Origin of the sequence: Streptomyces sp. NPDC007991 (genome assembly GCF_042958445.1) — a bacterium.
Classification (GTDB): Bacteria; Actinomycetota; Actinomycetes; order Streptomycetales; family Streptomycetaceae; genus Streptomyces.
Genome location: NZ_JBIBJD010000025.1, coordinates 1 through 57671, shown reverse-complemented (window position 1 = coordinate 57671; position 57671 = coordinate 1). Strand labels below are relative to the sequence as shown.

Here is a 57671-nt window from a genome sequence, read left to right as displayed (position 1 = left end):
CCGAGAACGCCGTGTTTCGCCGGAGGGTGGTGTCTCTGAGTTCTGACAACGCTTGAGGGGTTGTGGTGGGAGCATGGATGTGCTCTGCGGGATGAGGCTGCGATGGCGCCACCGAAGTCCAAGGTCGACTTGTACGCGGCGATCCGCCGTGACGCTCGGGCAGTTATGTCATACCGGGCCTTGATACGTGAGTACGGGGTCGGATTTCGCACGGTGAAGGCCGCGTTGGAGTCGGTCTGGCCGGAGCCCCGGAAGAAGCCGCGGCCGCGCGGGACCCGCCTGGATGCATACAAGCCGTTGATCGACGAGATGCTCCGAGCGGATCTGGATGCTCCGCGCAAGCAGCGTCACACGGTCAAGCGGATCTTCGACCGGCTCCTGGACGAGCACGGGGCGGAGGCGGTGACCTATCCGATGGTGCGGGCCCATGTCGCCGACCGGCGGCCCCAGATCGCTGTTGAGGCCAGCCACGGGGTGCTACACGCGTTCATTCCGCAGTCCCACCGGCCAGGGGCCGAGGCAAAGGTGGACTTCGGCGACGTGAAGGTACGCCTGGCCGGTGAGCAGGTCACCTGCTTCGTGTTCGCGATGCGCCTGTCGTATTCGGGCACGGCCGTCCACCGCGTCTTCGCCTCCTGCGGCCAGGAGGCGTTCCTCGAGCCACATCCACGCTCTCAGCGTGCTGGGCGGCGCCCCGACCGGCAAGGTCCGCTACGACAACCTCCGCTCCGCCGTCTCCCGAGTGCTCAGCTCGCGATCCCGCGCGGAGAACGAAAGGTGGCCTGCGTTCCGGTCGCGCTACGGCATCGATGCCGCGTATTGCCTGCCCGGCATCGAGGGTGCCCACGAGAAGGGTGAGGTCGAGGGACAGATCGGCTGGTTCCGCCGCAATCACATGGTCCCCGTTCCGGACGTCGCCTCTCTCGCCGAGCTGAACGCGTTGATCGAGCAGTGGGACGAGGACGACGAACGGCGCCGGATCGGCTCCCGGCCACGGCCGGTGGGAGAGTACTTCGCTGTCGAACGGCCGCTGCTGCAGTCGTTACCGGACGAGCCCTTTGAGACGGGACGGCTGTTCAGCCTGCGGGTGGACCGCTCCAGCCAGGTCAGTGTCCGTACCAACCGCTACTCGGTACCGGTACGGCTGATCGGCCGAATGGTCAGAGCGATGCTGCACGCGTCCGAGCTGGTGGTCTACGACGGCCAGCAGGAAGTCGCCCGTCATGAACGGCTGATCGCCAAGGGGAAGGCTCGGCTGGATCTGGACCACTACCTGGAAGCGCTGGTCCGCAAGCCCGGCGCGTTTCCCGGGGCCACCGCCCTCGAACAGGCGTGTTCTGCAGGGAAGTTCATGCCGGTCCATGACGCCTGGTGGGAGGCGGCGAAGGCTTCCCACGGCGAGCGGGACGGCACCCGGGCCCTGATCGAGGTTCTGCTGATGGGTCGCCACGTCCCCCACGAGCATCTGGTCGCTGGGCTTGCCTCCGCGCTCAGGGCCGGCGCCCTGACCGCGGACGCCGTCGCGCTGGAGGCCCGGAAGGCCGCCGAAGCCGACGAGGTCGCGGCTCCGGTTGTCCCTGCGGAGCCGGAACGGACGAACGTGACTTCGCTGACCGAGCGGCGGCTTGCCCAGCTGCCGCCCGACACCCGGCCGCTGCCCTCGGTCGCGGCCTACGACCAGCTGCTGCGAGCCCGGCAGCCGGCCGACCGCCCCGCCATCCAGGGAGAGATGCCGTGACACTCAAACGCCACCGCGGGCTGACCGAACAGGCCGCGACCGCCGCCGTCGACCAGGCATGCCGCATGCTCCGGCTGCCCACTATCCGGGCTCAGTTCCCCGACCTGGCCGAAGCCGCCGCCGGCGACCAGATGTCTTATCGCGGCTTCCTCGCCGAACTGCTGATGGCCGAGTGCGACGACCGGGCCCGCCGACGCTCCGAACGGCGCATCAAGGCGGCGCAGTTCCCGCGGGAGAAGTCGCTGAGGGCCTTCGACTTCGAGGCCAACGGGAACGTCGACGCAGCCGTCATTCACACTCTGGCGACCTGCGAGTGGGTCAAGAAGGGGCCTGGCCGGCTTCCGGGTCCGCTACGCACTTGCCACCAAGCTGGTCAACGAGTTGGTCGAGGCGGCGGACGAGAAGGTCCTGACCAAGACCATCGCCCGCTACGGACGCGTCGATCTCCTTTGCCTAGACGAACTCGGCTCCATGGAGCTGGACCGCAGGGGCGCTGAGCTCCTGTTCCAGGTGCTCACCGAACGCGAGGAGAAGAACAGCGTCGCCATCGCATCCAACGAGTCATTCGGCGGCTGGACCAGGACGTTCACGGATCCGCGGCTCTGCGCGGCCATTGTCGACCGTTACACCTTCGGCGGGAACATCATCGAGACCGGCACCGAATCCCACCGGCTCGCCAGCACCAGGGCGGCCCGAACACAGGACGTCGCCGCGAACTGATCACTTCTGGCGCACCGCCGTGACCGGCCCTTTCTCGCAGGTCTGAGTGTGCAGTCAGACAGCTCGCCTGGTTCTACAGGTCGGCCACGAGAAGCCGGTAGCCGGCATCGAGGGCTTCGCGATCGAGCAGGTCGGCATGGCGTTCGTGCCACCGGCCGGAGGACAGGTCGTCTGACAGCCGGGCCAAGCCCGGCTGGAGAACTTCGTCGCTGGTCTGAGCTAACAGCGAGATACCGGCCCGCACTTCCGGGTCGAGGTATGCCTCGGGTCGGCGCCAGAAGGCGGCGAGGAATCCGTCGGTGCAATCGTGCGGGACGGGGACGGTTTCGATGCGCGCGCCTCCCAGCAACCTGGACAAACGATCGACCGCGACGGCTCGTGTGTCGTCGAACGCGGCTGCTTCGGGCAAGTACTCCTCCAGCAGCCAGAACCTGTGGTTGATGTCGGGGTCGAAGGTGAGGACGACGATCCGCCGCCGGGCGATGCGGAGGAGTTCACCGATGCCGGCTTCCAGGTCGCTCCAGTGGTGCACGGTCAGGAGGGCCATCGCCGCATCGGCCGAGTCGTCGGCGAGAGGGACCGACTCCGCGGATGCTTCCAGGACCGGTGCCGATCCGGCTGGACGCTGGGCGATCATCACCGAGCTGGGTTCAACAGCCAGCACCGTGTATGACGGTTCATAGGAGCCGGTGCCGGCTCCTACGTTGATCACAGTGGTGGCACCATCGAGGGCTTGATGGATCCTGGCGGCGATTCGGGGGTCCGGTCGCCGGGTGTCAGCGTAGGTCGCACCGATACGGTTGTAAGTCGCCACACCGCACAGTACGCGCTTCCCGCTGACACCCGGAAGAGCTCGCAGCATCGTCAGCTCTCATCGACATTTCCGAGCCGTCCGATCGCCAACTGCTACCCAAAACCGTCAACCGTCGACAAACGTTGCCCGCTCTCGCTTACGAAGCCAACCGCTCCGCCAACAGGAGACCTTCGTGTCTCACGCTAACGCTGCTCTGACACCCCGTGCCCGTCTTCGCCTGGCGCGTCTGATTGTGGATGAGGGATGGCCGGTCGCCCGTGCGGCTGAGCGCTACGACGTGTCCTGGGCCACTGCCAAGCGATGGGCCGACCGTTACGCCGAATCCGGGCCGGCCGCGATGGCCGACCGGTCCTCGCGGCCTCACCGCAGCCCGGCCCGAACCACTCAGCTGCAGGTCCGCAAGATCGTGGACCTGCGCTGGAAGCCTGCCACCAGGCCGCGCAACATCCACCGCAACCTCTACCGCACCCCCTTGGCTCAACGTCTACCGCAACGCCCGGCGCAACAGCGCCAGTCGGCACCGCCCCGCTGTTCCCCTGTTCCACCGCCCGGACGCTTCAGCGGCCGGGCAGCGCGGAAGCGCCGCCGACGCGCAACGCAGCCTCCAGGGGTGCCCGATCTCCCCCCGGCGCGCCGACCTCTGCCCCGCCCCGCCCCACTCCCCTTCCTTCTTGATCGTGGGCGGCTGACGGAGGCTCCAGGGGGATGTCAGACCCCCGACCACGCTCAAAAGGGTGTAGGGACCAGCGGCAACGCGCAGCGTCCCGGAAGGCTCGCGCAAGAGATGCCGCAAGAGATGTTGCCGCCGGGTGTGAGCAGCCCCCCTACGACAATCGCTCTGCACCTGATTCATCGTCAACCAGCAGCAGCCTGGTCACTCCATGACAGCGGGACCGTCAGCATCCGAACCGCCTGAACAAGCGGTCTTTCCTTCCGAGGCGCTGACGCCCATCCAATGTCACCAGCGCACCCACTCACAGGGTGCGGGCGGCAGGTCTGCATAACGTGAATGCGCGCGAACGGACCCACCGCCGACGCCGCCAACGGAGCGAGCGATGTGGGGGCACGGTGCTCGAGATCGACCGGGCGGCCGTCTTCCTCGGCCTGATCGTGGGGCGGCAACGACGGCGCCCGGTCGGCGTGCCCGTATGAAATCGACTCGCCGGCCCACGCTCGCTCTTGCCACCGTGTCCACGCCAGCCTTGACGTCCTGCCGGCCGCGAGCGCGGCGGGGCCGCGAACCGACGCCCCGCAGCGGGCTCAGGCTGGGAGAATCCCTACGTCAGCATGCCGTGGTGTGGTGCAGCCAGCGCTGGAGGGTGGCGTTGATGCTGCCTGACAGGGCGCTGAGCTGGTCGATGGCGTCGCGGTCTTCCGGAAGGGGCGGGATGCCTGCTGCGGTCAGGGCCGCGTGCAGTTCCAGACGTCGCCGGTCGCGAGGCTCGAGGGTGTAGCTCCGGCGTTGCGCAGGTCTGGGCGGCGGCAGCAGGTAGTCCGTGTCCTGCTGCTCCCCCGCCGCGGCCGGCCAGAGGGGCTCGGTGCCGTCGACGGCGTAAGGGTCGGCAAAGGCCTGAGGCGAGTGGCACTCGAAGGCGGTAGAGGTCACGTCGGTCTCCTTACCGGCAGCTTGCACATCTGTAGCATCAGAGCCGCGTAAGGCCCGGACCGGTTGCAGCGGAGGCCGGATGTCACGCCGACGGCGCCATCGGCAGCTCATCACCTGATTCGACCAGCCCACCAAGCACAGAACCACGCCCGTACTGACCACAGATGATGCGGTCGGCGACACGTTCCCGGCGCCATGCCGATGCCGACAGCGGCGACTTGGGCCATGATCGCTCGGGCTGCGGCGCAGGATGTCCTCTCCTTCAGGCGTCGGGGCCGGGCAGCAGGCCTCCCAGGTCGAGTCGGCGGCGGGTGCGAGTGACCGCTACGTAGGCAAGGCGTGCTTCATGGTCGTCGACCGGGCGAGGCGCCGTGTGCTTTTGGTCTGGTGACGTACTTGCGTCTCGGGGCGGCGTGAAATCGTCGGCGATCTTGACGCGGGCCCATTCGCGGCCTTTGGCTTTGCGGGCGGTGGAGACGGTGATCTGTGCGTGCGGTTCGGGGATGAGCCGGGTTACGGCTGTGAGAATGGCGTCGGGGCCGTGGGTATCGACCAGGTCGACGAAGGGGTGAGCGGATGACTGTCCCCAGAGGGATTCTCCGAGTCAACGCGCTGCAGAACCTCTTGACCGACTTCTACGCCTCGCCGGTCGCTGTCGACCATTGGGAGCAAATTGAGCCGTGGGCCGTAGCCCGGGTCTGGCTTCGAAGGGATACTGCCGCGCTGCCGAACTCCGTTGTTGTCAAGTGGATACCCGACGGGCAACGCGAGGCACTTACTGCCTCATGGCGGCTATGTACCGAGCTGGCGGCGCTCCAGTTCCTCGAAGATGATCTCGGGATCGCCCTCGCTCCCCGTGTCATTGCCGCCGACACGGCTCTCCGATTCCTCGTGCTGGAAGACCTCGCCCCCCGCGTGCCTTTGGACCAGCTGCTCCGACGGGACGGAGCAGCAGCGCACGGCGGCCGACTGGCTGCGTTCGCCCGCGCTCGCGGTGCGCTCAGCGTGGCCACGGTAGGGCGGGCCGAGACCTACTATGCCCGCCGGGCCGCGCTGGGACCGGTTGACACTGCGGCAGACCGGACAGGACGACTCGCCCTTCTTTGGGAGGGCGCCATCGAGCAGGCATCGGTACTCGGGGTACCCCTCGACGGTCGCGCTGCCCATGAACTCTCCGCAGTCATGGGAGAACTGGCTTCCCCAGGCCCTTTCCTGGCCTTGAGTAACGGTGACGCGGAAGCCAACAACCTCCTTCTCCACACCACCGGCCCGGCCGATGCCCGACTCATTGATTTCGAGTTCGCCGGCTACGCCCACGCGCTGACCGATGCCGTGTGCCTGTATGTGCCGGGCCCGGCGTGGCTGACAGTGGGCGATCCGACCACCACGGGCTTGGCCGAGGAGTACCGCCGCACCCTGGCCCTCGGCATCCCAGAAGCCCAGGACGACCGACGGTACGGATACGGCCTCGCTGCGGCCTGCGTGTCCTGGGCACTGGTACGGCTGCACCGATTCGTCCTCCTCGACACCCGCGCACCAGGTGACCACAGCCGGCTCCAGCTCATCGCCACACTGGAAGCCACCGCCCACACCGCCGAGAACTACCAGAGCCTGCCCCGCCTGACCACCTGGATCCGCCGCCTCGCTCTCGTGCTACGCCGCCGCTGGCCCGACGTGGACCAGGACCTCACCGACTCGGCGAGGTTCCCGCCCTACCAGGCCCGGCACTGATCCCGAACGCCTCTTTGCGGCTCGACCTCGCGACTGAATGGTCGTCACGGGTTTCCCAGCGGGTCCGTAAGCGACGCGGTCCGTGGAGCCAGGCGATGGCGGACTCGGCGACCCACCGCACCCGCCCCAGGCCCGAGCCCTGCGGATGCCCCCGCCGGGCGATCTTCGGGACGATGCCACGCTCACGCAGCCGCCGGCGGTAGCTGTCGTGGTCGTAGGCGCGATCGGCGTACGGCGTCCAGGGCAAGCGGGGCCGGCCCCGCTTGCCCCGCACCGGCGGCAGCCCGTCGACCAGCGGCAGGAGTGACGTCGTTGCGGTGTCCGCCGGTGTGTGACACCCGCAGCGGAGTGCCGTGCGCGTCGGTCAGCACGTGATGCTTCGAGCCCGGCCGCGCACGGTCAACCGGACTCGGACCGACTTTTGGGCTGTTTCGCCCCCGCTTGGCCGGCGCATGCGAAGCATCGACGGTGACGCGGGAGAAGTCCAGGCGGTCCGCCGCCCGCAACCGGTCCAGCAGCACCCGCTGGAGCTCCTCCCACACCCCGGCCTTCTGCCATTCGGCCAACCGCCGCCAGCAGGTGGGACCAGAACCGAATCCCAACTCCTGCGGCAGGTACTCCCATTGGATGCCGGTGTTGAGGACGAACAGCACACCCTGCAGCGTCTTGCGGTCATCGATCCGCTTGCGCCCCGGATGCCGGAACCGCCGTTCACGCTTCGGCAGCAGCGGCTCGATCACCGACCACAACTCGTCGCTGACCTCCCACGGCTTCCGCCGTGCCATGGTCACCCCCACGCAATACGGGATCACGTACACCTCCACCGTGCCACAGGAAGATCATTCTGAAAGGACCCCTTAGAGGCCACAACGTCCATACCGCCGATACCGGAGATCTTCGACGAACTTCAGGCGGCCCAGCCCGGTCTGACGATCGAGGTGCAGCGCATGGGGTTCGCCGACTGGGCCGAGGCCCTCCTCGCCGGCGACCTGGACGTGGCGTTTGTCTTCCCGCCCGTTCCGCCGGGAGTGCAGACCCACCGCCTGACCACCATGCCCCGCGTCGCATGCCTGCACGACCGCGACCCCCTCGCCGGCCAGGGACCACTGCCCCTCCAGCAACTCGCCGACCGGCCCGTCGTCGGCTGGTCCCCCACAATCCCCAAGGCCTGGCGCGACTTCTGGTCCGTCGACCCCCGCCCCGACGGTACCCCCGTCCGCTACACCCACCACCAGACCACCGAATGGGAACCCGCCCTGACCGCCATCGGCCTCGGCGAGGGCGTCCAGTTCCCCCCGGAGCCCTCCCGCTGGCTCTACCAACGCCACGGCGTCGCCTACGCCGACGTCACCGACCTCACCCCCTGCTGGACCGCCCTCCCCTGGCACACCCAAGACCGCGACAAACCCACCGTCACCGCCCTGTGCACCGCAGCCCGAACCGTCACCAGCCGCCACAGCACGGCCCGCAACGGCTGAAGCAAGACGGCCCACCTCGCCCGGCCCCGACAGGCTCACCGGCTCAGTAGATGGCAGGGCAGTTCCTGGGGGTCGTCCGCAGGCGGAGGCGGCGCGCGGATCGCAGTCGGGCAGGCAGACTGGCCAGCCTGCGGCCGCGTGGCGCAGGGCGTCCGATGGCTGAGGCGAGCTTCGGGCTGCCTTTGACTTGTGCCCCTCACCGAACCGAGGCGGACTCCTTGGCCGAGATCACCGCTCTGGCCTGAGCTGTGGAAACCGCTCGACGCACACCTTGGGCGACCTGCTCCCACCGCCGCCAGAACATGAAACCGGGGTACATGAGGAACATGAGGGCCACCGCAGCGAAGATGTACAGGATCTTGTAGGTGGCGATTTGTTCCGGGACCATGGTGTTCGGGTTTGTCGGGTCTACCAGGACAGTCGTGTGCTTCCCCTCCAGCTCCAGTCGGCCACTGGCGCGCTGGGTGTACGCCCGGTGGTTGATCGTCCACTCATATGTGCACTCATACGTAGGAACTTTCGTGCTGGGGTCGTTCTCCCTGTCGTTGTCGATCGCTACCGACCCGCTTTCGGTGCAGTCGCTGACGGCCGCAGACAGCCGTGCCTGATGCGCCAGGGAGTCCTGCTGGCTGCGGATCCCAGCGGCAAGAACCAAGAGAGAGACCGTCGCGATCGCCACCGTGAAGGCCGTGGCCAGCAGATGAGCTGACCAATCCCAGTGCACTCCTAACCGTCCCAGCTGGCGTTGCCGCCACAACCCCGCCCCGGTACCGGCCAGCACTGCCCCGCCCGCCGTGGCCCATCCCCGTACCTGCCAGGGCGCGCCGCTGGCCGTCAGGGGAGGCGCTACCACCGCCATCGCGATGCCCGCCACGCAGAGCGCAACGCACGCCGCAAGAACGACCTTGCTGGCTTTCAGCGCAGCCAGGCGACGGGCGGACAGCGCCAGGGCCGCCCGCTCGGCGATTCCGATCGCCTCGGCAACGACGGCTTCTGCAGCTGCCTCTTGTGCCTGGCGCAGTCGCTCCAGGAGGTCTTCGATCTGTGAAGCAAGAGCTTCCTTTCCCTGCTTCGCCCGCCGCAGATCCTGGCGCAGCGCTGTGACATCACCTTGCGCCGTGTCCAGCGAGAGGCGCATTCGGCGCAACTGGGCCCTTACCATCTGTTCGCGACGCAGCGCGGCGTCTCGCTGGTCGGTAAGGGTGTGCACCTTCCACACCAGAGGCTGACGTACCGCGAGAGCGGCCATGTACAGCTCATCCGTATGCTGCAGCAGCCGGGGATCCACCGGCCTGTCCCCGTGCTGGGCCAAGGCGTCGTGCAGCCGACGCACGAACGCACGCTCGGGCACTTCCTTCCTGCCCGAGAGATAGCACGACAGCGTTACCGGCGTGATCTTAAGTGCCCGGGCCGCGTCTGCGTCTTGGGCGAAGCAGCCGTCGATCAGCTGCCGCACATGCTCCGCCCAGCGCGTCACTTCGGGCGCCAACTGGGGATCAAGTGCCTTACGAGGCCGGGCACGTCCACGGTCCGCTCCACCGCCCTGCCCTTCAAGGCCGCCGCTCGCCATGACGTACATCACTCCAAAAGAACTGCTCACAGCATTTGTTGCGGCTCGGACAACAAATCGAGCTCCGGCATCGTCTCAGGTGTTCACGCCCAACGCGGCCGAATCGGCAACACCGGTGCCGACCGCGTGCGCGCCCACCGGTCTCCATGAGCAGGAGCACGATCATGAGCAGCATGCCCAGCCCCAAACCCGGCCGTCCCTGCCGGCCTGCGCCACGGCGACGGCGCCTGCCGCGGCATCTGTCTCGCGCGGCACTGACCGGTCTTGTCCGCGGAGCAGCCACCGCGGTCGGCACCCTGGCCGCCGGATCACTCCTCGCCTGGCTCCGAGAACACCTCTGACCCAGCTCGCTGATGGTTTCCAGTGCCAACGTTGGAGCAGTTGGAGAACGGCACGGAGGTAAAGCTCAACGTGTTCCTGTCGAAATCAAGACCAGGCGCGCGAAGCTCACCGCCGACCAACTCCCAGCAGCCGGCCGCCCTCGGGCTCAACGGGGCGCACTGATGCTGTTGGGCGGGCCCAGGGCGCTGTGTGCGGCCCGGGTCCTTCGCTGTCCCAGGCCACCAGCGGCAGCACACTGGAGTGCGCGTAGGCGCTGGGATCATGGGCTGCTCCCCTCGGGCTATGGGGCGGCCGGAAGAGGTTCTGTGAGGCGGTCCAGCCGTTCGTAAGAGGGTCCATACGAGGCGGGCGCGGTTCTGGGCGCAGCGAGCGGTGCCCCGGATCGGTACGGAGAGGCAACCTGCGATCCGCTAGCCGACGTGCCCCAGACCCACGCCCGCCGACTGCCCCGGCCCCCAGCGCGCGGCTCGACCAAGCACGACCGCATACCAACGATCACTGAGCAGTGTGCATCGTGCAGTTGCTGGTCACGGGTCTGGTGCGCGCGGGGTTCGGGTGCTCGTGCTGGTCGTGGGTTGATGACTTCGGTGAAGATCGTCGGTCATCGGGCTACTTCGTGGTTGGTGAGGACCAGCATGGCCCTGACCAGGGCGGTCGCCCATTTCGGGTCGGTGCGGGCCTTGCCGAGCACGCGCCAGTTCTTCAGGTGTGCGAAGCCGTGCTCGACCGGCGCCCGGACGGCGGCCAGCGCCTTGTTGGACAATTCTCTGGCTGCGGGTCAGCGGCCGGTTGCGGGCCGCCTTGTAACCGCCAACTGCGTGGGGAGTCGGGAACGTTGGACACGCGAGTCGGTCGCGGCGGGTCGACTTGCGACCGGTAGGGCTGGCCCCGCCCCGACCGGTGGGGCTGGCCCCACCGCGGATTCTCGGGCGCACCGGCTCGTGCCACGCCCCCACCGTTCCTAGCGTTCTTGCATGACGGAAACGCTGCGACCGCGCACCCCAACCCGGTTACTTGATGTCGACGCGCTGCGCGGGTTCGCGCTGTTCGGCATCCTTGTCGTGAACCTTGCGTACTTCGCCTCTGGCTACCCGTTCCACCTCGTCGCCGATCCGGCGCACGGCTCCTGGCTGGACCACTCCGTCGAGTTCGGGGTCCGGTTGCTGTTCGAGATGAAGTTCTACCTACTGTTCTCGTTCCTGTTCGGCTACAGCTTTACCTTGCAGCTGGCCGCCGCGGGCAGTGCCGGCGCGAACTTCACCGCGCGGTTCGTCCGCCGGCTCGGCGGGCTGTTCGTGCTCGGCGGCCTGCATGCGGTGCTGTTGTTCCAGGGCGACATCCTGACCACCTACGCGCTGCTTGGCCTTGTTCTGCTTGCCCTGCACCGGATCCGGCCGAGGACCGCGGTCATCGCCGCGGGGGCGATCGTCGGTGTCATGGCGGTCGGGATGGCCGTGGCTGCGCTGGCCGGCGTCGAATTGGTTGCCGACCAGGACGCCGCGCTCGCCGACGGTCGCGCGTCGACCGATGCGCTTGCCGGCGGCCTGGGTTCGGTAATCGACGAGCACCTGCGCTCGTTGCCGACGATGGCCGGAAGTCTTGCTGTGCAGGGCCCGCTCGCGCTTGCCGCGTTTCTCGTCGGGCTGGCCGCCGGCCGGCGGAAGTTGCTCGCCGACGGGATCGGCAGGCACACGGTCGCGCTGCGCCGATTTGAGCTGGTCGGGTACCCGATCGGGCTCGCAGGCGCGCTGGTGTTCGCGATCGGCGGCGGCGTCGCCAGCCCGGCCGGGCTGGCGGCGAGCATCCTGACCGCGCCGTTGCTGGTCAGCGCCTACGTGGCGACCCTGCTACGGGTGTTCGCCACCCCGCGCGGCGGCCGGCTGGCACGGGCGCTCGCGCCAGCCGGCCGGATGGCGCTGTCGAACTATCTCGGTCAGTCTCTGCTGGGCGTGCTGATCTTCACCGGCGTAGGGCTGGGGCTGACCGGAGACACGCCGCCGGCGGTCGTGCCGGTCGTCGCCGTCGGCATCTTCGCGGTCCAACTGGAGCTGAGCCGACGCTGGCTCGCGCAGTACCGGTACGGCCCGGCCGAATGGGTACTGCGAGCCGTCACGAACGCGGAGCGTCCCCGGATGCGCCGCTGACCTCTGCCGACACGTCACGCACTCCCCGACAGAGTCGCTCACTGACCGCCAGGAGCCGTTCCTCGGGCTGTCACAGGGAGAGGTGGCCGGGGGGCTTGCGCAGCCGGCTCCTGTGCGGCGATGACGCCGTTCAGATCTTTGCCTTCTGACACGGAGACCGCGTGCCGCGGGTGCTCACTGAGCACGGCGCATCGTGAAAACTGCACGTCAGATGGCCTGGTGTGCGTAGGCGTCGGTAGGCTCAGGCAGGTCCGGAACGACGGACTGCGGCACCCGATGATGCCCCACTGTGCGCTGTCGCCGAACGAGATGTGGGCGGCGCTGGTCGCCGTATGCGGGTACGTCCCGGTGCCACTGGGCCGCGAGGACTACATCGAACTGATGCCCATCAAGCGGCAGAAGATCAACGACCACCGCGTCCGCATCGACTACCGCACCTACGACCACAAGGGACTCAACCCCTACCGCGGCGAGCGCTCCCCGGCGGCGGGCGGCCTGTGGGAGATCCACTACACCCCGCGGCCGGTAGGGGAGATGGCGGCGCGATTTGGTGACGGTGCGCTCTTGCACGATGCGGTCGGTCAGCAGGCGTGCGAGGGCGACGGTCTCGGGGTAGGTGATCAGGTCGCGGGCGGCGACCTTCCACGGGCACCGTCGTTGGTCAAGGGCTCCTCGTCGTCCTCGCCGGCCTCATCGGCTTCCGTTTGCGTCTGCTGGCCGTACAAGATCCCCCATACCGCACCATCGGTTGCGGCGGTGCGGGCGCGGGCGGCGACGACCTTATCCCGGCGGGTGCCATGTCCGGCGGCGGCGTGCTCCAGCAGCTCGCGCAGGGCGAGCGCCAGGTCGTGTTCGTGCTGGGCGCGGTCTGCGCGGCGGGCGGCGGTGTGCTTGATGTGCTGCCAGGTGAAGTCGGTGAACGGGGCGTCGACCAGGGTGTGGTGGATCCACTGGGCTCGTGTTCCTCTCCGAGAAGTCCGTGCCCCCGGCCGTCGCCGCGGGCCCGGGCTCCTTCGGGCTCAGCGTTCCCGTGCTGCACATGCTGATCGGCTGATCGGCAGCTGTGCCGCCTGCTGGCAGCGCGGGAGTACGCCAGCAGGCGGCCGGTGTCCCGAAGGCGCACACCGATGGAGTGGAGTGGCCCGTGGACGTCGCCGTCGCGCGGGCCGTGACACAGCTGCCGACAAGCCCCGTCGCGGGGCCTACGAAAGCAAGTTATGGGCAGGGTTCGTCCTTGTCCGCTGTCCGAGACAGAGCGCGGGCCGGGCCTTTCTCCAACGGTGCGTCATGCCTCGGAGACCAGACCGGTCGCCACGGAAGCGCGGCTGCGGGGCCGGGGGGACGAAGGACCCACAGGACCAGCTGATCAAAACCTTTCCAGCTTCGCCTCAGGTGGGTGGCTGATGCGTAGTTCCTCGGCGAACCGGCTATTGACCGGTCAATTGAGCGATTGTACGGTCTAGTTGTGCGGCGCTGCTCGCCGCGCAGTCAGGCGGGAGACCGACATGACGAATCAGGCACGCCTCAGCCCCCTGGCACTCGACTGCCGGCTGCAAGGATCTCCACCGTCGGTACGGCGGCGGCCGCGCCGGGGCCCTGCGCATCCTCAGCGAATCGGCGGAGGCGGGTCCGATCACCCTTCATCCGCGTTCCGTAGCGCTCCAAAGGAACCCGCACCGTCGTCGGCTCGTCTCCGGGGTCACAGCGCCCTGCCCACAAGGCGCGGGCGCCGAGGGCCTGGCTGGTCAGCTCACTGTTACCAGTCAATTGACCGAATGTACGGTCTCAGCATGACCGTCCCACTTTACGTGCAGATCAGGCGAGAGATCGAAGCGAAGATCCGGGCCGGGGGTCTGCCCCCTGGCGCGAAGCTGCCGACCGAGAAGGACCTCTCCACCCAGTACGGCGTCAGCCGTGCCACGGCCCAACGGGTCCTCAACGACCTGGCGGAAGCGGGACTGGCGATCCGCCGGCGCCGCCACGGAACGTTTGTCGCGGACGTGACGCGGCAGATCAATCTGCTCAACTTCGTCACCCCCGCAGCGGCCGCAAAGGGCGCACCGGGCAGACACGAAGTCCTTTCCGCACGGATCGTCAGGGCCGCCGACGCCGTCCTGAGGCTTCCCGGATCCTCAGCCGACACGGCCGTAGTGGAACTGGTCCGCCGCAAGCTCGACATACGCGAGGAACCACAGTCCGTCGAACGGCACGTCGTCCTCTTCGCAGTTGCCCCCGACCTACTGAACGAGAACCTCGAAGACCTCGTCACCCTCCCCTATCTCCAGCGCAGAGGAGTACCGATCGACGCGATCCGGGTCTACCTCGACCCGGTGACCCTCGATGAACACGACGCCACATTGCTGCGCAGCGAGATCGGAACGCCTGCGCTGATGAGGCGCAGGGAGTTGCGTGCCGACGACGGAAGCACCGTCGAGGTGGTCACGACCCTCGTCCGTCCGGGAACCGCCGAGTTCTTCCTGGAGCTTCCCGTCCCAGACATGTGAGCAGCGTGTAGCTGCCGGAAAGGAAGTGGCAAACAATGAAGGTCATCATCATCGGTGCCGGCGTGCTGGGCGTGAGCGTCGCGAGGCAACTTGCCGTCGCCGGCGAAGACGTTCTCCTGCTCGATCAGTGGGGAGCCGGCACCGGTACGACCGCGACCACCTTCGCCTGGACCAACTCCAGCCGGAAGCCGGACCCGGACTACCACCGGCTGAATCTCGCGGGGATGGAGGAGCACGCCAGGCTCGCCGGGCAACTGCGCGGCGCGCCGTCGTACTTCCCCAGCGGAGCGCTGCAGTGGGCGGACGCCGCCAGCGAGCAACGGCTCGCCGGCAACGTGGAACGACTGCAGTCCCTGGGCTACCCCGCACACTGGGTCACGTCCGAGGAAGCAACGCGGATCGCGGGCGACCTCCGGATCCCGGCGACCATAACGTCCATCGCGCACTTCCCCAGCGAGGGATACGTTCTGCCGGATCTCTTCGTGGGCAACTTACTGGCGGACGCCGAGCAGCATGGAGCCACGTACGCGATCGGCGAGGTCGTGGCCATCGACGACAGGCCTGATGGAGTGTTCGTCACCCTGGCCGGAGGCGAGGTCCGTAGCGGCGATCGAGTCGTCCTGGCGGCAGGCCGCTGGACAGAGAGGCTCGCAGCTCAGGCCGGGATCGACGTTCCCATGGTGACGGAGACCGGTCGCGGAGCGCAGACCGTCGGTCTGCTCGGGTACGCCAGGTCACCGGAACTCGACCTGCGCTGTGTGATCCACAGCCCCGGCCTCAATCTTCGCCCTGCGGCCGGTGGACATGCCGTCCTGCAGGCTCTCGATCTCAACGCCGACGTCGATCCGGAAGACCCTCCGTCCGCAGACGGGAACATCGCGCGCACCCTCGCGCGGCGGTTTGCTGCGCTGCTGCCCGATCCGAGCCGGGCACCGAAGATCGACCTGCGTGTCGGCTTCCGGTCACTGCCTGCGGACGGCCACACCATCGCCGGCTACGCCTCCGCGCAGTCCCGCGTCTACTGCATCGTCTCGCACAGCGGCGTCACCTTGGCGCCGATTCTGGGACGCCTGGTCGCGACCGAGATCACCACTGATCAGGAACAGGACCTCCTGCGAGCCTTCCGGCCCACCAGATTCACCGGCATACGGCGCTCGGAAACCGAGGTGGATCAACGCGCCACCAATCTGGGTGACCAGTAGCCGACAGCCCCGAACCGATTCCCGACAAGGCCTGTCCTGCGGCCCCGCCAGGTCTCGGCGAGTGAAGTGCACCCGCCATCTCGTGATCGACGTGGCGCCGGCCGCGACCGCGCAGATCATTACCTCATCCGACGCCCTCAGCCTGCTCGCCGAACAGGGACGAACCCGCCGCGTCCGCAACGCGGCAAGCCGACGGATGGAACAACTGGATCAACCACCGAACTGCTAGTGCCGCGTCAGACAACGTTTGCGACGTTCGTCGTTGACCCTGAGCCGACGGTAGGTGACGCGGCACCGTGCATCCAAGTCGAGCGTTATGGGCGCCGTCCCGTTGCGAACCTGAACGCCCCGAGCGCCGAATCGGTCGCGCACTCGGTCTGCGGTCTGGTTCGCATCACGACGACGTTGAAGTTCGCATCACGACGGCGTCAAAGTGGGTGTGATCGGGGCGCCGATGAGAAATGCCGCCGGCAGTCGTCTGAGTACCGTCCGGTGAACGCGGCACATCAAGGGAGAGCAACGGGATGAGACCACTTCGATACTCGATCAACGTCACGCTCGACGGCTGCTGCCATCACGAGGCGGGGCTCCCCCCGGACGAGGAGTCGATGCGCTACTGGACCGCTGAGATGGAGCGAGCCGATGCCCTGCTGTTCGGCCGGGTGACCTACGAGATGATGGAGTCGGCGTGGCGGAAGCCGGCCACGGGCACGTGGCCTGACTGGATGGATGAGTGGCAGATCCCGTTCGCCGAGACCATCGACCGGGCGAAGAAGTACGTCGTGTCGAGCACGCTGAGCGGGGTCGATTGGAATGCCGACCTGGTGCGCGGCGACTTGGGGCAAGCGGTTCAGCGGCTCAAGCAGGAGTCAGGCGAGGGCCTGTGGGTGGGTGGCGTGACGCTGCCCCTGGCGTTGGCAGATCTGGGACTGATCGACGAGTACGAGTTCCTTGTTCAGCCGGTCCTTGCCGGACACGGGCCGACGTTGCTCGCCGGTCTGCGCGAGCGCATCCAGCTCGAGCTCGTGGACCGTCATGAGTTCCGGTCGGGGGCGGTAGCCCTGCAATACCGGCCCACGCGAGTTACGGCTTGACGTGATTTGTCCTTGCACGTTGGCCGCTCCCTCGCGACGGAACGACGGCTCGGGGTCGCGTTGCCCCGCCCTGGCCGTGCCCCCGAACGGCGGACATATCGACGGGGGACATCGCCCCGAGGTGTCGGTAGCGGACAGGGCAAACGTTGCCTGACGTGGCACTAGGTGTGCTGTACGGGGATGTTGGTGACAGGTGACACGCCTTGAGTGGTCCTTGAACGGGGCGAGGGCCTCTGGGTTCGGTGTGGATTGCGAAGTCTGCACCGATGCCCAGGAGGCCCTCGTTGTTCCACCGTAATGTCCCGCTGACCGCGACCGGCAGGCTGTGTCTGGCCCGGTGTGTCGTGGATGACGGCTGGCCCTTGCGACGAGCGGCGGAACGGTTCCAGGTCAGCCATATCACCGCCGCCCGCTGGGCAGGGCGCTACCCGACACGGAGCGGCAGGAATGCACGATCGCTCCAGCTGTCCGCACCTGAGCGCCCCGGCGAACTGGTCCACGTCGACGTCAAAAAGCTCGGCCGCATCCCCGACGGCGGCGGCCACAAAGTCCTCGGCCGGGCAGCCGGCCGGGCCAACCAGGACCGCCGAGGCGGCACCGGCCACGCCTGCCCTGCACACCGCCCTGGACGACCACTCCCGCCTCGCCTACACCGAGGACCTGCCCGACGAGAAGGCCGCCACCTGCGCCAACTACCTGCGCCGGGCGACAGCCTGGGGGTTCACCGCCCGCGGCGTCACCGTCGAACGGGTACTGACCGACAACGCCTGGGCCTACACCAAGAACACCTGGCGCGAAACCTGCCGCGAACTGGGCATCAGCCCCCGCTTCACCCGGCCCTGGCGGCCCGCGTTTCCCGACTGGCTCGACTGGCTCGACTGGCTCGACTGGCTCGACTGGCTCGACTGGTACAACTACCACCGACCCCACACCGGAATCAGCGGCCACACACCAGCCAGCCGCGTCACCAACCTGCCCGGACAGCACACCTAGATCCACAAATCTTGACTATTCCTCGGCAAAGCAGTTGCTGCAAGAAGAGCTGGATCGCGTCCAGAACGAGGAGCTTCAAGGGCTGACAGGCGAGACAGGCGCGGACGGGGACTGAGGCGGGCGGAGCTCGTAGCGCCGCCCTGCCGCCGGCTTGGACGACTGCGCGTCCACCGGGACGTGTGCGAGAGGGGCTACTACAAAGGAGCGCCGACGCCCTACCGGTCTCCGGTGGCCGGGAGGGGCACAGAGGGGACGAAGCAGCGGTCGGGCGGCCGGCCTCCCGCCCCTTTGCCTCCGGAACTCCCCGTGCAACGCTCTCGGCTGGCCGGCTCCCCCCTCCCCCGGCCAGTTCGTCCCGCGTGGTATAGGACACGTTCATGACAGGATTGCGCTGGGGAACGTTCAGGGAAGTCATAGGGGAGCCCCTGATTGCCGTGAAGGGATTCCCCCGTGACGTCCGCTGCACCTCCCCCCATACCTCGGGCTGCAGGATCGCTTCCGTTTATCGGCCACGCTCTGAAAATGCGCGACAACCTCGGCTTCATCGACTCGCTGCGCGAGACACGGGAGCCACTCGTCGAGATCGTCCTGCAACCTGGAACGCGCACCGTCGTGGTCCAGGACCCGGCCCTGATCCATCAGATGCTCAAGGCCCTGGCGCCCTCTCTCGACAAGGGCCGGCTCTATGACAAGCTGGGCCAGCTGCTGGGCGATAGCGTCGTCACCGCCACCGGCAGGCCTCACGTACGCAAACGCCGTCAGTTGCAACCGGCGTTCGCCCACACCGAGATCAGCCGGTACGTCGACATCATGCGTGACGAGATCACGGCCACGGTCGCCGGCTGGGAGCTCGGGCGGCCCCTCGACGTGCGTGAGGCGATGGTCGGGCTGAGCCTCGACATGCTGGCCAAGACGGTGTTCTCCGGCAGCCTCGACGACGCCGTCTTCCGTCGGCTGCGCAGCGACCTGTCGGTGGTGATGAACGACGTCGGTGTGCGCCTCATGCTGCCCGACTGGGCCGAGCGCCTGCCGCTGCCCTTCAACCGCCGCTTCGACCGGGCCCGGGCCGGCGTACGCGCCACCGTCAACACCGCCGTCGAGGAACTGCAGGCCTCCGGGCACGACACCGGGGACATGCTCTCCATGCTGCTGGGCGCCGTCGACGAGGAGACCGGCGAGCCGCTGACCGGGGATCAGATCTGCTCCGAGATCCTCACCCTGGCCGTGGCGGGCACCGAGACCACCGCGTCGGTGCTGTCCTGGACCCTGTACGAACTCGCCCGCCACCCAGGCATCGAGTCCCGGGTCCTGGCCGAGCTGGACGAGGTCCTCGGCGAACGGCCGGTCGCCTTCGACGACGTGACCCGGCTGCCGTACCTGAACCGGGTGATCACCGAGACTCTGCGGCTGCACCACCCCGGCTGGCTGGTCACCCGCCGCACGACCGAGGAGACCCGGCTCGGCGAGTGGACGCTGCCCGCCGGCACCGAACTGGCCTACTGCCAGCACGCCCTGCACCGCGACCCCGAACGCTTCCCGAATCCGCTCACGTTCGACCCGGACCGGTGGAACGACGCCGCGCAGGAGCCTCCGCCAGGCGCGTTCCTGCCCTTCGGGGACGGCAAGCACAAGTGCATGGGGGACCGCTTCGCCCGCACCGAGATGGTCACGGCGCTCGCGACCATGCTGCGCGCGGTACGGCTGGAACTCGCCGAGGGCCAGGTCATCCGCCAGGTCGCCCGGCTCACCGTACGGCCGCGCGCCCTGCGGATGACTGTCCGCCCCCGCAACCGCACCCGAGTCAAGGCGGGCCACTAGCGCATGTCTCGTGGGTGGTGGGTCAGTTGACGTCTTCAGCCGCGTCTCCCACCCCTTGCCGAGCGCACCGCTTCCGGTGTTGTCGGAGGAGTAGACCCGTCCGACCCGCAACGGCATGCCGGGTGCCGGCACCTGGGCGTCGGTGAAGGTTTCCTGACACCACTGGCGTCATCAAGTCCATCGCCCACGCCCAAGGCTTCAAGTCACCAACGCTGTCGGTGACTTGACGTACAACAGGCGTACGCGCGACGACGAGCACGCAGTCATGGGTGAAGGCCGGGACCATCATCACGAGGGCCTGCGCCGTGACGAAGGCGGCCATCGACCGCATGCGCCCGAAGTGACGCGCGGCGACGGGTCACACCGCAGCACCGACGAGTGCCACGACGCGGGAGGGGGCGAGGGCGGCCGACAGCGACAGCATCTGGTCGACCTCGCCGGGTGCCGTCACGGCGTCCGTCGACGCACCGCCCAAGGCGCACCCGAGCTGGAAGGCGCCCGCCACGGCACGGCCGGACGGCGGCCGCCGTCCGCCGGCCCGGCAGGCCGGTGATCGCCTCGCGCCCTTCCCCCCCTGCTCCGGCTGGCGCGCACTGCCCCCCCCCTGCCCCCTCGCCTCCAATCCCTTCTTGACATCCGCCCCTCTTGCTCGCTCAATGGAAATATCTAGACAACTAGATACATTTCATGCAAAAAGGGCAGAGTAAAGGTATGCGGCATGTCTCGGTCAGTCACCGGCGGACAGCTGGTCGTGAGGATGCTGGAGTCGTTGGGTATCCGGACGGTCTTCGGAGTGCCCGGCGGTCAGACGCTGGCCCTCACCGACGCGATCCTGTCGTCGCCGGTGATGGACTTCGTCACCGCACGGCATGAGAACGCCGCGGCGGTCATGGCGGACGCCTACGGCCGGCTGACCGGGACGCCCGGCGTCTGCCTCGCGACGACCGGGCCCGGTGCGACCAACCTGCTCACCGGGATCGGCGGAGCGGCGCGGGACTCCAGCCCCGTCCTCGTCCTGACCTGCAACAACGCCGGTGAGAACATCCACCGGGACGATGCGCAGAACGCCGACCACGTCGAGCTCTTCCGGTCCCTGACCAAGTACAGCCGCCTCGTGGCCCACGCCGGCGGGTTGCGGCAGGCCGTGGAGGAGGCCTATCTCAACGCGATGTCCGGCAATCCGGGGCCGGCCCACCTGGACTTCGCCCGGGACACGATCGAGGGGCCCGTGGCCGACGCCGACGCGGCCGTGCCCGAGGGCGAGCACCCGATGCGCCGGTGGGTCAGCCAGCGTCCGCGCGCCGACGCCCACGCGCTGGCCGACGTCGCCACGCGGCTCGCCAAGGCCGAGCGCCCGGTGCTGTGGCTCGGAAACGGCTGCAACCGTTCCGGTGCGGGCGAGGCCGCCCTCGCGCTGGCCGAGTCACTGCGGATACCGGTGATCACGACGTTCAACGGAATCGGCACCGTCCCCACCACACACCCCCTGGTCTTCGGCGCGCTGAGCCGGATGGGCACGCGGCTGTCCAGCCGTGTCATGGCCGACGCCGACCTGGTGCTCGCGGTCGGCAACAGCCTCAACGCCGTCTCGACGAGCCGCTGGCGGATGGAGTTGCCGCACGTGATCCAGATCGACGTCGACCCGGCCATGCTGGGCCGCTACTACGGCCGCCGGACGACCGGGGTCGTCGCGGACGCCCGGGCCACGCTGGAGGAGCTGCGCGGTCTGCTGGCCGATCGGGCCGGCGAGCTGTCCGCGGCCCGGTCGGCCTGGACAGCCGAGCTGCAGCGGGCCGAGGAGCTGTGGTGGCAGGAACGGGACGCTCTGGAGGCGCCCACGGGAGCCGACGGCCTGTCGCCCGCAGAGGTCGTGCGGCGGCTGCGCGCGGCCGCGCCCGACGACAGCCTGCTCATCCCGGACGCGGGCAATCCGGGGGTGTGGTCGTACCTGTGGCAGATCCGGCGGCCGGGCAGCTACATCAAGCCGGTCGGTTTCGGGAACATGGGCTTCGCCGTCCCCGCCGCCGTCGCGGCCGTCGTGGCCGATCCCGCCCGCCCCGTGCTGGCCCTGGTCGGGGACGGTTCGCTCGGCATGAGTCTGGCCGAGCTGGAGACACTGGTGCGGGTCGGCGGGCGCGTCGCGGTCGTCGTCCTCAACGACGCCGGTTACGGCAACATCCGCCAGGAACAGATCGTCCACTATGGCAACCGGACCATCGGCGTGGACTTCGGCCCCTCCGACTACGCCCGGGTCGCCCGCGGTCTGGGCCTGCCCGCCGAGCGGACAGTCGGCCTGGAAGAGCTCGCCAAACGCGTCGGGGAAACCTTGGAGGGCCACTCCCCCGCCCTCTTCGACGTCCCCATCGACAGAAGCGTCAACGCCTGGACGTATCCCGCCTTCCGTCCCTACGAGCCGGAGGAGGGCTGATCATGACCGACGGCACCGGGGCACTCACCGGGATCAGGGTGCTCGACCTGTCGCGGTTCATCGCCGGACCCCTGTGCTGCCAGATCCTGGGCGACATGGGCGCCGAGGTCATCAAGATCGAGCGGCCCAGCGGTGAGGACGCCCGCAAGCACGCGCCGTTCCACCGGCAGCACAGCGTCTACACGATGGTCTACAACCGCAACAAGTACGGGGCCACCCTGGACACCCGGCGCCCCGAGGCACGGGTGCTGCTGGAGGACCTCGTACGGCGCAGCGACATCGTGGTCGAGAACTACCGCCCCGGGACCATGGAGGCGATGGGCCTGCCCTACCCGCGGCTGCAGGAGCTGCGCCCCGGCATCATCCTGGTGTCCATCTCCGGCTTCGGGCAGACCGGGCCGCTCGCGCGCCGCGCCCTGTTCGACGCCATCGCGCAGGCCACGTCGGGGCTGATGAGCCTCACCGGCCCGCCGGACGGCGAGCCCACCCTGACCGGCACGTACATCGCCGATCACATCGCCGGATTCCACGGCGCGCTGGGTGCGCTGCTCGCCCTGCTGCACCGGGACCGCACCGGGCACGGGCAGCACGTCGACGTGGGGTCCCTGGACGCGCTGTTCGCCTCCCTGGGGACCCGGCCCAGCGCTTACGCCATGCTGGGCGAGCATCCGCGGCGCAACGGTTCCCGGGACCTGCTGACCGGCCCTGCCAATGTCTTCCCCGCCGCCGACGGCTATGTGTACATCCACGCCGGGACCGACCCCCTGTTCCCGAGGCTGTGCCGGGCGATCGGGCGTCAGGACCTCGCGGACAACGAGAGGTTCTCCTCGGTTCCGGGCCGCATGGCGAACATCGAGGAGCTCGAGGAAGCCGTCGCCGCCTGGACCAAGGGCCGCCCCTGCGACGAGATCGCCCATGTCCTCGGGGAGGCCGGCATCCCGTTCGGGAAGGTCAGCGAGATCCCCGAAGTCGTGGAGTCCGAGCAGATCAAGGCGCGGGAGATGATGGTCGACGTCGACCATCCCGCACTGGGCACACTCCGGCTGCCCGGCATCCCGATCAAGATGAACGTCTCGCCCGGGTCGGTCCGCAAGGCACCGCCCCTGGTGGGCGAGGACAACGACCACGTCTACGGGCGGCTGCTGGGGCGGTCCGACGAGGAGATCGCCCGCCTGAAGTCCCTGGGGGTGATCTGAGTGAGCGTAACGACGCACCGCCCCACCCATCTGCGCGTCGACCCGTCCGCTCTGGCCCTGGCGGGGGAAGGCCGCGTGTTCGACCTGTCCTCCGGGTGGTGGCCCGGCATGCCGCTGGCGCCCGGCCACCCGCCGTTCCAGGTCCTCACGTTCAGGACACCGGCGGGGGAACGCGCCCAGGGCCCCCGGGGAGATCTGGAGTGGCTCGGGGACAACACCTCCCGGTTCGGCTTCATCTCCGAGATCCTCTCCTTCTGCGCGCACTCCGGCACCCACATCGACGCCCTGGCGCACATCACGTCGGGAGAGAACGACGAGTGGTACGGCGGCTACTCCGCGCGCGAACACCTCGGCGACTACGGCCCCCTCACCCACGACGCGTCGACGCTGCCACCGCTGGTGTGCAGGGCGGTGCTCGTGGACGCCCCCCGTGCGCTGGGACAGGACACCCTGCGGCCCCACCAGCCCGTGGACGCGGACCTGATCTCCCTGGCGCTGGCACGGCAGGACGTGCGGCTCAGGGAGGGCGACGTGGTGCTGCTGCGCACCGGAACCATGAAGCACTGGCCCAACAGGCGGGCGATGACCGCGGTCGAAGGGGCCGGGCTGGACCTGGACGGCGCAACGCTGCTCGCCCGGCACCGGCCCGCCGCCGTCGGCAGTGACACCGCCGCCGTCGAGGTCGCCCCCTCCGGGGTCGCGGGCGAGCCCCAGCCGGTGCACCGCCTGCTCATCCGCGACCTCGGCATCCCGCTCATGGAGTGGGTCTACCTCGAGGAACTCGCCGCCGCGGCGGTCCACGAGTTCCTGCTGCTGTGCCTGCCTCTTCCCATCACCGGCGCGACCGGATCGCCCGTGCGGCCGGTCGCGATCGCCTGATCCACCATCCGTCCGTCGTAGGAGATGCGACATCATGACCACCACACGCGGACGCCGCATTCGCACTTGCGTGCTCGCTCTTCCGGTCGCGGCGGTCCTCGCCGCGGGCAGCGCCTGCGCGGGGATCTCCTCCGCGCAGAACAGCTCCGGCGCCGGTGCCGACGCCCACAACGCCGCCGCGATGGCCGGTCCACGCTCCAACCAGTGGGACGACCTGCACAAGGCGGCAACCACCGAATCGCCCGCCACATACCAGGGCCCCACCCAGTCGGTCACCACGCCCAAGAACGTGAAGGTCGCCGTCATCACCTGCCTGAGCATCCTCAGCGGCTGCGTATCACCCGCCACGGGCGCCCAGCAGGCGGCGAAGCACCTCGGCTGGCAGGTCAGGGTCTTCGACGGCGGCGGCACGCCCGACAAGCAGAACGCCCAGATGCTCAACGCCCTCTCCTGGGGCGCCAAGATCATCCTCAACATCGCCATCGACCCCAACGCCGTCCAGGACGGGCTGAGGGCGGCCAAGCGGGCCGGAGTGCCGGTGGGCGCCGGATCCAACGGCCTCGACTCCCCCAACCCGCCCGTCAAGCCCACCGGGAACAATCTCGGTTACGCCTTCGACGTCGGCCCCGACTACGCCGCGCTCGGCAAGAAGGCCGCCCAGTGGGTGCAGGCCGACTCCAAGGGCAAGGCCAACATCGTCGTCTACTCCGACAAGGAGTTCCCGTCCGTGCTGGCCCTGCAGAAGGGACTGCTGGACCAGCTGAAGAAGTGCAAGGACTGCACCGTCCAGCCACTGCGCTACTTCACGGGCAACCAGGTGGCCCAGGTGCTCCCGCAGTCGGTCGTCAGCTACCTGCGTTCGCATCCTGACGTCGACTACGTGTTCATCCCCTACGACCCGGCGGCGGCCGCGGTCGTGCCGGCGATCGCCCAGGCCGGTCTGGGCAACCGGGTCCGCCTGATCAGCGTGCTCGGCAGCCAGGAGAACCTGAACTTCGTCCGCAAGGGGCAGGTCCAGGTCGCCGACGCCGCCTACGACAACCGGTACATGGGTTACGCGATGCTCGACCAGACGTCCCGGCTGCTCACCAAGAAGCCGCTGGCGGACCCGCACGGCGAGAACCTGCCGTTCGTCGTGCTGGACAAGGACAACGTGCCCAAGGCCGGCTCCGACTGGCACGCCTCCTTCGACTACCCGAGCACCTTCGACGGACTGTGGAAGTGAGGCCCGATGACTGCCGCGCTGCTTGGCGTCACCAAACGGTTCGGGACCTTCGCGGCCCTGAGCGAGGTCTCCCTGACCGTCGAGGACGGTGAGATCCACGCCCTGCTGGGCGCCAACGGCAGCGGCAAGTCCACCCTGGTCCGCACGATGACGGGCGTGTACGTACCCGACGCCGGGCGGATCCTGATCGACGACCGGGACGTCACGGGTGGATGGAGCCCGGCCGTCGCCGCGGCGGCCGGGGTACGGGTGGTGCACCAGGAGGCCCCGCTGGTGGACCGGCTGTCGATCGCCGAGAACGTGGCCCTGTTCGCCGGCCACCCCCGTGGCCTGTTCGGCCGGATCGCCTGGCGCAGGCTGCGGGCCGACACGCAGCGGCTGCTGGACGACCTGTCGATCAGGCGGCTCAACCGGGAACTGGCCGGGCGCCTCACCGGCGCCGAGCGGGCCATGCTCACGGTGGAACTCGCCGTGCGCACCGCCGGCGAGAACCTGCGGCTGCTGGTCCTCGACGAGGCCACCGCGGCCCTGCCGGAGGCCGAGGCCGAGCCCTTCCTGCGGCACGTGAGGGGCATCGCCGACCGGGGCCTGCCGGTCCTGGCCGTCACCCACCGGCTCGCGGAACTTCCCTTCGCGGACCGGGTCAGCGTCCTCGACGCCGGCCGTGTGGTGATCGAGGGGCCCGCCGCCAAGGTGGAGCGCTCCGAGATCATCCGGGTCATGCGGGGCACCGCCCCGGATGCCCGCTCGGCCGACGGGGCCCGCGCCGGGGCGGGGGACGCCCCCGCCCGGGGCGCGACCGGCATCGCCGCCCTGTGGCGGCGCGAGGCCGGCGGCCGCGACGGCGGTCCCCCGGCGCGGCCGCCGGCCGGCCCCGTGCTCCAGGTGCGGGACCTGCGCGGCAACGACGTCGACGGACTCGACCTCGCCCTCGCGCCGGGCGAGATCGTCGGCGTCATCGGCGTGCGCGGCAGCGGCCTGGAGGAGCTGCCGCGCCTGCTCACCGGTGCCGAGCAGCGCCGCGGCGGCACCGTCGAGGTCGCCGGGCGCCGGATGCCCTCGACGCTGCCGCCGAGGGTGGCGATCCGTCACGGCCTGGTGTTCCTGCCCGCGGACCGGCTCCGCGAAGGGGGCATCCACAACCTGTCGGTCACCGAAAACCTGATCCTGCCCGAGGCACGCACGTTCTGGCACCGGCGGGCTCAGATGCGTACCGCGGTCCGGCAGGTCGTCTCCTACCTCGACGTACGGCCCACCGACCCGTCGACCGTCTTCGGCCGGCTGTCCGGCGGCAACCAGCAAAAGGTCGTCCTGGGCCGGCTGCTGCGCATGCGGCCACGCGTCCTGGTCCTGGCCGACCCCACCTACGGCGTCGACCCCGCCGCCCGCGAGGTGATGTTCGACGCCATCCGTGACGCCGGGGCCGGCGGCATCGCCGTCCTGATGACCTCCACCGAACCCGAGCAGATGGCGGGCCTGTGCGACCGGGTCCTGGTACTGCGCGACGGGCGCGTCGCCGAGGAGATCGCCGGACCCACCATGACCGCCGAGAACCTCATGACGAAGGCCCTGTGATGACCGACAAGACCATCCGGCACATCGAAGCCCCGGCGTCCGGTCGCGGCACGCGCGAACGCCTCAGCCCCACCCGGCTGCTGTCCTGGGTGAGCGGCTACGAGACGCTCGTACTCCTCGGCCTGCTCATCCTGGTCTTCACCCTCGCCTCCGACCGGTTCCTGACCGCCGACAACCTGCAGAACGTGGCCCTGGTGCAGGCCGTCACGGCGACCATGACCCTCGCCGTGCTGATGCCGCTGATCATCGGCGAGTTCGACCTGTCCGTCGGGTATCTCATCGGGTTCCTGGTCATGCTGGAGGCCGTCGTGGCCCAGCACACCGGCAATCCGGGGGTCATCATCGCCGCGGGCCCCGGCGTCGGCCTGCTCGTCGGGCTCGTCAACGGGCTGCTGACGGTCTACTTCAAGATCAGCTCGTTCATCGCCACCCTCGGTGTCGGCATCCTGCTCAGCGGCGCCACCCAGGGCATCAGCAACGGCAAGGTCATCTTCGAGAACATCCCCTCCTCCGTGACGACCCTGGCCTCCCAGGACTTCCTGGGCCTGTCGCTGGCGGTGTGGCTGACCCTGCTGCTCGCCGTGATCCTCTTCTACGTACTGGAGCACACCCCCTTCGGGCGCTTCTGGTACGCCATCGGCGGCTCGGAGCGCGTGGCCTACCTCGCCGGTGTCCGCACCAACCGGATGCGGATGACCGCCTTCGCCGCCGCCGGGCTGATCGTCGGCTTCGCCGCCAACTTCGCCCTGGCACAAGCCGGTTCGGCCAACCCCGGCTACGGACCCGAGCTGCTGCTGCCCGCCTACGCCGCGGCGTTCCTCGGGGTGGCCACCTACCGGCCCGGTTACTACAACGTCCTGGGCGCCCTGGTCGCGATCATCCTGCTGGCCATCGGTTTCAACGGACTGAGCCTGCTGGGCGTGCCGTTCTGGGTGCAGCCCATCTTCAACGGAAGCGTACTGATCATCGCCGTGCTGGTGGCGCGGCAGGAGACCCGCCAGGTGCGGACCGGTTGACCCGAGGAGGACGGGATGCGTACAACGAGGGCCGGAGGGGACCCGGCGACCGTCCGGGCACTGGGCGAGGTACTCGCCGGTGCCCGCCTGGTGGACCTCAGCCGGACCCTGGAAGAGGGCATGCCCACCTACCCCACCCACGCCAAGTACTTCCAGAACCGGTGGCTGTCGATGGGCGACGTCGCGCGCATGCACCAGCTCGTGCTCGGCGAGCACACCGGCACCCATGTCGACAGCCCCTGCCACTTCCCCGTCCAGGGCCCGCACGCCGACGTGAGCGTCGACCGGCTCCCGCTGACCGCGCTCACCGGACGCTGCGCCACCGTCACCCTGGACCCGCCGCCCGGCCCCGACGAAATGGTCGGTCCACAGCCCCTGCACGCCTGGGAGGAACGCTACGGGCCGCTGCTGGCCGGGGACATCGTGCTGCTGGACTTCCAGTGGGCCCGCACCCGCTGGGGCCTGCACGAGGAGGGCTTCGCCCATCTGGAGAGCTGGCCGGGCATCGCGCGAGAGACGGCCGAGCTGCTGCGCGAGCGGTCCGTGCGGGCCGTGGGGACCGACTGCGTCAGCCTCGACAGCGGCGACGGCGGACGCGGCGAACTCCCGGCGCACTATGTGCTGCTGTCCGCCGGTGTGCTCATCATCGAGAACCTGGCCCACCTCGACCGGCTGCCCCCGCTCTCCTTTTTCCTGGCCTTCCCGCTGCGCATCGCGCACGGCACCGGCTCCCCGCTGCGCGCGGTGGCCGTCGTGGACGGAGAAGAGCGATGACCACACACCCCACGGCGGTCCTCGGCCGCAACCTCACCGACCCCTCCCGCGCCGTACAGGACAAGGACCTCGAAGCGGGTCTGAAGCCGCCGGTGTTCGACGAGATCGTCATCCCGGAGGAGTTCGGCCCGGTCGGCCTGGTGGTGGACGACCTGAAGGTCAAGCGCTTCGCCTTCACGCAGGACGATCACGGCGACTGGTACCTGCGCGCCGGCCCCGACGGTCCGCGCATCGGCCAGGCCGGACTGCTCGCCAACGACCTGCTGCAGTTGTTCACCCTGCACTACGCGGCGAGCCAGGTGGTGGGACTGCACACGGAGGAGGAACTCTGGTTCGACCGGCCCGTCCTGGTGGGGCAGCGGGTGCGGCTCGCCGGCCGCTACGTGGACAAGTACGAGCGCCGGGGGCAGGGCTATGTCGTCATGGAGGCCGACGCCCGGGACGAGGACGGACGCACGCTGGTCCGCCACCGCGGAGTGGAGATCATGCGGACCACCCCGGGAGAGGTGGCGGGCCGGGGCTCGGCAGGCGGCGGGAGCGGCCGCAGGGTCAGCGACGAGTACGACACCTCCCTGCCGCTCGCGGAGCGTCTGGGCGGGGGGACGGTGACCGGGATGGGGCTGGAGCCACTCCGCAAGGAGATCATGTTCGAGCAGATGGCCGTGTTCTCCCGGATCGGCGAGTTCGTCACCAACATCCACGACAACCTCGCCACCGCACGGGCCGCCGGTCTGGCGGTACCGATCGTCCAGGGTCAGCAACTGGTCTGCTACCTGGCCGAGTTGCTCACCCGCGCCTTCGGAGCCGAGTGGTTTCGCACCGGCTGGCTGCGCGTGAAGTTCCTGCGGCCGGTGAGCGCCTTCGACAGCGTCGAGGCCGCGGGCGCGGTGCGCGAGGTGGAGCACGACGGCTCCCGGACCCGTATCGGCCTGGACGTGTGGGTGCGCCGCGGCGACGGAAGCCTGGCCGCGGTCGGCTGGGCGCGTGGCGAGGTCCCGACCGGCCGGCCCGCGCATGGGATCCTGCCCTTCCCGGGCAACGGGTGACCCGGCATGCGACCCGCGACCAAGGGAGGCACCGCATGGCACGACTGCCGATGTACGAGGTGATCTACCGCGACCTCGAAAGGCAGCTGTCCTGCGGCACGCTGGGCCCCGGTGACCGGCTGCCGTCCGAGGCCGAGATGGCGGACCACTACGGCGTCAGCAGAATGACGGTACGGCAGGCGGTGGGCCGCCTCACCGACGAACGCCGGCTGGTCCGCCGCCGGGGCGCCGGCACCTTCGTGGCCGACCATCACGCCACCTACCGCAGGGTCCACACGCTCGGGCCGTTCAGCGAGGACATCGGCCGCGGGGACGCCGCCGTCGACACCCTGATCCGTGTCCGTGAGGTCACCGACGCACCGCAGGAGGTCAGCGACCGACTCGGCCTCAAACCCCGGCAGAAGGTGATACGGCTGCTGCGGGTGCGCGTCGTCGACGGCCAGCCGGCCGCCATCCAGGACTCTTGGATCCCCTATGGGCTGGCGCCCGCCCTCGCCGACGAGGAGCTGCTCGGCGGGTCCCTGTACCGGACCCTGGCCGACCGCTTCGGCATCAGGCTGACCTGGGCCGAGCAGGAGGTGTCGGCCGCCGCAGCCGACACCGAACAGGCCGCGCTGCTCCAGGTCGCACCGGGCATGCCGCTCATCACCATCACCCGGCTCACCCACAGCGACGGGGCCGGGCCGGTGGAGTTCGCGCACAGCTGGAGCCGGCCCGAGTTCCCGCTGCTCATCAGGCTCGGGAGGTGACGCCCGATGGCCGGCGACGACCTCGTGTGTGCCGTCGACGTCGGCACATCGGCTGTCCGGGCCGCCCTGGTGACACACGACGGACGGCGGCTGCTCGACGCCCGCGAGGAGCGAGGCCCCGACGAGGGCGCCGAGACCTTCGACGCCGAGCGCTTGTGGGACGGGCTCTGCCACGTCCTGCGCCGGGTCACCACGGGTGCCCCCGCAGGCTCCCGCCTGCGCTGCCTCGCCCTCGCCGGACATGTGGGCCAGGTCCTGGCCGACGAGCGGAGCCGTCCGCTGGGCCGGGCCGGGGGGTGGGCCGACGCGCGCGGCGTCCGCGAAGTCGCCGCCCGGTGGCCCGACCCGGCCACCGCCCTCCACCTGACCGGCCGCCCCGCCGTGACGGGCGGAGCGGTCACCCTGCTGCACTGGCTGAAGGACAACGACCCCTCACTGCACCGGCGGATCAGGTGGGTGCTCGCCCCCAAGGACTTCCTCGTCCTGCGTCTGACCGGGCAGGCCGCGACCGACGTGACCAGCGCCGCGTACACACTGGGCAGCGACGTCACCCGCCGGGTCTGGGACGCCCAACTGCTCGCCGTGGGCGGCAAGGGCCCCGAACACTTCCCCCCGCAACACGCGGCGACGGACATCGTCGGTACCGTCACCCGGGCCGCCGCCGACACCACGGGCCTGCCTCCCGGCCTGCCGGTGGCCGCCGGAGGCCCCGACGGCACGGTCGGCGCCGCCGCCGTGGCAGGCACCGCGCCCGGCACCGTCGTCGACGTGGCCGGCACCACCGACGTACTGACCCGGGTGATCGCCTCCCCCGGCCAACGTCCCCCCGGCGCGGTCCTCAACCCCTATCTCACCCCCGGCCTGTGGACCTGTGGCGGGGCGACGGGCATGACCGGCGGAGCGCTGGCCTACTGGGCCCGCCTGCTGGGGCTCGGCGACCCGGCCACCGCCCTGCACCGGCTGGGTCCCGACATCCGCGCCGTCCCTCCCGGCTGCGCGGGGCTGGCCATGTCGCCGCTGCTCACCGGCAGCCGTTTCCCCGGCTGGAACCAGATGGAACGGGGAAGACTCTGGGGGCTGGGCGAACACCACTGCCCCGCCCACGTGCTGCGCGCCGCACAGGAGGCCGCCGCCTACGTCGTACGCCAGGCGGTGGACACCCTCATGACCGACGACGCTGCGGACACGCCCGTCATCCTGACCGGCGGACCATCCCGCTCACCCGACCTGGTACAGCTGCGGGCCGACGTGCTGGGCCGGCCGGTGCACGCCAGCTCGGAGGCCGACGCCACCCTGCACGGGGCCGCCTTGCTCGCCCTGGTCGCCGCAGGCCTGGAACCCGACCTGCCCACAGCCCAGGCCCGCAGCGCACCCGCCGTGCGGCGGTTCCTTCCCCAGGCCCCGGTCGCGGCACGCTACGAACAGCTGTACCGGCAGTGGCGACAGGCCAAGGGGTGACACCACGGCGGCGACTCGCGCCCCCGCCGGCCCGCGTCGCTTCCACGGGAGAGATCGTCCCTCGCCTGGCGTCGGCGTGGCTTTTGGTGGGCCAGTGCGGAGGACATCCGCCGCCTGCGGGACTGCGCACCCTCACGGGACAGGCCGCCTCATGGTGGCGTCAGCGTTCGTGCGTCCTGCCCATGACTGCCGTGAAGGAGGCCGTGCCGCCGTCGAAAGCCTCGATGCCGTGGATGCCGGCGCGGAAAGTCCATGAGCCGGATTCGTCGCGCACGAACTCCGCGACCGTGACCGCCGTCGCCTCCAGGACGCCGCTGAAGTCGTCCTCGCCGAGGATCGTGTATCCCTCTCGGATGCGCAGGGCCGGGTTGAGCACGTCGGCGAAGGTGCGGTGCACGGGATGCTGCTTGACGACGACGCCGACCACCACGCGGGCGTATGAGTCGGCGAGCCGGTCGAGCTCCAGGGTCATCACCTCGTCCCATCCGAAGCCCGCGCCGTCGTCGCTGGTCCGGTTCAAGTGCATCGTGCTGTCCGGGGAGCGGCTGTCGAAGTGCACCGCGTACGCTGGATCGCCATACGGATCGCTCGCCGTGTAGGCCGCGGCGACGAGGTCCAGGGCGGTGGGCGGTTGCCCTGCCGGACTCGGGTTCCACTTGATGGCGACCTCGACCTTCCGGATTCCTTTCGAGACATCGCTCCTGGCGTTCTCCTGCCCCCGGTACGGGGACCGGACCTCCGCGGAACCGCCAGGGCTGCCCTCTGCCCCGGCCATGGTCCGCAGCCGATCGGGGCGGAGAATATCGATGCCGCGCCGACCGGTTTTCACGATGTTCTGCACACGCAGCTCGTTGAGCAGCCGCTGCGTCGTCGTCCTGCTGGCGCCCATGGACCCGGCCATTTCCTGGATCGTGAGGGGCAGGGGAAGCTCGATGCCTTCCTCCGTACGACGTCCGTGTGCTCGCGCCAGGTCCAGCAGCAGCAGGGCGAAGCGCTCACGCACGGACTTCGAGGCCAGCTCCAGACGGCGCCGCTCCGCCAGCTGTACCCGGTCGACCGTGAGTCGGAGCAGGTGGTGGGAGACGCCGGGATGTCGCTGTAGGAAACTCGTGAATCGGTCGCCCGGCACGGCCACAGCCGTCACCGGCTCCAGCGCGGTCACAGTCGTGCTCCTGGGGCGTTCGGTGAGCACTGCTTCCTCACCCACCAGGTCTCCCGGCCCACGCAGGTTCAACAGGGCCGCGTAGCCGTATGTGGTGGCAGCGGTCACCTTGGCCCAGCCCGAAACGATGATCAGGATGTGGTTGCTCGGTTCGTGCTGACGGAGAAGCGGAGTACGGGCGCTGAAGGTGATTTCGCTGCCGAGGGCGAGGAGGTCGGCTCGATCCTGCTCTTCGAGCCGGGCCAGGAAGGGAATTCGGTCCCCGAGTCCGCCACCCCATCCCTGAGTGGTGCCATGGTGTCCCACGGGTTCCTGTTCGGGTTGCCGGTCCTGAGACGGCTGCTGGGGCACCCTCGCCTGGGCAGGGTCCAAAGGAAGCGCCCCGACCACCCGGGGGGCACTCGGCGTATCCGCTCGACGCGTGAGCAGCCATGGTTCAACGACACCCAACCCATGGAGCGGCCGCTGCCACATCGGCTGGAGCGCGTAGCGATACGACGTTGAGTCCCCGCCCTCCGTATCGGCAAAGTCCGCGGCCTCGGCAGCCTCCGCCCCGGAGGCGGGGGCGTCACCGGCACGGACGGCCTCCTCGGCGAACGCACTGTCCACCAGCACCGCGTCCCTGGGGGCTACGGACGCAAGCCTTGAGGCCAGGGTCGCCGCCCTACCGACGGCATCCCCCGTCCGCATGGTCACGGTGCCGAAGGCGATCCCCACACGCAACTCGGGCATCGTCTCGATGTCTGCCAGGGTCTCGATGAGCCGCAGCGCGATCTCGGCCGCCGTGCGCGTATTCGCGGCCAAGTACCTCGCTCCCCCGTCTTGGAGCTCGAAGAACAACCCGTCGAGCGTCTCCACCAGCTCGGCTGCCGTGATCTCGAACGTCCGGACCAGTCCCAGCAGTTCGTCTTCCGTCAGGCGGCGCCTCAGCCTCTCAAACCCGAACAGTTCCATGGCACCGACTGCGAGCGGATCCGAGAGCGCCTCTTCCATGTCCACGGGGTCGGAAGTCCCACGCCGTGATGGGCGCTGGTCGGGTCCACTCGTATAGTCGGCGCCCCGACCCGAGAGGCTGGCAAGACGTGCACGGAAGTGCCGTGCCAAGGTGCGGTAGAGCTCTGTGGCTTGAGGCTTGTCGTGCGGCATCGTGGGAGTGGCGTGGGCCGCGCCGGGTTGTTGCGCGCTCGACGATCCTGCCGGCCGGGCAGCCGCAGGGCTGCGTCCGCCTTCGGGCTGCGGCTCCGTTGGCTCGGCTCCCAGCAGCCGCGCCGTGGTGCCCGCGGCGTGGGCGATAGGACGGATGCCGGTCGGCAAGGTTTCGTCAGCGTGGGGTGAGTGGAGGACGACCGGGATGCCGTGAGGACCTTGGAGGCGGGCGGCGAGGTGGTCACTGAGGGCGAAGTGGGCGGCCCAGAGCTGGTCGCGGGTGAGCAGGCTGGTCAGGTGGGCGGCTGCCGCGGGGTGGAGGTGGTAGACCGTGTCGGCCGATTCGCGGCGGGCGGCCGTGAGGAGGCCGGCGGTGAGGAACTCAGCGGTGTCGGCCATGGTGGCTTCCGGGACAAGGCGGTCGCGGAGCACGTCGAGGACGGGAAGCGTGAAGGAACCGAGGGGGGAGGCCACGATGGCGAGGCGGACGGCGGGGGACTGACGGTCGTCCGTGAACGTCTCGGCGTGAGCACGTACCCGGTCGTCGGTGGGGGGTGCGTCGGGCTCGCCGGTCGGGCCCTGACGGCGGCGGCGCAAGGGGGGCCGGCCGGTGGCGGGTACGAGGACGGCTTCGCAGCCTGAGGGGTCGGTGCGCATGAGGGTACGGGCCCAGGCTCGGACCTGGTCGGGGGCGAGTTGCAGCACCGGCAGCGCTTGCCAGGGTTTCGTCTCGTCCGTTTCACGCAGAAGCCGTGGGCGGCGATAGGACATGAGACGGCCGGGGGAGGCCGGGGCGGTCGCGGTCGCGGTGGTGTGGGGGAGGTCGAGCCCGGAACGCTGCCAGAGCCGCTTGGGCAGCGGGTTGATGAGGGCTACGGGAGCAGTACGACCCCAGGTGTGAAGCGTCCGCCACAAGGTGTCCTGCCGCCACGCCGGCGCCGCACAGTCGGAGACGACGAGGAGGAGCCGACGGGCCGGCTGGGTGTGGTGCCCGGCGTCCGGGTCCATGGAGAGGGCACGGCCGTGGTGGTCGTGGAGGACGGGAATGTCGCCGGGTGGGTGGTCAAGGTGCCAGACGCGGACGTCGCGGAAGGCGGCCAGGGTGCGCAGTACCTTGACGAGAGCGCGGACCGCCTCGTCCCACACTGCCATGGCGGTACCGCGATCCAGAACGACGATCACGTCCAGCCACGGTTCCGGAGCGGGGGTGAGCCGGGGGATCAGCATCCCGGTACGGGTGTAATGCTCGACGGTGGCATCGACGTCGAGGCGACGACGGACGCCGGAAAGCCAGGGGCGGCGCAACGGGCGCAACGCACGGCCGATGTCGAGGGTGTCAGGGAGCGGGGTGGCGCGGCCAACGCTCACTCGCTTGCCGGGAATGATGTGAGCGCTGCCCTCGTCCCTGAGCCAGACCGAGGCGGTGTGTGCCGCGTCCCCGCTTGCGCGTGCCTGGATGTCTGTCGCGGGTGCGTTCGTGTTGACCTGGTCTTGCTCCCGGAGTTCTGTTACGTCTGCGGCATCGTGGGACGGGTCCGCAGGGCCCCGGTCGGCGTCGTCCCACGCCGAGGCGAGGAGGACGGCGTCGAGAAGTTCCTTGACGTCGATGTCACCGCCCTCCGCCGAAGCGAGCCGTGCCAGGCGGGCAGCGGCGTCCTCAGCCATGGCCCAGCCCCTGCAAGAGCATGTCCTCCAGGCTCTGCCGCTGGACAAGGTCCGGGACACGGTCGCCGCGCAGAAGGTAGACCGCGTTCAGGAGTTGGTCGATCGCGACGTACTCGCCGTCGTTCAGTTTCTGGAGGAAGTTCCGCACGAGGGCGGTGGTGGTGCTGTCCTCGATGTCACCGAGATGGGCGGCCACGATGTCCGTGAGCGTTTCCTGGGAGAGCGGTGGCATGTCGAAGCGAATACAGCGGCGCAGGAAGGGTGCGGGGAAGTCGCGTTCGCCATTACTCGTCAGGACGATGACCGGGAATTCGGTGCACTGGACCCAGCCGTGCTCGATGATCCGCTTGCCGTCCTTGTCGGCGGTGCGGACCTGGATGTCGGACTTGGGGTGCCTGGCCAGTTCGGGGATCTCGAAGGCGCCGCGTTCCAGGACATCGAGGAGGTCACTGGGCAAGTCGAGGTCGCTCTTGTCGATCTCGTCGATCAGCAGTGCGCGGGGGCGGTCACCGGGAAGGAGCGCGGTGCCTAGCGGGCCCAGCTGGACGAACTCGCCGATGTCGTCGGCGTGGTCGTCGCCGTCGGGCCGGGCCTTGCCGTCGAGGGTTCTCAGGTTGTGGGCGTGAATGCGGCCGAGCGCGTCGTAGCGATAGAGCGCGTCGGCAAGGGTACTGCGGGAGGTGACGTGCCAGTGGAGCACCTCACCCAGGTCCAGCTCGGCAGCGATCTGACGGATGACGGTGGACTTACCGGAACCCGCGCGGCCGGTCAGCAGCAGAGGGCGGCGCAGGTGCAAGGCGGCGTTCACCGCGTCGACGAGCCCGGGGATGGGGCGGTAGGTGGTGGCGGGATCCCTGCGCGAGGCGGCCTCCCGCTGCCCACCGGGGGCTCGCCACGGGGGCGGTGCCGGCAGTTTGGGCAGCTCGGCGCGGCTCTTCGGGGGGACTCCCGTGCCCCTGTAGTACGGGGTCCAGCTCATGCTCACTCCTTGGACGTCATCTCGTCTGGTGCTCTCACGACCGCCTTTGCCCGTCTCCGGCAGAACGCCTGCCAGTCCTTGTCATGCCAGGCGGCGCGGACGGCCGCGAGTGGTCCGAGGTCATCGTCGTGGCTCTGGCCGGCTCCACTCAGATGATTCCGGTAGGCGTGCGCGAGCTGCTGTGGCAGAGCCTGCCAGTGCTTTCCAACGGATGCCTGGATGACCTGCTCGTCGCTGAGGTCCTTCTGCCGCGGCCAGACCAGTGCGGGTGTGTGCTCGAGGAGCTCCTGCGCCACGAAGTCCCAGTCCGTTTCCGGCAGGGAGGTCAGCGCCCACACTTGCTGTCCGAAGCCGTGATTGCTCAGATGTTCCTGCACTTGGTCAACGGTCCTCAGCTGCTGGACACGGAGCCACTTGGGGCCGGAGCAGTTGCCGTCATTCAGGTGGGCCAACAATTGTTCGCCCACCTGGAGCATGTCGTCGACCGTGGCGCCCGGAGGAGGCACCAGCAGGCCGGACCAGCGGGTGGTGACGGTGTAATTGACAGCGAGCTTGTGTCTGCGAACGACGTGGTCTTCCGCGGGACGGTCCAGTAGCGCCAAGGTCGGTGCGGCCACGTCGATGTGCTGCAGCCGCTTGCCCGCTACGTTGGCCCAAGGGGCCGCCCACGACACGGCTTCAGCCAAGGCCGACTTCAGATCGTCGTTCCTTGGACCACAGGGGAATCTCCGGTGTGCGAGCACGGCTTGACCGAAGAGCAACCATGCGTCCACCCGCACAATGCTCTCGCCTCCGTCGTCGGCAAGCACCAGCACCAGCCGTGGGGCCTGGTCACCATGGGGCTGATGATTCAGCTCGTGCAGACGGCTGCGCACCACAGGAGTGAGCTCCAGGTCCTGGGCCCAGGCGACGACGTCTTCCGGTAGTTGGTCTCCCCGTCCCGTCACGTAGGTCATGGCCGCAACCAAGTGAGCCAGGGCGCGGTGCCGGCCGTCTGCGGTGCCCCCGTGATGAGCAGCGAACTCGACTACGTCGCGCAGGCTCCTTGGTGGCTCGTGCCGCACGAAGTGCAGAGGAAGGCCCGCAAGCATGGCGACCAGTTGCAGGCTTTCTTCGGTCAGGTCGGGGCCGAATACCTTGTTGACGATGTTCAGCGTCGTGCGGCCGACCTCAAGCTCGGCCAGCACTTCGCGCAGCCGGTGGACAGCGGCCCAAGAGCCGTCACATGCCGTCTGCCGGTTGTCCTTCAGCCATGCGGCAAGCTCGGCTTCTGTAGACAACCGCAGGCTGGAGTCGATCCGTCTGACGGCGTCTCGCACCGCCATACTCGCGATCGATCCGAGCGCGCCGTTGAGGAATGCGGCACGGTTGCGAGCCAGCCAGAGGGCACCACCCTGATACGGACCTCCGTCGAAAACGTTCCGCCCCGGCTGCTGACCGTGGATCCGCTGACGGAGCCGCTCCATCAGGTCGTCATCCACCCCCAGGAAGTCCCCGGCGCCGGGCAAGCCCTCCTCGATCAGACGGGTGAGTTCCGCGCTCAGCCGCATATCGAACGCCTGCTCCTTCGCCGTGGCCGCGAAGAGGAGGGAAAACCGCACGTTGCCTTCCTGCCGTCCGGCAGTGATCGCCGGAGTGGCCGGCATCGCCCCGCCGGAGAGGCAGGTGTCGACGATGGCGATCAGACCGGCGAGGCCAGGGTGGTTCAGGACGTCGCCAAGCACGGCGGGGACGTTCACGTTGGAGAGCGACGGGGCGCTCTTCTCGCCCGATGTGACGAAGTACAGCGGAGCGCCCTCGGCGCCCTCCCCGTGACCGAGCAGCGCGAGCACGAGGGGGCCACCGTCCCGCTGTGCGGCCTTCGCCGCCCGCTCCACGGCGTCAATGACCTTGTTCCTGCCCAGACCGGTACCGATCAGCAGGGAGTCCTGACCGCGGTCCACGCAGCCCCCCAGCTTCGGGTCCACCAGGACGGCATGCAGGGCGCGAGCAGCGTCCTCAAGCCCTTCCAGCTTCGCGCCGCCTTGACACTGTGCGCCCACGACGAGCACGTTCCGCGGCGGGTTCGTAGGGGCAGTCACGGCCGGAGGGCCTCGATCACAGGTCGGGCCACGATCCCGTGCCGCAGGTACTTCGTGGCGGTGTGCGTCCACAGCCCGCGAGAGTCAACGCGCTCTGTCACGGCCTTGACCCCGCTCTCGCTCGGACCGATCCAGTGGGCCAGATGCGGTCGGCCCACCACAATGTCGTCGCGGTCCCAGAAGTTGAGCCAGGAGGCGACATTCGCCGGACAGAACGCCGGGCACGGCACCAGACGGTCCAGAACCACCGCGCCCAAAGCCAGAGGCGAACCCAGGGTCACCCAGAGAGTCACCGCTCCCTCGTACTCATGCAGCGCCTCGTAGGCGATGACCGTGCCGAGGCTGTGCGAAACCACCACGAGAGGCCGCGCAGGGTCCAGGCTCTCGAGCACCCGCGCACGGACCACCGTGCCGAGCTCCGCCTTCTTGGCCCGGCGGTCCAAGTAACGGCCGACCTGGGCGAGCTGGGACAGGACCCCCCGGCCGTTCATCCACTGCGCTGCCTGGCGCACCCCTGGGAGGCGCAGCATGGTCGTCGTGACGCCGACCAGTCGACGGCCTATTTCTCCCGCGCCTTGAGCCTGCCGCCCCTCGATCGCGGCATCGAGCTGGAAACGTGCGTCACGGATGACCCTTGCTTCCTGAGGGCTGCTCTCCAGCGGGAACTCCTCGGCGAGCTCCTCCAGCATCGAGTCGAGCAGCTCCATGAGGAAGGGGGCTTCATGCTCGTCACGTTCCCCTGCTGCGTCGCCCTGGGCTCCTCGGCGGTTGAACAGGTCGCTGTAATTGGCGAATGTGACATCCGCCAGCCAGCTCTGTGTCAGTGCCGAGATCGCATCGGCCCTCTCGGCGTCCCGCGCTCCGGCGGCCAGGGACTCCAGCCACCTCCGGCGGTCAGTGGCGGTGTCCCGGAGACCGCCGATGCCGTGCACGAACAACAGTTGGGGCTTCCCCGTGATCACGACGCCCTCCCCCGATCCTGGCCGAGGAACATTCTGCTGTATCCGGGATCGCCAGGCAGCCGAACCACATCTTCGTGTCAGTCGGTCTCCGCGACGGGGCAGGTTCGGCTGCCGTCCCGGTGTCCCAGCGCGAGGGCGATCTCGGTAGGGCCGCCAGTGAAGACCCAGCCGCGCGGCGGGGTGCCCCGAAGTGGCCGCGGAGCGCCACGTCAGGCCAGCGCGTGCGGCGTTGGTCAGTCCGTCTCTGCGGCTGGCTTGCGGGCCAGGTCGTAGGCGAAGCTCACCGTTTCGGTCAGGTGGCCGTCGGTCGCGTAAGGGCCGAGTTCGGTCATGAGGTCGACATCGAACTCGGGGGCACGGCCCGCAAGCACAGACGGAGGCAGGAACGATGTCGAGCGGACGTGCCCGGCGAGTTCGTCGATCGTCCAGCGATGCTCGACCGTGAACTGATGCCGTTCGACGGGAGCAAAGCCGGCGCGGGAGAGGACGTCCTGGTCGGGGTCCGCATGCCGCTGTCGCTCAGCGCCGGGTGGAATCCGGCTCGTTGCGCCCAGGGCCTTTTGCCATCTGCGCAGGAGGCTGCCGAATGCCTGCTGCCAGTCCAAGGGACCGGACCATGGGCTCGTCGACCAGCACAGAGCCAGGCAACCGCCGGGTTCGAGCCATGTGAGGGCGCGTTGAGCGACTAGGTCGCGGCGCAGGCGGTGGAAGGCATTGCCGATGACGATCAGTTCGACGCTTCCCGCCTCCATGTCCAGTTCCTCGGCTTTGGCGGTGACGGCCCGCACATGGGCCGCGTCCGGGGCGGCGGCCGCCTTGGCACGGATCACCTGCGTCATGTCGAATTCGGCGTCCACCGCCGAGACGTCCGCGAATCGGCCGCGTAGCGGGAAGGCGAGCTGGCCGGTGCCGCAGGCCAGATCCAGGAGACGTCCGCGCCCGGACGGGGACGTGCGGCAGCTCAGGTCGGTGAGCATCGTGTCAGGGTAGGAAAGCCGGAAGCGGTCGTAGTAGCCGGCGGTACCCTGATACAGGTCGGGTTGGAAACTCGCCTCGTTGGCCATGACGAAACCCTCCCACGGACCCGGCTGCCACCCTCGCCGCGGTCAGTCCGTGTCACCGGGCCGATCACAGCACCGACACCTTCTTGCCTACTGCCTCGTTGTCACCGGACACCCGGAGCTCGGAGGCAGGCTCCAGGCAAAGGACAGCATTCAGCGGGAACAATCGGTTCCACCTGTCCGTACTATCTCTACACCAGGGCCTCTTGCGGCACAGCGGTGCCCGCTCGGTCCGCCCAGACATCGCCCATGAACAGGCATCATCCCGCAGCACGCCTCCAACGCCGAGGAAAGGTCAGCGCCATGCCCGAGACAACGGCTCCCGCCACTGAACTGGCATCGCAGTACATCACCCAGGTGACCGGCGACCTCGAGACGAACCTCAAGGAGCAGGAACGTATCAGTGCGGAAATCGCCTCCCTGCAGGAGCAGCTGGCCGCTCTGCAGCACGACCACGGCGTGCTGGTGAGCATGCAGCAGGCACTCGGCATCACGACGGCGCCGACCAAGCCCGCAGCGGAGTCCAAGAGCGTCGCGGTGCCCTCTCCACGGCGAAAGAAGGCTGCCGCCTCGCCCGGCGGGAAGCGGAAGGAAGGAAAGTCCACTGCCGCGCCAGGACGGCGAACGGCCAGGAAGTCCGCGGCAAAGACGGCGGGCACCGTGAAGGCCTCCCAGCCCACCCTGGTCGAGCTCATTCGCGGCCACCTCGCCGAGCAGAAGGAACCTCGCTCCGCCGCGGAGATCTCCACAGCGCTCAACCAGGCATATCCCGATCGCGACATCGCGGCCAAAGTCGTGCGCGTCACCCTGGAGGGACTCGTGGCCAAGAGCCAAGCCGAACGCACCAAGCAGGGCCGATCCGTGTTCTACACCGCTCCTGCGTCGAAGCCGACGGTTGAGCCCGGGACCGAGGGACGGCTCGAAGACGCTGACCAGTGATGGCGCGTCGGCCGGCGCTGTCGTGATCGTGGTGCCGGACTGCCCCACCTGGCGGACGCCACTCCGGTCAGCCGCGCCTCCCTCCAAGCCGCCCTGGCCAACGGCGCTCCGGCCGACATCGAGGAACCGCAGCGCCGCATCACGCGGCTGTAACTGGGCAAAGTCGACCCAGCCGGGCGCCTGTTGGAAGGGCCCGACCGCCTGGAGAGGCAGCTGACCGCCGTACTGGAGCAGGCCCAGCAGGAGGGCACCGTGGACGGGCGGCGCGATGCGGCGGTCGAGACCGTTCACGGCCTCTAAGGTGCGGCGGCCTGGTTCCGTGCCAGGCGCTCGCGCAGCGTGGCGGCGAATTCCTCGGCCCGCGCCAGTTGGGTGCGGAGTTTCTCCACCTGCTCGGCGGCGCCTTGTTCGTATCCGCGGACGCGCTCCAGCAGGGTCTCCCGCTCGTCCGCCGTCAGTTCCTCGCCGGAGTCGAGGCGGTCGGTGATCTCCAGCAGGTCGCGCATCTCGTCCAGGGTGAAGCCGAGCGGCTTCATGCGGCGGATGACCATCAGGCGGGCGACATCGGCCTCGGTGTAGAGGCGGAAGCCGCCCTGGGAGCGGGCGGAGGGGATGACCAGTCCGGTCTCCTCGTAGTGCCGGATGGTGCGCAGCGACAGCTCGGTCCGTGCGGCGACCTCGCCGATCTGCATGTGCTCGCTGCTCACGCGGGCGCCCTTCCTCATCTGTCGTCGAGGCCACAGCCGGCCGACGTCGATCTCTACCGTAACGTTAGGGTAGAGTAAGTGGTCGTCGGGGTCGGCTCCACGCCGTCCCCGCTTCCATGGTGCGGGGTGGATCGTTCCCGTGACCGTCAGCCGTGTCGGGGCCGACGATGCCCCCGGCGAAGACCGATGCTTGCAGGAGAGTGCGTGCGCATGCCCATGACGCCCAGCGCCGCCGCCTGCCCGCCGTGATCCTTCGCCCCTGAACAGCCCCGCGGGTCCCAGCTCTCGGCCGCTGCTTCCTCCTGACTTCAGCCCGCCGTACGTGGGCTTCGCGGATGGCCGGCCCGGCCATCCGGCGCCTTCCCGCACGCCCCGAGTGATGCCGGGCGTGCCCGAGCACGACAGGTACGTTTCTTGTCTACGTCCGCACTGTCCCCGACCGCGCGGCTGCGCGGCCTGCGCCCTGACTGGCTGTCCGACCCGAAGGTCTGGCGCACCGAGGTCCTGGCCGGCCTGGTGGTGGCGCTCGCGCTGATCCCCGAGGCGATCTCGTTCTCCATCATCGCCGGGGTCGACCCGGCGATCGGCCTGTTCGCCTCCTTCACCATGGCCGTCACCATCTCCATCGTCGGCGGCCGTCGGGCCATGATCTCCGCCGCGACCGGCGCCGTCGCCCTGGTGATCGCGCCGCTGAACCGCGAGCACGGCTTCGGATACCTCGTCGCCGCCGTCATCCTGGCCGGCGTCTTCCAGATCCTCCTCGGCGCGCTCGGCGTGGCCAAGCTGATGCGGTTCGTGCCCCGCAGCGTGATGGTCGGCTTCGTCAACGCCCTCGCCATCCTGATCTTCATGGCCCAGGTGCCCGAGATGCACGACGTGCCCTGGCCCGTCTACCCGCTCATCGCCGCCGGGCTGACGCTCATGGTGTTCTTCCCGAAGGTCACCACCGTGGTCCCGGCCCCGCTCGTGTCCATCATCATCCTCACCGTGATCACGGTCGCCGCCGGCATCGCGGTGCCGACCGTGGGTGACAAGGGCGAACTGCCCTCCTCCCTGCCGGTACCGGGCCTGCCGGATGTGCCGTTCACGATGGACACCCTGACCACCATCGCCCCCTACGCGCTCGCGATGGCGCTGGTCGGGCTGATGGAGTCGCTGATGACGGCCAAGCTGGTCGACGACATCACCGACACCCGTTCCTCCAAGACCCGTGAGTCGATCGGGCAGGGCATCGCCAACATCGTCACCGGCTTCTTCGGCGGCATGGGCGGCTGCGCGATGATCGGCCAGACGATGATCAACGTGAAGGTGTCCGGCGCCCGTACCCGCCTGTCCACCTTCCTGGCGGGCTCTTTCCTGATGGTGCTGTGCATCGTCTTCGGACCGGTCGTCTCCGACATTCCCATGGCGGCCCTGGTCGCGGTGATGGTGATGGTGTCGTTCGCGACGTTCGACTGGCACTCCATCGCCCCGAAGACTCTGAAGCGGATGCCCGCCGGGGAGATCACGGTCATGGTCATCACCGTCGCGTGCGTGGTCGCCACCGCCAACCTCGCCATCGGCGTCGTCGTCGGCTCCATCACCGCCATGGTCATCTTCGCCAAACGCGTCGCCCACCTCGCCGGCGTCACAGCGGTCGCCGACCCGGACGGCAGCAGCGTGGTCTACTCCGTGACCGGCGAACTGTTCTTCGCCTCCTCCAACGACCTCGTCGGCCAGTTCGACTACGCCACCGACCCCGACAAGGTCGTCATCGACCTGAGCGCCGCCCACATCTGGGACGCCTCCTCCGTCGCCGCACTCGACGCCATCGAGACCAAGTACGCACAGCGCGGCAAGAACGTCGAGATCATCGGCCTGAACAAGCCGAGCGCCCAGATCCACGAAAAGCTCAGCGGCGAACTCACCGGCACCCACTGAACCGTCCATCACCCCACGAGGGCGGCCGCGGACCCGACAGGTCCATGGCGGCCCTCGTGGTTTCTGCTGCGGGTACGACGACCAGGGCCGCCTTCTGCAGATCCGCCTGGCCGTCCACAGCCGTCCAAGGGAGTGTCCTCTCTACTTCTCCCCCCGACTCGCCCGCACGCAGCCCCACGTACCCGTCACCACGATCAGCGCTGCCAGGCCGCCGATTGTCCCTTTGTACGCGCCCGGGTCCAGGTCCACGTACGTGTCCTCGTCCTCCAACGGACCAGCCGCGCCCTTGGGGTCGTAGAGCACGCGAAGTGTGTCGCCGCGCTCAACCCTTTCCGGGTCGCAGCCGTCCGTCATCCGAGGTGAGATCTTCCGGCCGTCTCGGGTGCGGAGCGTGCACTCGTCGGTCTTGCCGTTGTCCACGTCGACCACGACCGCCTCGGTCCACCGTCCCCGCTTCTCCAGCCCCCGCTCTTCGCCGGCGTCTCGGGTGATGATCGCCAGTACGACCGCGGAGACGAGGGCGGCAGAGAGGGCCCCGACGGCCAGTTTCGGCGGCTTCTTGTGGGTGACATGGCGGAGCGAGACGCCGGGCACCAGGACGAGCGCCAGGGGTATCGCCAACGCGGAGATGACGAAGGCCGGACCGCGCAGGAACGACGGCAGGGGACCCACCGGCGCGAACCACATCAGGGCCACCGACCCCGCTACGCACGCGCTGTTGAACACAACCCAGTGAATCGGGCCAGTACGGCGCCCAGGAGAAGCGTTCCCGGCAGGCTGAGCCGCTCGGCCGGCTCCCGCCGCGAGCCCGCCTGTGCCCCTGTCCGTCGTCATGCGCTCTGTCTCCATCTACCTCAGCCTGTTGACGGACGAGCGTACGGGGCAGGAGGGATTCGGCGCACGGGCCGGACAGGTCGGGTGCGGGTGGAGGTTCCGAAACCCTCGGCGGACGCGGGCGCAGTGAGACGACCTGGGCGGCAGTGCTCTCGGCGACGTCGTGGCCAGGACGGAGGCGGACCGGGTCCAAGAGCCGGCACCAGGCGGTTTTGTTCGGATCAGGCGGCCGTTGATCTGGATGTGCCGTTGACCCAGCTCACGCGATGGCTGCGCGTCTGCGGCCTCCGCCGGCTCCGCTTGTCGGGGCGCTCGTTGCGAGGTTCAGGTCGGAGTGTCGACGACCAGTCCTCCACCTGCCGGCGGACGGTGCTCCTCATGGTTCCTCCTCATCGATAGACTGTTCGGTCCAATGGCTCGGGAGCCAGCACATCGAGGACCCGTCGTTTCGACGTCGTCGGCAAAAACTCCCGCCGCCTTCCCGAGTAGGGCTACGTCCGCGAGGCGGGGCCATACTGATCGTGACAGCCGCCCCGCCGAGAGGAGCCGGTCATGACCACGGCGAAAGACCTGTTCATCATCGCCATGGACCTGAAGCGCCCCGTGGGACAGGGCGACCTGTCCCTGGCACTCGCGGGAGCCGAGCTGATCGATCTCATCGGGGTCGGAGCGGCCGCAGTGGACGGCGACCGCATCGTGCCGGGAGGACCGCCCACCCTCGACGACCGGTTCATGGCCGAGGCCGCCGCAGGACTCACCCGACAGGCGCCCTACGAACGGATCGAGGACTGGCTGTGGCGCCGCGGCCAAAACCTCGCGGCCGCCTACCAGACCGCCCTGGAGGACGACGGTGAGCTGAAGCCTCAGCGAAGCGGCCGCTTGTCCTTCGGCGCGCAACGCGTGGAACCGGTCGACACACTCGCACGCCGCCGCGCGGTCGACCGCTGGGAAGAGAAGGAACCCGTCCTGGCCGCCCTCGCCTCCGCCGTGGGCATCGACGACGAACCATCCGACGACGAGACCGGCCCCGATGACGAGGCGGTGACGACCGTGCTGGCCGCCGTCCACGACGCGGTCATGGAACTGGAAGGCGTACGCCAGAGGCGAACCATCGAAAACGCGGCCTTCGCCAACGTCTGGCGTGGACCCTGAGCCCACCTCGCCTCCGGGAGCCAGGCGACTGCTCCTCAGAGCGTGGGTCGTCTGGGAGGGGGGAACGGCGCGCAGTAGCTCCCACAGCGGCCGTGAGCCCGATGCCCACGCGGCCGGCGTCTGTCGGTCCACCACGTGCAGCCTCTGCTGCCTGGCGAAGTCCATGGCCGGCGCGGTCACCCTGCCGTTCGTGACGATCACCGCCACGTCCGCCCCGTGCGCCGGACGGGCCGTGCCCTTGAGCACCTGCAGCTCCGGCGTGCCCACCGCTGAGCCCGCCACTCCGTAGGCGGCGGTGTTTGCACTGGATCACCCAGCGCCGCCCGAGCGGGTCCGTGGCCTTCACATCCGCGCCCAGGTCACCGCCCCCGCCGACCCGCTGGGGGTCCCGGCAGCCGTCCCGGCGCATCAGGTCCCGGATCGCCTCCTCGAATTTGGCGTGATGCAGCGTGTCCAGTTCGGGCAGCCCGTAGCGCAGGGCCTTGCCGTAGCCACCATGGCAAAGGCGATCAGCTGGGCGTCCCGCTGCTGCCGCCGCTTGCTCGGGCGCCTTGTGCGCCGCCGGGCCGGTGGTCGTCGGCGCGTCACCGGCTCCCCTTGCATAACGCCACCACGGCCAACGCGCACCCGGCAAAGAGCGCCACGGCCGCGCTGCCGCGGAGCACTCGTGCAAACCCCGCACCCGCGGCCGGAATTGGCATAGACCTTTATGTGATCACGGGCTAAGCTCTGCCGCGCACCTCACGAGAGCGCTCTCACCTACAGCTGTTCCACCCCCACTCTGCTGGAACAACGAAGGGGCATTCCCTTGAGACGCACCACAACACTGCGCACCGCGCTGTCCGCACTCCTCCTGCTCGGCACCTGGGCGACCGCCAGTGCCCTGCCTGCCTCCGCCGCGGATACTCCCGCGCGCTCCACCGAGGCGTCGGCCTCCCCCGGGCTCCTGTCCGCGATGCAGCGCGACTTGGGGCTGACGCGGGACGAGGCCGAGGCGCGCCTGGCCGCGGAGAAGGCCGCGACGGCCGTCGAACGCACGGCGCGCAGCGCGGCCGGTTCGGCCTACGGCGGCTCCTGGTTCGACGCCGACAGCGGCCGGCTCACCGTCGCCGTCACCCGCGCCGCGCACGCCGACGCCGTACGCGCGACCGGAGCGGCCGTACACCTCGTGAAGTACGACGCGCGGCAACTCGAGGCAGCGAAGAAGAGCATCGACCGGCTGTCCGCGCCCGCCGGAGTCGCCAGTTGGCACGTGGATCCGAAAGCCAACAAGGTCGTGGTGGACATCGTCGCCGCGCACCGGGACGACAACGATGTCCGGGCCTTTCTCGCCCGCGCCCGCGAAGCGGGCCCCGTGACGGTGCGCCAGACCCCCGCCGCCCCGCGTACTCTGGCCGCCGGCACTGTGGGCGGTGACCCCTACTACACCGGCAACGTCCGCTGTTCCATCGGCTTCTCCGTGCACGGCGGCTTCGTCACCGCCGGGCACTGCGGCTCGCCGAGTGCGGCCGTGTACGGCTGGGACCGGTCCTACATCGGCAATTTCCAGGGGTCGTCGTTCCCGGACAACGACTACGCCTGGGTGAACGTGGGCAGCGGCTGGTGGACCGTACCGGTGGTGCTGGGCTGGGGCACGATTCCCGACCAGCTCGTCCGCGGCTCCGCCGAGGCCCCGGTGGGTGCCTCCGTCTGCCGTTCAGGCTCCACCACGCACTGGCATTGCGGCACCGTGCTGGCGAAGAACGAGACGGTGAACTACAGCCAGGGCGCCGTCCATCAGATGACGAAGACGAGTGTCTGCGCCGAACCCGGCGACTCAGGAGGCTCCTTCATCAGCGGCGACCAGGCCCAAGGTGTCACCTCCGGCGGCTGGGGCAACTGCGGCAGCGGCGGCGAGACCTGGCACCAGCCCGTCAACGAGATCCTCAACCGGTACGGGCTGACGCTGCACACGGCCTGACCGGCTCAAGGCGGCGGGTGGCGAGTCGCTACGGGACTCGCCACCCGCCGATCAGCAGGCGGAACCCCATGCGCTAGATTTTGCCTCTCTTTGACCGCGATCACTCACGATCTCTACCCTTCGGAGTCGGCAACCCCATGAGCGACATCGTCAACGGACTCGGGCGGGCCACCGCATACGGCGGCCTCGGGCTGGTCCTGTTGGTCCTCGGCATCGTCCTGGTCGACGTGCTGACGCCCGGAAAGCTCGGCCGGCAGATATGGGAGCAGCGCAATCGCAACGCCGCGATGGTACTCAGCTCCGCCCTGCTCGGGATCGGTGGCATCGTGTTCACCTCCATCTGGACGACGTACGAGGACTTCGGCAAGGGGCTGGTCTCGACCGCGGCGTTCGGGCTGCTGGGGCTCGTGATGATGGCTGTGGCGTTCCTGGTGGTGGACCTGATCACGCCGGGGCGCCTGGGTGCGACGCTGGTCGAGGCGGAGCCTCATCCCGCGGTCTGGGTGACGGCGTCCTGCAACCTCGCTGTCTCGGCCATCGTCTCGGCCTCCATCGCCTGAACCGCCGTCTCTGAGAGACGGCCCGCCACCACACGCCGCGACGGGCGCAGGACATCGTGCGGTGTGCCAACCGGACGTATCGCTCGAGGTATTGCCCTTCCCCACCCGCCGTGCTTAAGGTCACCCCGTTTGTCGAATCGATTCGATGGCGGCGAGGAAGCCGACGGTCCCAAGACGCGCCGGGTGGAGGTGGGGATGACCACGATCAAGGACGTCGCCGAGCGGGCAGGCGTCGCGCCGAGCACCGTGTCGTACGTCCTGAGCGGGTCGCGCAAGATCTCCGAGGACACCCGGCGCGCGGTGCGGGCCGCGATCGACGAGCTCGGATACCACCCGCGCGCGAGTGCCCGTACGCTGCGCAGCGCACGGACCCGGGTGCTCGCGCTGGCCGCGCCGCGCGTGCCCGGGGCGTACCGGGCGATCGACGGGCGGTTCGCGATCGACGTCACCGACGCCGCCCGTGTGCACGGGTACGACGTGCTGCTGATGACGGACAGCGACGGCGTCGGAGGGCTGCGCCGGGTGGCGCGCAGCAGGCTCGCGGACGCCGCGGTGCTGATGGCGGTCGAGGACCGCGACCCCCGTGTCGAGGTCCTGCGCGAACTGGGCTTCCCCGGGGCGCTGCTCGGTCACGACGATCACGCGGCGCTGCCCTGGACCGACCTCGACTGGGAGGCCGCCGTCGCCCTCGCCGTGCGTGAGACCGCTGCGGCCGGCCATCGGCGGATCCTTTTCCTCTCGTCGGCCGAGCACGAGGTCGCCGCACGCCGCGGCTATGCCCTGCACGGCCTCGACGGCGCCCGGCGAGCGGCCGTCGAGACCGGGGCGGATGTCCGCGTGGTCCCGTCCCACCGCGAACCGGACGTCCTGGTGCGGCGGTTGAGCGAGGCGTTGGCCGCGCGGCCCGTCCCGACCGCGCTGATCGTCCAGCACCTGATCCTCCTCCCCCGCCTGCTGGACGCGGTGTCGGCGGCCGGGCTGCGGATTCCCCAGGATCTGACCGTCGTGCTCGTCGGCAGCCTCCCGGACGAGCTGGGCATCCGGCATCTGCCGCGGATCGATCTGCCCGTCGCCGAGATGTCAACGGCCGTGGCCCGGCTCGCCATCGACGCGATCGGCCCCGGCCGCCGCGTCAGCGGGTCATCGACCTCGCAGGAGCCCCTGACGGCACCTGCCTCGAACGCGCCGCACCACTTGATCCCGCCGCGGATGGCCGGGCCCGTCATCGCCCCGCCGTCGACCGGCTGACCCCTCGCATCGCCCGTACGGCACGGCCGGCAACGCCCCATCGCCGGACAACCACATGTCCAGAGCCGCACACGTAACGGAGGACCAGCCTTGCCGTTCTTGGCAGAACGCATCAGAACAAGACGCGGACGCCTTCCCGTGCTCGCCGCCGCCCTTGCCGGTGCCCTCGTCGCGCCAGGGCTGACCGGCTGTGCCGCGCAGCCCGACCCGGGTACCGTCACCGTGCTCAACTCGGCGACCGACACCGCCGAGCACACCGCCAACCAGCGGTTCTTCGACCGCTGCGGCAAGCCGCTCGGCCTGAAGGTCGAGCAGATCAGCGTGCCCGCCGACCAGATCGCCTCCAAGGCGCTCCGGATGGCGTCGTCCGACTCGCTCACCGACATCCTGGAGCTCGACGGCTCACAGCTGCCCCAGTTCGCGCAGACCGAGGGCCTGCGGCCGCTCGACGAGGTCGGGGTCGACACCTCGGGCCTCTCCGCGAGCGCGAAGTCCCTCGGCTCGTACGACGGCACCCAGTACGGCATCGCCCGTTCCGTCAACTCCCTCGCGCTGATCTACAACACCAAGCTCCTCAAGGACGCGGGCATCACCGTACCCACCACCTGGAAGGAGCTGCGCGCCGCCGCGAAGAAGCTGACCTCGGGCGACACGTACGGGATGGCCTTCAGCGCGAGCCCGAACGCGGACGGCGTCTACCAGTTCCTGCCTTTCTTCTGGTCCGCGGGCGGTGACGAGACCGAGATCGACAACGGCAAGGGTGAGGCCGCGCTCCAGCTCTGGAAGGACCTGGTCGCGGACGGCTCCGTCTCCAGGTCCGTCGTCAACTGGAACCAGCAGGACGTCAACGACCAGTTCGTCGCGGGCCGCGCCGCCATGATGATCAACGGGCCGTGGCAGGTGCCGGTGCTCAGCGCCCAGAAGAAGGTGGACTGGGCGGTCGCGAGCATTCCGGTGCCCGAGGCGGGCACGCCGGTGGTGCCGCCCATCGGCGGCACCGTCATGGCCGTACCGAGGAACGACGAGGACCCGGCCCGCGAGAAGAACGCCGGCAAGGTCCTGAACTGCCTCAACTCCGAGAAGAACCAGCTCCAGTGGGGCGAGTCGGTCAACAACGTGCCCACCCGCGCCACGGCCGCACGGGCGTACGCGAAGCAGAACCCGAAGCTCGCCGCCTTCGCCGAACTCGTCACCACCGCCCGCTCCCGGACCTCGAAGGTCGGCACCGGCTGGCCGGCCGTCGGCGACGCGCTCGCGGGCGCCTTCCAGTCCGTGCTGACGGGCCGGACCAGTCCGGAACAGGCCCTGCACCGGGCCCAGCAGCAGGCTTCGGCGGGGAAGTGAGGAACCGGCCATGACCACCATCGCCTCCCCCGCGCCCGGCACCGGCGCCGCCGAAGGGACGTCAGCCGCCGGCCGTGCTCCGCTGCGCCGCGGGCTGCTGCGCTGGCTCTTCGTCGCTCCCGCGCTCGCCTACATGGCGCTCTTCTTCGGCTACCCGCTCGTCCGCAACGTCGTGATGAGCTTCCAGCACTACACGCCGAAGACGTACTTCACCGGCGAGGCACCGTTCAACGGACTCGACAACTGGCGCGCCGTCTTCGCCGACGAGTTGTTCACCGACGCCCTGTGGCACACCGCTCTGTTCACCGTCGGCTCGCTGCTCGGCCAGTTCACCATCGGCCTGGCCCTCGCCGTCTTCTTCTCCCGCCGCTTCCGGCTCTCCGGCTTCGTGCGCGCCGTCCTGCTGCTGCCGTGGCTCGTGCCCATGGTCGTCTCCGCCGTCGTCTGGCGCCGCGTCCTCGACCAGGACCACGGCATGCTGAACACCGCCCTCCACGCGGTCGGCCTCGCCCCACAGGACGGCGTGCCCTGGCTGAGCAGCCCCGGTGTGGCACTGCTGTCGGCGGTCCTGGTCAACATCTGGATCGGCATCCCGTTCAACATGGTCATCCTCTACGGCGGCCTCCAGGAGATCCCGCGCGACCTGTACGAGGCCGCGTCGCTCGACGGCTCGGGCCCATGGCGGACGTTCCGCAGCGTCACGCTGCCGATGCTGCGCCCGGTGATCACCGTCGTGCTCGTGCTGGGCTTCATGTCGACGGTGAAGATCCTCGACCTGATCCTGGCACTGACCTCGGGCGGCCCCGCGGACTCCACACAGACGCTGGGCACGGTCACGTACCAGCTCTCCTTCCTTCAGCTCGACTTCGGCCAGGGCGCCGTGGTGGGCAACGTCCTGATCCTCATCAGCGCGGTCTTCGCCGTGCTGTACCTGCGGGCCAACCGCGCCGACTTCGGCAAGGGGAAGTGACCGACGATGAACCGACCGACCAGCCTTCTCCGCGTCCGCTCGGTGTGGAACACCGTCGCCGCGCTGCTGATCCTCGCCGTGCTGCTCTTCCCGGTGTACTGGATGCTCAACACCGCTCTCCAGCCCGAGTCGAGCATCGCCGCCACCGAGTGGTTCCCCGTGTCACCGTCCCTGAAGAACTTCGACACGGCGATCAGCACCCAGGGCGGTTCGCTGCTCACGAGCTTCGTCGTCGCACTCGGCGCCGTCGTCGTCTGCCTCGCGCTCGCCGCGCCCGCCGCGTACGGGCTCGCCCAGTTCGGGCTCCGTGGCGGGCAGGGCATCGTCTTCGCCACGCTCATCACGCAGTTGGTTCCGGGCATCGTCATCGCCAACGCCCTCTACAGCGCCTACGCGCAGCTCGACCTCGTCAACTCCTATCTGGGGCTGATCCTGGCGGACGCCTCGCTCGGCCTGCCGTTCGCGGTCGTGCTGCTGCGGGCGTTCATGGTGTCGATACCGGGCGAGGTCGTCGAGGCCGCGATGGTGGACGGGGCGAACCGCTTCACCGCGTTCGTGCGGATCGTGCTGCCCATGAGCCGCAACGCCCTGATCACGGCGGGGCTGTTCACCTTCCTCTTCGCCTGGTCGGACTTCATGTTCGCGCTCACCCTCAACACCACGGACGACGTCAAGCCGATCACGCTCGGCATCTACCAGTTCGTCGGCGCACATGTCAGCGACTGGGGCGCGGTCATGGCGACGGCGGTGCTCTCCGCCGTACCGGCCGCGATCCTGCTCGTCGTCGCCCAGAAGTACATCGCCGCCGGGATCACCGGCGGGTCGGTCAAGTAGGCAGGTGCCCGCCCCGTGAGTTTCTCCGAGTCCACCGAGTTCACCGGATCCACCGAATTCCCCGAGTTCCCCGCAGGCTTCTTCTTCGGTGCCGCCACGGCCAGTTACCAGATCGAGGGCGCGTACGACGAGGACGGCAGAGGCCCGTCCATCTGGGACACCTTCTGCCGCGAGCCCGGGCGCGTCGCGGACGGCGCCACCGGTGACGTCGCCTGCGACCACTACCACCGCTACCGCGAGGACATCGCCCTGCTGCGCGAGCTGGGCGTGGACAGCTACCGCTTCTCCATCGCCTGGCCGCGTGTCCAGCCGGCCGGCTCCGGCCCCGCCAACGCGGCCGGGCTCGACTTCTACGACCGGCTCGTCGACGAGCTGCTGGCCTGCGGCATCTCGCCCGCCGCCACCCTCTACCACTGGGACCTCCCTCAGGCCCTGGAGGACCGGGGCGGCTGGCGCGTACGGGAGACGGCGGAGCGGTTCGCCGAGTACGCCGGGGTGGTCGCCGCCCGGCTCGGCGACCGGGTGGACCGCTGGATCACACTCAACGAGCCCTTCTGCAGCGCCTTCGTCGGCTACGCGGCGGGCGCCCACGCCCCGGGCGCCCGCGAGGGCCGCGGCGCGCTCGCCGCCGCACACCACCTGCTCGTCGGTCACGGGCTGGCCGTGCGCGCGCTGCGCGCGGCGGGGGCACGGGAGGTCGGGATCACCCTCAACCCCGACCGGCTGCTGCCGGCCACGGACTCCCCCGCCGACCTGGCCGCCGTACGCCGTGTCGAGACACTCCACAACGACGTATGGTTCGAGCCGCTGTTCGCCGGACGCTACCCGGAGCACGAAGCCGAGACCTGGGGCGAGCTGCTGCCCTCCGGCGACGACTCGTACCGCCTCGACGGCGACCTCGGTCTCATCGGCGCACCGCTCGACTTCGTCGGCATCAACTACTACCGCCCGATCACCGTCGCCGAGGCCCCGTACCGCGACCCCGACCCGGCCACCCGCAGCGCGGTCGACGTCCGGGCCGAGGAGACCTGGCGCGACGACGTCCGCCACACCACCATGGGCTGGCCCGTCGTCCCGCACACCTTCACGGACCTGCTGGTCGGCCTGGCGGAGCGCTACCCCGCGCTGCCGCCGCTCCTGATCACCGAGAACGGTTCGGCGGAGGCGGACACCGTCGACGCCGACGGCCGGGTCCGCGACGTGGAGCGGATCGACTACCTGCGCAGCCATCTGGACGCGCTCGCCGCCGCCGTGCGCGCGGGCGTCGACGTACGCGGCTACTACGTGTGGTCGCTGCTGGACAACTTCGAGTGGGCCCGCGGCTACGGCCAGCGCTTCGGCATCGTCCGGGTCGACTACGACACGCAACGACGCACACCCAAGGACAGCTACCGCTGGTACCGGCGGCTGATCGCCGCCCACCGCGCCCGTACCACCCCCGGTGAGGACCCTCGATGAAGTTCACCGACGGCTACTGGATGATGCGCGAAGGCGTCCGGGCGTCGTACGCCGCGGAGGTCGCCGACGTCCGCGTCGACGAGGACCGGTTCACGCTGTACGCACCCGTGCGGCACGTCACGCGCCGCGGCCAGACCCTCAACAGCCCGCTGCTGACCGTCGAGTGCTGGTCCCCCGCCGAGGGGGTCATCGGCATCCGCTCCACCCACCACGCGGGCGCCGCCGAACGCGGCCCGCAGTTCGCGCTGCACACCGAGCCCGGCCATGCGGCGAGGGTCACCCGGGAGGGCTCGCTGCTGGAACTCACGGCCGGGGAGCTGTCCTTGCGCGTGGACACCGCGGCCCCGTGGCGGCTGGACTTCACCGCGGACGGTCGGCTCCTCACCTCGGCGACGGCACGCGGCACCGGTTTCGCGGTCCTGGGCGACGGCAGCCACTACGCGCTGGCGCAGCTCACGCTCGACGTCGGCGAGTTGGTCTACGGGCTCGGCGAACGGTTCACGCCGTTCGTGAAGAACGGCCAGAGCGTGGACATCTGGCAGGCCGACGGCGGCACCGCGAGCGAGCAGGCGTACAAGAACGTCCCCTTCCACCTCACCAACCGCGGCTACGGCGTCTTCGTCAACCACCCCGGCAGGGTGAGCTACGAGGTCGACTCGGAGGCCGTCGGGCAGGTGCAGTTCAGCGTCGAGGACCAGTCGCTGGAGTACTTCGTCGTGTACGGTCCGACGCCCAAGGAGATCCTGGACCGCTACACGGCGCTGACCGGCCGTCCGGCGCTGCCGCCGGCCTGGTCGTTCGGGCTGTGGTTGTCGACGTCGTTCACGACCTCGTACGACGAGGAGACGGTGAACCGGTTCGTGCGCGGCATGGCGGAGCGCGACATCCCGCTGGGCGTCTTCCACTTCGACTGCTTCTGGATGCGCGAGTACCAGTGGTGCGACTTCACCTGGGACCCGGAGGTCTTCCCCGACCCGGAGGGCATGCTGCGGCGGCTGAAGGAGGAGCACGGTCTGCGCGTGTCCGTGTGGATCAACCCGTACATCGCGCAGAAGTCCGCGCTGTTCGCGGAGGCCAAGCGGCACGGCTATCTGGTCCGCAAGGCCAACGGCGACGTGTGGCAGTGGGACCTGTGGCAGGCCGGCATGGCGCTGGTCGACTTCACCGACCCGGACGCGCGCCGGTGGTACGCGAGCAAGCTGCGCGCGCTCACCGCGCAGGGCGTCGACTGCTTCAAGACCGACTTCGGTGAGCGGATCCCGACCGATGTGGTCTGGCGCGACGGCTCCGATCCGGAGCGCATGCACAACTACTACACACAGCTCTACAACGAGACGGTCTTCGAGGTGCTCGGCGAGGCCCGGGGCGCCGGTGAGGCCGTGCTCTTCGCCCGCTCGGCGACGGCGGGCGGACAGCAGTTCCCGGTGCACTGGGGCGGCGACTGCGAGTCGCACTTTCGCGCGATGGCCGAGTCGCTGCGCGGCGGGCTGTCGCTCGGTCTTTCCGGGTTCGGCTTCTGGAGCCATGACATCGGCGGCTTCGAGGGCACCCCGACGCCCGAGGTGTTCAAACGGTGGGTGCAGTTCGGGCTGCTGTCCTCGCACAGCCGGCTGCACGGCAGCAAGTCGTACCGGGTGCCGTGGGACTACGACGAGGAGGCGGTCGCGGTCACCCGGGACTTCACCCGCCTCAAGCACCGGCTCATGCCCTACCTGTTCCGTGCGGCACAGCAGGCCGCCGAGCGCGGCACGCCGATGATGCGGGCGATGGTGCTGGAGTTCCCCGACGACCCGGCCTGCCACACCCTCGACCGGCAGTACATGCTCGGCGACGACCTGCTCGTCGCCCCCGTGCTCTCGGCCGACGGCGTCGTCGACTACTACGTCCCGGACGGCACCTGGACGCACCTGCTGTCCGGCGAACGGGTCCAGGGGCCGGGCTGGCGGCGCGAGCGGTACGGCTACGCCAGCCTGCCCCTGCTCGCCCGGCCCGGCTCGGTCATCCCCTACGGCGAGAGCGACGACGCGGCGGAGTACGACTGGGCGCACGGGGTGACGCTGCGGGTCCACACGCCCGTCGACGGTGCGGCGGTCGTGACACGGATCCCGGTCACGGGTGCCCGGGACGCCACGACGGCCGTCTTCCGGACGACTCGCGACGGCGACCGGGTCACGGTCGAGGCGGAGGGGGCACCGGGGCCGTGGCAGGTGCTGCTGGTAGGAGCGCGCGCGGAAACCGGCGACACCGGATCGCCCGCATCGGCCGAGCGGACCGCGCTCGGCACGCTTCTCGCGGTATCCGCGGGCACGGCTCGCCTCACGGCGCACCTCGCCGGCGGCTGACACAGCTCGGAGGCGGTCCGGCTCGGCGTGCGCGCACAGGTCGTGCTCGTGGAGGACGACCACGCCGGGAGCACGCTCGGCGACACGGGCCGCACGGCGGGAAAGCTGGTGCTGACCGTGCGGTGGGGAGGGCGGGCGGGGGCCCGCGGGGGGGACCCCCCCCGGCCCCCACAACCAGACGGGCCGGGAGGGGCAAAGAAAAACCAGACCCGACCAAAAGGCCCCGCAAGAGGCGGGGGTGGCCCCA

General features: G+C 69.5%; 42 protein-coding genes and 11 pseudogenes. 33 read left to right on the top strand and 20 right to left on the bottom strand.

Features of this window, described 5'->3' with window-relative positions; genetic code table 11:
- The first annotated feature begins 102 nt into the window (after positions 1 to 102).
- Positions 103 to 1738: pseudogene (istA, locus tag ACFZDA_RS40980) on the top strand (IS21 family transposase).
- Positions 1735 to 2458 (top strand): annotated as a pseudogene (locus ACFZDA_RS40975) (ATP-binding protein). The pseudogenes istA and ACFZDA_RS40975 overlap by 4 nt, the downstream one beginning before the upstream one ends.
- Before the next feature lie 73 nt (positions 2459 to 2531).
- On the opposite strand, the gene ACFZDA_RS40970 reads toward ACFZDA_RS40975, so the two are convergent.
- The gene (locus tag ACFZDA_RS40970; RefSeq protein ID WP_391091562.1) at positions 2532 to 3272 is read right to left on the bottom strand and encodes a methyltransferase domain-containing protein; all 741 of its coding nucleotides are present in this window, start codon (positions 3270 to 3272) and stop codon (positions 2532 to 2534) included.
- A 172-nt stretch (positions 3273 to 3444) separates the two neighbouring features.
- Between ACFZDA_RS40970 and ACFZDA_RS40965 the strand changes: the two are divergent.
- Positions 3445 to 3720, top strand: a pseudogene (locus tag ACFZDA_RS40965) (helix-turn-helix domain-containing protein); the annotation flags it as partial.
- A gap of 834 nt (positions 3721 to 4554) precedes the next feature.
- On the opposite strand, the gene ACFZDA_RS40960 reads toward ACFZDA_RS40965, so the two are convergent.
- The 3 genes and pseudogenes from ACFZDA_RS40960 to ACFZDA_RS40950 all read right to left on the bottom strand — a co-directional run bounded on the left by ACFZDA_RS40960 (position 4555) and on the right by ACFZDA_RS40950 (position 6045).
- Positions 4555 to 4878: a hypothetical protein gene (locus ACFZDA_RS40960; protein ID WP_391091560.1), complete on the bottom strand. Its 324-nt coding sequence runs from the start codon at positions 4876 to 4878 to the stop codon at positions 4555 to 4557.
- A gap of 82 nt (positions 4879 to 4960) precedes the next feature.
- Positions 4961 to 5446, bottom strand: a pseudogene (locus tag ACFZDA_RS40955) (hypothetical protein); the annotation flags it as partial.
- A 224-nt stretch (positions 5447 to 5670) separates the two neighbouring features.
- Entirely contained in the window at positions 5671 to 6045 is a 375-nt protein-coding gene (locus ACFZDA_RS40950; protein ID WP_391091558.1) for a hypothetical protein, read from the bottom strand.
- A 51-nt stretch (positions 6046 to 6096) separates the two neighbouring features.
- Here ACFZDA_RS40950 and ACFZDA_RS40945 point away from each other — a divergent pair, with 51 nt between their 5' ends.
- Positions 6097 to 6609: a hypothetical protein gene (locus ACFZDA_RS40945; protein ID WP_391091556.1), complete on the top strand. Its 513-nt coding sequence runs from the start codon at positions 6097 to 6099 to the stop codon at positions 6607 to 6609.
- Here the strand turns inward: ACFZDA_RS40945 and ACFZDA_RS40940 are convergent.
- Positions 6566 to 7394: pseudogene (locus ACFZDA_RS40940) on the bottom strand (IS5 family transposase). The gene ACFZDA_RS40945 and the pseudogene ACFZDA_RS40940 sit on opposite strands and share 44 nt — an antisense overlap.
- A gap of 90 nt (positions 7395 to 7484) precedes the next feature.
- Between ACFZDA_RS40940 and ACFZDA_RS40935 the strand changes: the two are divergent.
- The gene (locus tag ACFZDA_RS40935; RefSeq protein ID WP_391091570.1) at positions 7485 to 8087 is read left to right on the top strand and encodes a LysR substrate-binding domain-containing protein; all 603 of its coding nucleotides are present in this window, start codon (positions 7485 to 7487) and stop codon (positions 8085 to 8087) included.
- Between the two features lie 196 nt (positions 8088 to 8283).
- Here ACFZDA_RS40935 and ACFZDA_RS40930 read toward each other — a convergent pair whose 3' ends face one another.
- Together ACFZDA_RS40930 and ACFZDA_RS40925 are read right to left on the bottom strand one after the other, a co-directional pair.
- Positions 8284 to 9666, bottom strand: coding sequence for a hypothetical protein (locus ACFZDA_RS40930; protein ID WP_391091554.1), 1383 nt, complete (start codon positions 9664 to 9666; stop codon positions 8284 to 8286).
- A 934-nt stretch (positions 9667 to 10600) separates the two neighbouring features.
- Positions 10601 to 10762: a hypothetical protein gene (locus ACFZDA_RS40925; protein WP_391091552.1), complete on the bottom strand. Its 162-nt coding sequence runs from the start codon at positions 10760 to 10762 to the stop codon at positions 10601 to 10603.
- Positions 10763 to 10973: 211 nt separating this feature from the next.
- On the opposite strand from ACFZDA_RS40925, the gene ACFZDA_RS40920 reads away from it, so the two are divergent.
- From ACFZDA_RS40920 to ACFZDA_RS40890, 7 genes and pseudogenes are all read left to right on the top strand, one after another.
- The gene (locus ACFZDA_RS40920; protein WP_391091550.1) at positions 10974 to 12143 is read left to right on the top strand and encodes a DUF418 domain-containing protein; all 1170 of its coding nucleotides are present in this window, start codon (positions 10974 to 10976) and stop codon (positions 12141 to 12143) included.
- A 1790-nt stretch (positions 12144 to 13933) separates the two neighbouring features.
- A complete protein-coding gene (locus tag ACFZDA_RS40915) occupies positions 13934 to 14647 on the top strand; it encodes a GntR family transcriptional regulator (protein ID WP_391091548.1) in 714 nt (237 codons plus the stop codon).
- Positions 14648 to 14682: 35 nt separating this feature from the next.
- Positions 14683 to 15849: an FAD-dependent oxidoreductase gene (locus ACFZDA_RS40910; RefSeq protein ID WP_391091546.1), complete on the top strand. Its 1167-nt coding sequence runs from the start codon at positions 14683 to 14685 to the stop codon at positions 15847 to 15849.
- 82 nt (positions 15850 to 15931) lie between these two features.
- Complete coding sequence (locus ACFZDA_RS40905; RefSeq protein ID WP_391091544.1) at positions 15932 to 16078, top strand: hypothetical protein; 147 nt, start codon at positions 15932 to 15934, stop codon at positions 16076 to 16078.
- Between the two features lie 295 nt (positions 16079 to 16373).
- Positions 16374 to 16943, top strand: a complete 570-nt coding sequence (locus ACFZDA_RS40900; protein ID WP_391091542.1) for a dihydrofolate reductase family protein — start codon at positions 16374 to 16376, stop codon at positions 16941 to 16943.
- A 266-nt stretch (positions 16944 to 17209) separates the two neighbouring features.
- Positions 17210 to 17936, top strand: a pseudogene (locus ACFZDA_RS40895) (DDE-type integrase/transposase/recombinase).
- A 450-nt stretch (positions 17937 to 18386) separates the two neighbouring features.
- Complete coding sequence (locus ACFZDA_RS40890; RefSeq protein ID WP_391091540.1) at positions 18387 to 19754, top strand: cytochrome P450; 1368 nt, start codon at positions 18387 to 18389, stop codon at positions 19752 to 19754.
- A 39-nt stretch (positions 19755 to 19793) separates the two neighbouring features.
- Here ACFZDA_RS40890 and ACFZDA_RS40885 read toward each other — a convergent pair.
- Together ACFZDA_RS40885 and ACFZDA_RS40880 are read right to left on the bottom strand one after the other, a co-directional pair.
- Positions 19794 to 19892 (bottom strand): annotated as a pseudogene (locus ACFZDA_RS40885) (DUF6531 domain-containing protein); the annotation flags it as partial.
- A 220-nt stretch (positions 19893 to 20112) separates the two neighbouring features.
- A complete protein-coding gene (locus ACFZDA_RS40880) occupies positions 20113 to 20259 on the bottom strand; it encodes a hypothetical protein (RefSeq protein WP_391091538.1) in 147 nt (48 codons plus the stop codon).
- A 213-nt stretch (positions 20260 to 20472) separates the two neighbouring features.
- Between ACFZDA_RS40880 and ACFZDA_RS40875 the strand changes: the two genes are divergently transcribed.
- Genes ACFZDA_RS40875 through ACFZDA_RS40830 form a run of 10 tightly spaced genes read left to right on the top strand, consistent with a single transcriptional unit; the run spans position 20473 to position 32100 of the window.
- Positions 20473 to 22182, top strand: coding sequence for a thiamine pyrophosphate-binding protein (locus ACFZDA_RS40875; RefSeq protein ID WP_391091536.1), 1710 nt, complete (start codon positions 20473 to 20475; stop codon positions 22180 to 22182).
- 2 nt (positions 22183 to 22184) lie between these two features.
- The gene (locus tag ACFZDA_RS40870) at positions 22185 to 23378 is read left to right on the top strand and encodes a CoA transferase (RefSeq protein ID WP_391091534.1); all 1194 of its coding nucleotides are present in this window, start codon (positions 22185 to 22187) and stop codon (positions 23376 to 23378) included.
- Positions 23379 to 24257: a cyclase family protein gene (locus ACFZDA_RS40865; protein WP_391091532.1), complete on the top strand. Its 879-nt coding sequence runs from the start codon at positions 23379 to 23381 to the stop codon at positions 24255 to 24257.
- Between the two features lie 34 nt (positions 24258 to 24291).
- Entirely contained in the window at positions 24292 to 25482 is a 1191-nt protein-coding gene (locus tag ACFZDA_RS40860; RefSeq protein WP_391091530.1) for a substrate-binding domain-containing protein, read from the top strand.
- Positions 25483 to 25488: 6 nt separating this feature from the next.
- The gene (locus tag ACFZDA_RS40855) at positions 25489 to 27057 is read left to right on the top strand and encodes an ATP-binding cassette domain-containing protein (protein ID WP_391091527.1); all 1569 of its coding nucleotides are present in this window, start codon (positions 25489 to 25491) and stop codon (positions 27055 to 27057) included.
- Positions 27057 to 28073, top strand: coding sequence for an ABC transporter permease (locus ACFZDA_RS40850; RefSeq protein ID WP_391091525.1), 1017 nt, complete (start codon positions 27057 to 27059; stop codon positions 28071 to 28073). The genes ACFZDA_RS40855 and ACFZDA_RS40850 overlap by 1 nt, the downstream gene beginning before the upstream one ends.
- Before the next feature lie 15 nt (positions 28074 to 28088).
- Positions 28089 to 28847 carry a cyclase family protein gene (locus ACFZDA_RS40845; protein WP_391091523.1) on the top strand — a complete coding sequence of 253 codons (759 nt, stop codon included), beginning with the start codon at positions 28089 to 28091 and terminating at the stop codon, positions 28845 to 28847.
- Entirely contained in the window at positions 28844 to 29893 is a 1050-nt protein-coding gene (locus tag ACFZDA_RS40840) for a hypothetical protein (RefSeq protein WP_391091521.1), read from the top strand. The genes ACFZDA_RS40845 and ACFZDA_RS40840 overlap by 4 nt, the downstream gene beginning before the upstream one ends.
- Positions 29894 to 29928: 35 nt before the next feature.
- Positions 29929 to 30642: a UTRA domain-containing protein gene (locus ACFZDA_RS40835; protein ID WP_391091519.1), complete on the top strand. Its 714-nt coding sequence runs from the start codon at positions 29929 to 29931 to the stop codon at positions 30640 to 30642.
- A gap of 6 nt (positions 30643 to 30648) precedes the next feature.
- Entirely contained in the window at positions 30649 to 32100 is a 1452-nt protein-coding gene (locus ACFZDA_RS40830) for an FGGY family carbohydrate kinase (protein WP_391091517.1), read from the top strand.
- 160 nt (positions 32101 to 32260) lie between these two features.
- Here ACFZDA_RS40830 and ACFZDA_RS40825 read toward each other — a convergent pair whose 3' ends face one another.
- The 7 genes and pseudogenes from ACFZDA_RS40825 to ACFZDA_RS40795 form a co-directional block, all read right to left on the bottom strand.
- On the bottom strand, positions 32261 to 32875 hold the full coding sequence (locus ACFZDA_RS40825) for a TerD family protein (RefSeq protein ID WP_391091568.1): 615 nt from the start codon (positions 32873 to 32875) through the stop codon (positions 32261 to 32263).
- Positions 32867 to 33568, bottom strand: a pseudogene (locus tag ACFZDA_RS40820) (Crp/Fnr family transcriptional regulator); the annotation flags it as partial. The gene ACFZDA_RS40825 and the pseudogene ACFZDA_RS40820, both read right to left, overlap by 9 nt.
- A gap of 1074 nt (positions 33569 to 34642) precedes the next feature.
- Positions 34643 to 36073 (bottom strand): annotated as a pseudogene (locus ACFZDA_RS40815) (SAV_2336 N-terminal domain-related protein); the annotation flags it as partial.
- A complete protein-coding gene (locus ACFZDA_RS40810) occupies positions 36066 to 37052 on the bottom strand; it encodes an AAA family ATPase (RefSeq protein WP_391091515.1) in 987 nt (328 codons plus the stop codon). The pseudogene ACFZDA_RS40815 and the gene ACFZDA_RS40810, both read right to left, overlap by 8 nt.
- Before the next feature lie 2 nt (positions 37053 to 37054).
- Positions 37055 to 39094 (bottom strand): hypothetical protein, encoded by a 2040-nt coding sequence (locus tag ACFZDA_RS40805; RefSeq protein WP_391091513.1) that lies wholly within the window; start codon positions 39092 to 39094, stop codon positions 37055 to 37057.
- A 35-nt stretch (positions 39095 to 39129) separates the two neighbouring features.
- On the bottom strand, positions 39130 to 40095 hold the full coding sequence (locus tag ACFZDA_RS40800; protein WP_391091511.1) for a hypothetical protein: 966 nt from the start codon (positions 40093 to 40095) through the stop codon (positions 39130 to 39132).
- A 233-nt stretch (positions 40096 to 40328) separates the two neighbouring features.
- Positions 40329 to 41159: a methyltransferase domain-containing protein gene (locus ACFZDA_RS40795; protein ID WP_391091509.1), complete on the bottom strand. Its 831-nt coding sequence runs from the start codon at positions 41157 to 41159 to the stop codon at positions 40329 to 40331.
- 300 nt (positions 41160 to 41459) lie between these two features.
- On the opposite strand from ACFZDA_RS40795, the gene ACFZDA_RS40790 reads away from it, so the two are divergent.
- Positions 41460 to 42095, top strand: a complete 636-nt coding sequence (locus ACFZDA_RS40790; protein ID WP_391091507.1) for a hypothetical protein — start codon at positions 41460 to 41462, stop codon at positions 42093 to 42095.
- A gap of 296 nt (positions 42096 to 42391) precedes the next feature.
- Here the strand turns inward: ACFZDA_RS40790 and ACFZDA_RS40785 are convergent, their stop codons facing one another.
- On the bottom strand, positions 42392 to 42802 hold the full coding sequence (locus ACFZDA_RS40785; RefSeq protein WP_391091505.1) for a MerR family transcriptional regulator: 411 nt from the start codon (positions 42800 to 42802) through the stop codon (positions 42392 to 42394).
- Positions 42803 to 43216: 414 nt separating this feature from the next.
- Between ACFZDA_RS40785 and ACFZDA_RS40780 the strand changes: the two genes are divergently transcribed.
- A complete protein-coding gene (locus ACFZDA_RS40780; protein ID WP_391091503.1) occupies positions 43217 to 44722 on the top strand; it encodes a SulP family inorganic anion transporter in 1506 nt (501 codons plus the stop codon).
- Between the two features lie 141 nt (positions 44723 to 44863).
- Here the strand turns inward: ACFZDA_RS40780 and ACFZDA_RS40775 are convergent, their stop codons facing one another.
- Entirely contained in the window at positions 44864 to 45448 is a 585-nt protein-coding gene (locus ACFZDA_RS40775; RefSeq protein ID WP_391091501.1) for a hypothetical protein, read from the bottom strand.
- A gap of 660 nt (positions 45449 to 46108) precedes the next feature.
- Here ACFZDA_RS40775 and ACFZDA_RS40770 point away from each other — a divergent pair.
- A complete protein-coding gene (locus ACFZDA_RS40770) occupies positions 46109 to 46708 on the top strand; it encodes a GPP34 family phosphoprotein (protein WP_391091499.1) in 600 nt (199 codons plus the stop codon).
- A gap of 177 nt (positions 46709 to 46885) precedes the next feature.
- Here the strand turns inward: ACFZDA_RS40770 and ACFZDA_RS40765 are convergent.
- Positions 46886 to 46954: pseudogene (locus ACFZDA_RS40765) on the bottom strand (restriction endonuclease); the annotation flags it as partial.
- 106 nt (positions 46955 to 47060) lie between these two features.
- Positions 47061 to 47117, bottom strand: a pseudogene (locus ACFZDA_RS40760) (hypothetical protein); the annotation flags it as partial.
- 399 nt (positions 47118 to 47516) lie between these two features.
- Between ACFZDA_RS40760 and ACFZDA_RS40755 the strand changes: the two are divergent.
- The 8 genes from ACFZDA_RS40755 to yicI all read left to right on the top strand — a co-directional run bounded on the left by ACFZDA_RS40755 (position 47517) and on the right by yicI (position 57424).
- Positions 47517 to 48668: a trypsin-like serine protease gene (locus ACFZDA_RS40755; protein WP_391091497.1), complete on the top strand. Its 1152-nt coding sequence runs from the start codon at positions 47517 to 47519 to the stop codon at positions 48666 to 48668.
- Between the two features lie 137 nt (positions 48669 to 48805).
- Entirely contained in the window at positions 48806 to 49228 is a 423-nt protein-coding gene (locus ACFZDA_RS40750) for a DUF350 domain-containing protein (RefSeq protein WP_391091495.1), read from the top strand.
- A 195-nt stretch (positions 49229 to 49423) separates the two neighbouring features.
- A complete protein-coding gene (locus tag ACFZDA_RS40745; RefSeq protein WP_391091493.1) occupies positions 49424 to 50476 on the top strand; it encodes a LacI family DNA-binding transcriptional regulator in 1053 nt (350 codons plus the stop codon).
- A gap of 90 nt (positions 50477 to 50566) precedes the next feature.
- Positions 50567 to 51820: an extracellular solute-binding protein gene (locus tag ACFZDA_RS40740; RefSeq protein ID WP_391091492.1), complete on the top strand. Its 1254-nt coding sequence runs from the start codon at positions 50567 to 50569 to the stop codon at positions 51818 to 51820.
- A gap of 10 nt (positions 51821 to 51830) precedes the next feature.
- Complete coding sequence (locus ACFZDA_RS40735) at positions 51831 to 52790, top strand: ABC transporter permease subunit (protein WP_391091490.1); 960 nt, start codon at positions 51831 to 51833, stop codon at positions 52788 to 52790.
- 6 nt (positions 52791 to 52796) lie between these two features.
- On the top strand, positions 52797 to 53624 hold the full coding sequence (locus tag ACFZDA_RS40730; protein WP_391091488.1) for an ABC transporter permease subunit: 828 nt from the start codon (positions 52797 to 52799) through the stop codon (positions 53622 to 53624).
- Between the two features lie 15 nt (positions 53625 to 53639).
- The gene (locus ACFZDA_RS40725; RefSeq protein WP_391091486.1) at positions 53640 to 55082 is read left to right on the top strand and encodes a GH1 family beta-glucosidase; all 1443 of its coding nucleotides are present in this window, start codon (positions 53640 to 53642) and stop codon (positions 55080 to 55082) included.
- Positions 55079 to 57424, top strand: coding sequence for an alpha-xylosidase (yicI, locus tag ACFZDA_RS40720; protein ID WP_391091484.1), 2346 nt, complete (start codon positions 55079 to 55081; stop codon positions 57422 to 57424). The genes ACFZDA_RS40725 and yicI overlap by 4 nt, the downstream gene beginning before the upstream one ends.
- The last annotated feature ends 247 nt before the right edge of the window (positions 57425 to 57671 follow it).

Coding starts and splice junctions, on each gene's coding strand:
- ACFZDA_RS40950 (WP_391091558.1), bottom strand. CDS start 6,045: ATGGGCAGCGCGACCGTCGAGGGGTACCCCGAGTACCGATGCCTGCTC.
- ACFZDA_RS40930 (WP_391091554.1), bottom strand. CDS start 9,666: ATGTACGTCATGGCGAGCGGCGGCCTTGAAGGGCAGGGCGGTGGAGCG.
- ACFZDA_RS40920 (WP_391091550.1), top strand. CDS start 10,974: ATGACGGAAACGCTGCGACCGCGCACCCCAACCCGGTTACTTGATGTC.
- ACFZDA_RS40915 (WP_391091548.1), top strand. CDS start 13,934: ATGACCGTCCCACTTTACGTGCAGATCAGGCGAGAGATCGAAGCGAAG.
- ACFZDA_RS40910 (WP_391091546.1), top strand. CDS start 14,683: ATGAAGGTCATCATCATCGGTGCCGGCGTGCTGGGCGTGAGCGTCGCG.
- ACFZDA_RS40900 (WP_391091542.1), top strand. CDS start 16,374: ATGAGACCACTTCGATACTCGATCAACGTCACGCTCGACGGCTGCTGC.
- ACFZDA_RS40875 (WP_391091536.1), top strand. CDS start 20,473: ATGTCTCGGTCAGTCACCGGCGGACAGCTGGTCGTGAGGATGCTGGAG.
- ACFZDA_RS40870 (WP_391091534.1), top strand. CDS start 22,185: ATGACCGACGGCACCGGGGCACTCACCGGGATCAGGGTGCTCGACCTG.
- ACFZDA_RS40860 (WP_391091530.1), top strand. CDS start 24,292: ATGACCACCACACGCGGACGCCGCATTCGCACTTGCGTGCTCGCTCTT.
- ACFZDA_RS40855 (WP_391091527.1), top strand. CDS start 25,489: ATGACTGCCGCGCTGCTTGGCGTCACCAAACGGTTCGGGACCTTCGCG.
- ACFZDA_RS40850 (WP_391091525.1), top strand. CDS start 27,057: ATGACCGACAAGACCATCCGGCACATCGAAGCCCCGGCGTCCGGTCGC.
- ACFZDA_RS40845 (WP_391091523.1), top strand. CDS start 28,089: ATGCGTACAACGAGGGCCGGAGGGGACCCGGCGACCGTCCGGGCACTG.
- ACFZDA_RS40840 (WP_391091521.1), top strand. CDS start 28,844: ATGACCACACACCCCACGGCGGTCCTCGGCCGCAACCTCACCGACCCC.
- ACFZDA_RS40835 (WP_391091519.1), top strand. CDS start 29,929: ATGGCACGACTGCCGATGTACGAGGTGATCTACCGCGACCTCGAAAGG.
- ACFZDA_RS40830 (WP_391091517.1), top strand. CDS start 30,649: ATGGCCGGCGACGACCTCGTGTGTGCCGTCGACGTCGGCACATCGGCT.
- ACFZDA_RS40825 (WP_391091568.1), bottom strand. CDS start 32,875: ATGGCCGGGGCAGAGGGCAGCCCTGGCGGTTCCGCGGAGGTCCGGTCC.
- ACFZDA_RS40810 (WP_391091515.1), bottom strand. CDS start 37,052: ATGAGCTGGACCCCGTACTACAGGGGCACGGGAGTCCCCCCGAAGAGC.
- ACFZDA_RS40795 (WP_391091509.1), bottom strand. CDS start 41,159: ATGGCCAACGAGGCGAGTTTCCAACCCGACCTGTATCAGGGTACCGCC.
- ACFZDA_RS40790 (WP_391091507.1), top strand. CDS start 41,460: ATGCCCGAGACAACGGCTCCCGCCACTGAACTGGCATCGCAGTACATC.
- ACFZDA_RS40770 (WP_391091499.1), top strand. CDS start 46,109: ATGACCACGGCGAAAGACCTGTTCATCATCGCCATGGACCTGAAGCGC.
- ACFZDA_RS40750 (WP_391091495.1), top strand. CDS start 48,806: ATGAGCGACATCGTCAACGGACTCGGGCGGGCCACCGCATACGGCGGC.
- ACFZDA_RS40745 (WP_391091493.1), top strand. CDS start 49,424: ATGACCACGATCAAGGACGTCGCCGAGCGGGCAGGCGTCGCGCCGAGC.
- ACFZDA_RS40735 (WP_391091490.1), top strand. CDS start 51,831: ATGACCACCATCGCCTCCCCCGCGCCCGGCACCGGCGCCGCCGAAGGG.
- ACFZDA_RS40730 (WP_391091488.1), top strand. CDS start 52,797: ATGAACCGACCGACCAGCCTTCTCCGCGTCCGCTCGGTGTGGAACACC.
- yicI (WP_391091484.1), top strand. CDS start 55,079: ATGAAGTTCACCGACGGCTACTGGATGATGCGCGAAGGCGTCCGGGCG.